This is a genomic window from Streptomyces sp. NPDC101219 (assembly GCF_044767675.1).
Classification (GTDB): domain Bacteria; phylum Actinomycetota; class Actinomycetes; order Streptomycetales; family Streptomycetaceae; genus Streptomyces.
In genome coordinates this window covers 1-57671 of the sequence record NZ_JBIWOK010000026.1, presented here as the reverse complement: position 1 = coordinate 57671, position 57671 = coordinate 1, and the positions used below count along the sequence as shown (strand labels likewise).

47 protein-coding genes and 1 pseudogene are annotated in these 57671 nt (G+C 73.1%); 17 read left to right on the top strand and 31 right to left on the bottom strand.

The annotated features are described in order from the left end of the window. Positions 1-113: 113 nt before the first annotated feature. A complete protein-coding gene (gene dapA / locus ACIRPP_RS31445) occupies positions 114-1013 on the bottom strand; it encodes a 4-hydroxy-tetrahydrodipicolinate synthase (RefSeq protein WP_403650026.1) in 900 nt (299 codons plus the stop codon). A gap of 238 nt (positions 1014-1251) precedes the next feature. Next, positions 1252-2019, bottom strand: coding sequence for an FAD-dependent thymidylate synthase (thyX, locus tag ACIRPP_RS31440; RefSeq protein ID WP_403650023.1), 768 nt, complete (start codon positions 2017-2019; stop codon positions 1252-1254). A 186-nt stretch (positions 2020-2205) separates the two neighbouring features. Here thyX and ACIRPP_RS31435 point away from each other — a divergent pair, with 186 nt between their 5' ends. Then, positions 2206-2445 carry a hypothetical protein gene (locus tag ACIRPP_RS31435; protein ID WP_403650021.1) on the top strand — a complete coding sequence of 80 codons (240 nt, stop codon included), beginning with the start codon at positions 2206-2208 and terminating at the stop codon, positions 2443-2445. A gap of 111 nt (positions 2446-2556) precedes the next feature. Next, on the top strand, positions 2557-3111 hold the full coding sequence (locus tag ACIRPP_RS31430) for a hypothetical protein (RefSeq protein ID WP_403650018.1): 555 nt from the start codon (positions 2557-2559) through the stop codon (positions 3109-3111). 84 nt (positions 3112-3195) lie between these two features. On the opposite strand, the gene ACIRPP_RS31425 is transcribed toward ACIRPP_RS31430, so the two are convergent. The 5 genes from ACIRPP_RS31425 to rpsO all read right to left on the bottom strand — a co-directional run bounded on the left by ACIRPP_RS31425 (position 3196) and on the right by rpsO (position 8680). Further along, positions 3196-3639 (bottom strand): hypothetical protein, encoded by a 444-nt coding sequence (locus ACIRPP_RS31425; RefSeq protein ID WP_164338362.1) that lies wholly within the window; start codon positions 3637-3639, stop codon positions 3196-3198. 15 nt (positions 3640-3654) lie between these two features. After that, on the bottom strand, positions 3655-4407 hold the full coding sequence (gene dapB, locus ACIRPP_RS31420; RefSeq protein WP_403650015.1) for a 4-hydroxy-tetrahydrodipicolinate reductase: 753 nt from the start codon (positions 4405-4407) through the stop codon (positions 3655-3657). A 25-nt stretch (positions 4408-4432) separates the two neighbouring features. Next, positions 4433-5812, bottom strand: a complete 1380-nt coding sequence (locus ACIRPP_RS31415) for a M16 family metallopeptidase (protein WP_403650012.1) — start codon at positions 5810-5812, stop codon at positions 4433-4435. Next, complete coding sequence (locus tag ACIRPP_RS31410; protein WP_192231623.1) at positions 5809-8034, bottom strand: polyribonucleotide nucleotidyltransferase; 2226 nt, start codon at positions 8032-8034, stop codon at positions 5809-5811. The genes ACIRPP_RS31415 and ACIRPP_RS31410 overlap by 4 nt, the downstream gene beginning before the upstream one ends. Positions 8035-8392: 358 nt before the next feature. Continuing rightward, positions 8393-8680: a 30S ribosomal protein S15 gene (rpsO, locus tag ACIRPP_RS31405; RefSeq protein ID WP_403650008.1), complete on the bottom strand. Its 288-nt coding sequence runs from the start codon at positions 8678-8680 to the stop codon at positions 8393-8395. A 281-nt stretch (positions 8681-8961) separates the two neighbouring features. Between rpsO and ACIRPP_RS31400 the strand changes: the two genes are divergently transcribed. Further along, on the top strand, positions 8962-9243 hold the full coding sequence (locus ACIRPP_RS31400) for a DUF397 domain-containing protein (RefSeq protein WP_164338357.1): 282 nt from the start codon (positions 8962-8964) through the stop codon (positions 9241-9243). Between the two features lie 442 nt (positions 9244-9685). On the opposite strand, the gene eccD is transcribed toward ACIRPP_RS31400, so the two are convergent. Continuing rightward, a complete protein-coding gene (gene eccD, locus ACIRPP_RS31395) occupies positions 9686-11197 on the bottom strand; it encodes a type VII secretion integral membrane protein EccD (protein WP_403650032.1) in 1512 nt (503 codons plus the stop codon). Positions 11198-11554: 357 nt separating this feature from the next. On the opposite strand from eccD, the gene eccCa reads away from it, so the two are divergent. Then, on the top strand, positions 11555-15532 hold the full coding sequence (gene eccCa, locus ACIRPP_RS31390; RefSeq protein WP_403650005.1) for a type VII secretion protein EccCa: 3978 nt from the start codon (positions 11555-11557) through the stop codon (positions 15530-15532). Positions 15533-15779: 247 nt separating this feature from the next. Here eccCa and ACIRPP_RS31385 read toward each other — a convergent pair whose 3' ends face one another. From ACIRPP_RS31385 to eccB, 7 genes are all read right to left on the bottom strand, one after another. Continuing rightward, positions 15780-16082, bottom strand: coding sequence for a WXG100 family type VII secretion target (locus ACIRPP_RS31385; protein WP_164337345.1), 303 nt, complete (start codon positions 16080-16082; stop codon positions 15780-15782). A gap of 43 nt (positions 16083-16125) precedes the next feature. Then, complete coding sequence (locus ACIRPP_RS31380) at positions 16126-16467, bottom strand: WXG100 family type VII secretion target (protein WP_164337346.1); 342 nt, start codon at positions 16465-16467, stop codon at positions 16126-16128. Positions 16468-16551: 84 nt separating this feature from the next. Beyond that, the gene (locus tag ACIRPP_RS31375; protein ID WP_403650001.1) at positions 16552-17775 is read right to left on the bottom strand and encodes a S8 family serine peptidase; all 1224 of its coding nucleotides are present in this window, start codon (positions 17773-17775) and stop codon (positions 16552-16554) included. A gap of 39 nt (positions 17776-17814) precedes the next feature. Continuing rightward, positions 17815-19665: a hypothetical protein gene (locus ACIRPP_RS31370; protein ID WP_403649998.1), complete on the bottom strand. Its 1851-nt coding sequence runs from the start codon at positions 19663-19665 to the stop codon at positions 17815-17817. After that, entirely contained in the window at positions 19665-20123 is a 459-nt protein-coding gene (locus ACIRPP_RS31365) for a hypothetical protein (RefSeq protein ID WP_403649995.1), read from the bottom strand. Before ACIRPP_RS31365 ends, ACIRPP_RS31370 begins: the two co-directional genes overlap by 1 nt. A gap of 257 nt (positions 20124-20380) precedes the next feature. After that, positions 20381-21643, bottom strand: coding sequence for a type VII secretion-associated serine protease mycosin (gene mycP, locus ACIRPP_RS31360; RefSeq protein ID WP_403649992.1), 1263 nt, complete (start codon positions 21641-21643; stop codon positions 20381-20383). A gap of 12 nt (positions 21644-21655) precedes the next feature. Then, positions 21656-23191, bottom strand: a complete 1536-nt coding sequence (gene eccB / locus ACIRPP_RS31355; RefSeq protein ID WP_403649989.1) for a type VII secretion protein EccB — start codon at positions 23189-23191, stop codon at positions 21656-21658. A 214-nt stretch (positions 23192-23405) separates the two neighbouring features. Between eccB and eccE the strand changes: the two genes are divergently transcribed. The 8 genes from eccE to ACIRPP_RS31315 all read left to right on the top strand — a co-directional run bounded on the left by eccE (position 23406) and on the right by ACIRPP_RS31315 (position 35565). Beyond that, the gene (eccE, locus tag ACIRPP_RS31350; protein WP_403649986.1) at positions 23406-24722 is read left to right on the top strand and encodes a type VII secretion protein EccE; all 1317 of its coding nucleotides are present in this window, start codon (positions 23406-23408) and stop codon (positions 24720-24722) included. A 5-nt stretch (positions 24723-24727) separates the two neighbouring features. Then, positions 24728-25540, top strand: a complete 813-nt coding sequence (locus ACIRPP_RS31345) for a hypothetical protein (protein WP_403649983.1) — start codon at positions 24728-24730, stop codon at positions 25538-25540. A gap of 221 nt (positions 25541-25761) precedes the next feature. Beyond that, the gene (locus ACIRPP_RS31340; RefSeq protein WP_403649981.1) at positions 25762-29190 is read left to right on the top strand and encodes an SCO5717 family growth-regulating ATPase; all 3429 of its coding nucleotides are present in this window, start codon (positions 25762-25764) and stop codon (positions 29188-29190) included. Between the two features lie 343 nt (positions 29191-29533). Continuing rightward, a complete protein-coding gene (locus ACIRPP_RS31335; protein ID WP_403649978.1) occupies positions 29534-31441 on the top strand; it encodes an ABC transporter substrate-binding protein in 1908 nt (635 codons plus the stop codon). A gap of 17 nt (positions 31442-31458) precedes the next feature. Continuing rightward, the gene (locus ACIRPP_RS31330; RefSeq protein ID WP_403649976.1) at positions 31459-32538 is read left to right on the top strand and encodes an ABC transporter permease; all 1080 of its coding nucleotides are present in this window, start codon (positions 31459-31461) and stop codon (positions 32536-32538) included. Further along, positions 32535-33536 carry an ABC transporter permease gene (locus ACIRPP_RS31325; protein ID WP_403649973.1) on the top strand — a complete coding sequence of 334 codons (1002 nt, stop codon included), beginning with the start codon at positions 32535-32537 and terminating at the stop codon, positions 33534-33536. The genes ACIRPP_RS31330 and ACIRPP_RS31325 overlap by 4 nt, the downstream gene beginning before the upstream one ends. Beyond that, positions 33533-34540: an ABC transporter ATP-binding protein gene (locus ACIRPP_RS31320; RefSeq protein WP_403649971.1), complete on the top strand. Its 1008-nt coding sequence runs from the start codon at positions 33533-33535 to the stop codon at positions 34538-34540. The genes ACIRPP_RS31325 and ACIRPP_RS31320 overlap by 4 nt, the downstream gene beginning before the upstream one ends. After that, positions 34537-35565, top strand: coding sequence for an ABC transporter ATP-binding protein (locus ACIRPP_RS31315; RefSeq protein ID WP_403649968.1), 1029 nt, complete (start codon positions 34537-34539; stop codon positions 35563-35565). The genes ACIRPP_RS31320 and ACIRPP_RS31315 overlap by 4 nt, the downstream gene beginning before the upstream one ends. Positions 35566-36292: 727 nt before the next feature. Here the strand turns inward: ACIRPP_RS31315 and ACIRPP_RS31310 are convergent. The 9 genes from ACIRPP_RS31310 to rimP all read right to left on the bottom strand — a co-directional run bounded on the left by ACIRPP_RS31310 (position 36293) and on the right by rimP (position 48445). After that, entirely contained in the window at positions 36293-37252 is a 960-nt protein-coding gene (locus ACIRPP_RS31310; protein ID WP_403649965.1) for a bifunctional riboflavin kinase/FAD synthetase, read from the bottom strand. A 156-nt stretch (positions 37253-37408) separates the two neighbouring features. After that, entirely contained in the window at positions 37409-40969 is a 3561-nt protein-coding gene (locus ACIRPP_RS31305; protein ID WP_403649962.1) for a trypsin-like peptidase domain-containing protein, read from the bottom strand. A gap of 395 nt (positions 40970-41364) precedes the next feature. Continuing rightward, a complete protein-coding gene (truB, locus tag ACIRPP_RS31300) occupies positions 41365-42270 on the bottom strand; it encodes a tRNA pseudouridine(55) synthase TruB (RefSeq protein WP_403649959.1) in 906 nt (301 codons plus the stop codon). Next, entirely contained in the window at positions 42267-42716 is a 450-nt protein-coding gene (gene rbfA, locus ACIRPP_RS31295) for a 30S ribosome-binding factor RbfA (protein WP_403649955.1), read from the bottom strand. Before rbfA ends, truB begins: the two co-directional genes overlap by 4 nt. Positions 42717-42764: 48 nt before the next feature. Then, positions 42765-43061, bottom strand: coding sequence for a DUF503 domain-containing protein (locus ACIRPP_RS31290; protein ID WP_192232726.1), 297 nt, complete (start codon positions 43059-43061; stop codon positions 42765-42767). A 197-nt stretch (positions 43062-43258) separates the two neighbouring features. After that, positions 43259-46291, bottom strand: a complete 3033-nt coding sequence (gene infB, locus ACIRPP_RS31285; protein ID WP_403649952.1) for a translation initiation factor IF-2 — start codon at positions 46289-46291, stop codon at positions 43259-43261. A gap of 164 nt (positions 46292-46455) precedes the next feature. Next, on the bottom strand, positions 46456-46737 hold the full coding sequence (locus tag ACIRPP_RS31280; RefSeq protein WP_164337859.1) for a YlxR family protein: 282 nt from the start codon (positions 46735-46737) through the stop codon (positions 46456-46458). A 161-nt stretch (positions 46738-46898) separates the two neighbouring features. After that, complete coding sequence (gene nusA, locus ACIRPP_RS31275; RefSeq protein WP_164343558.1) at positions 46899-47909, bottom strand: transcription termination factor NusA; 1011 nt, start codon at positions 47907-47909, stop codon at positions 46899-46901. Between the two features lie 2 nt (positions 47910-47911). After that, complete coding sequence (rimP, locus tag ACIRPP_RS31270) at positions 47912-48445, bottom strand: ribosome maturation factor RimP (RefSeq protein WP_403649948.1); 534 nt, start codon at positions 48443-48445, stop codon at positions 47912-47914. Positions 48446-48652: 207 nt separating this feature from the next. On the opposite strand from rimP, the gene ACIRPP_RS31265 reads away from it, so the two are divergent. The 3 genes from ACIRPP_RS31265 (at position 48653) to ACIRPP_RS31255 (ending at position 50653) form a co-directional block, all read left to right on the top strand. Then, positions 48653-49198: a hypothetical protein gene (locus tag ACIRPP_RS31265; RefSeq protein WP_403649946.1), complete on the top strand. Its 546-nt coding sequence runs from the start codon at positions 48653-48655 to the stop codon at positions 49196-49198. Then, complete coding sequence (locus ACIRPP_RS31260; protein ID WP_403649943.1) at positions 49195-49638, top strand: ferritin-like domain-containing protein; 444 nt, start codon at positions 49195-49197, stop codon at positions 49636-49638. Before ACIRPP_RS31265 ends, ACIRPP_RS31260 begins: the two co-directional genes overlap by 4 nt. Before the next feature lie 103 nt (positions 49639-49741). Then, positions 49742-50653: an aminoglycoside phosphotransferase family protein gene (locus tag ACIRPP_RS31255; protein WP_403649941.1), complete on the top strand. Its 912-nt coding sequence runs from the start codon at positions 49742-49744 to the stop codon at positions 50651-50653. 145 nt (positions 50654-50798) lie between these two features. Here ACIRPP_RS31255 and ACIRPP_RS31250 read toward each other — a convergent pair whose 3' ends face one another. From ACIRPP_RS31250 to ACIRPP_RS31240, 3 genes are read right to left on the bottom strand one after another with little or no spacing between them, the layout of a single operon-like run. Continuing rightward, positions 50799-51347 carry a hypothetical protein gene (locus ACIRPP_RS31250; protein ID WP_403649938.1) on the bottom strand — a complete coding sequence of 183 codons (549 nt, stop codon included), beginning with the start codon at positions 51345-51347 and terminating at the stop codon, positions 50799-50801. After that, a complete protein-coding gene (locus tag ACIRPP_RS31245) occupies positions 51344-52165 on the bottom strand; it encodes a BN159_2729 family protein (RefSeq protein ID WP_403649935.1) in 822 nt (273 codons plus the stop codon). The genes ACIRPP_RS31250 and ACIRPP_RS31245 overlap by 4 nt, the downstream gene beginning before the upstream one ends. Continuing rightward, positions 52162-52743, bottom strand: a complete 582-nt coding sequence (locus ACIRPP_RS31240) for an RNA polymerase sigma factor (protein WP_403649932.1) — start codon at positions 52741-52743, stop codon at positions 52162-52164. The genes ACIRPP_RS31245 and ACIRPP_RS31240 overlap by 4 nt, the downstream gene beginning before the upstream one ends. 412 nt (positions 52744-53155) lie before the next feature. Here ACIRPP_RS31240 and ACIRPP_RS31235 point away from each other — a divergent pair, with 412 nt between their 5' ends. Both ACIRPP_RS31235 and ACIRPP_RS31230 read left to right on the top strand, forming a co-directional pair. After that, on the top strand, positions 53156-53578 hold the full coding sequence (locus ACIRPP_RS31235; protein ID WP_403649929.1) for a helix-turn-helix domain-containing protein: 423 nt from the start codon (positions 53156-53158) through the stop codon (positions 53576-53578). Positions 53579-53721: 143 nt separating this feature from the next. Continuing rightward, positions 53722-53967 (top strand): hypothetical protein, encoded by a 246-nt coding sequence (locus tag ACIRPP_RS31230; RefSeq protein WP_403649926.1) that lies wholly within the window; start codon positions 53722-53724, stop codon positions 53965-53967. A gap of 70 nt (positions 53968-54037) precedes the next feature. Here the strand turns inward: ACIRPP_RS31230 and ACIRPP_RS31225 are convergent, their stop codons facing one another. The 4 genes and pseudogenes from ACIRPP_RS31225 to ACIRPP_RS31210 all read right to left on the bottom strand — a co-directional run. Then, positions 54038-55741, bottom strand: coding sequence for a proline--tRNA ligase (locus ACIRPP_RS31225; protein ID WP_192234631.1), 1704 nt, complete (start codon positions 55739-55741; stop codon positions 54038-54040). A 108-nt stretch (positions 55742-55849) separates the two neighbouring features. Next, positions 55850-56434: a GNAT family N-acetyltransferase gene (locus tag ACIRPP_RS31220; RefSeq protein ID WP_403649923.1), complete on the bottom strand. Its 585-nt coding sequence runs from the start codon at positions 56432-56434 to the stop codon at positions 55850-55852. A gap of 54 nt (positions 56435-56488) precedes the next feature. Further along, complete coding sequence (locus tag ACIRPP_RS31215; protein WP_403649920.1) at positions 56489-57337, bottom strand: GNAT family N-acetyltransferase; 849 nt, start codon at positions 57335-57337, stop codon at positions 56489-56491. 200 nt (positions 57338-57537) lie between these two features. Next, positions 57538-57671, bottom strand: a pseudogene (locus ACIRPP_RS31210) (4-hydroxy-3-methylbut-2-en-1-yl diphosphate synthase); the annotation flags it as partial.

Below are 57671 nucleotides of genomic sequence, written 5' to 3'. Positions count from 1 at the left end.
CGTGGCGCGCATGACGTTCGTGCAGAAGCAATTGTCGTTGTGGGGTGCGGGCACCGGTGGCCCGCCTATTCAGTTGTGAAGTCCATGCGCGCGCGATCGCGCGAAGCCCGTTGTCAGAGCTGTACCCCGCCGGCGGCAAGATCGATCTTGAGCTGCTCGATCTCTTCCGGCGCGCACCCGACCATCGGGGCGCGCAGGGGTCCGCCGGGCAGTCCCTGCAGGGCGAGCGCCGCCTTGGTGGTCATCACGCCCTGGGTGCGGAAGACGCCCGTGTAGACGGGGAGCAGCTTCTGGTGGATCTCGGTGGCCTTCTGGACGTCTCCGGAGGTGTATGCATCGACCAGGGCACGCAGCTCGGGGGTGACGAGGTGGCCGACGACCGAGACGAACCCGACCGCGCCCACGGAGAGCAGCGGGAGGTTCAGCATGTCGTCGCCGGAGTACCAGGCGAGGCCGGAGCGCGCGATGGCCCAGCTCGCGCGGCCGAGGTCTCCCTTGGCGTCCTTGTTGGCGACGATCCGGGGGTGCTCGGCGAGGCGGACGAGCGTCTCGGTGTTGATCGGGACGCCGCTGCGGCCGGGGATGTCGTAGAGCATCACCGGCAGCTCGGTGGTGTCGGCGATGGCCGTGAAGTGCCGGAGCAGGCCCTCCTGCGGGGGCTTGTTGTAGTACGGGGTGACGACCAGCAGGGCGTGGGCGCCGACGCGCTCGGCGGTGCGGGCCAGCGCGATGCTGTGGCGGGTGTCGTTGGTGCCGACTCCGGCCACGACGTGCGCGCGGTCGCCGACCGCCTCCAGGACCGCCCGTACGAGGTCGGCTTTCTCCGCATCGCTGGTGGTGGGCGACTCGCCGGTGGTGCCGTTGATGATCAGGCCGTCGTTGCCTGCGTCCACCAGGTGGGTGGCGAGTCGCTGGGCGCCGTCGAGGTCGAGTGCGCCGTCCGCCGTGAAGGGCGTGACCATGGCGGTGAGGACCCGCCCGAAGGGGGTCTGCGGAGTGGAGGTCGGTGCCATGGGCTACACGCTACTCGTTGCTCAGGTCGGGGTCTGCCCTCGGGGGAGGCGACAACGCGGGACAAAGGCGGATCCCGGCACTGCCTGCTCGGGGGTTCAGGCAGTACCGGGTCCGTTCGATCAGGCTAGATGAACTTCGCGAAACGCCGCAATCCGGACACTTCGTAGGGCTGAACCGCACATCTGTGCCTGGCGCGGAAATTCACCGCGCCTGCACGCGGAATCCCACCGTTCCCCTTTACGGGGCGACACGTCCGTTGGCGTTGAAGGCGGCATGGGTGAGCGGCATCAGACGGGCCCACTCGGCCTCCAGCCGCTCGCCGACCATCTCGATCTCGCGCTGCGGGAAGGAGGGGACCTTGGCCAGCTCGTGCTGGGTGCGCAGACCCAGGAAGTGCATCAGTGAACGGGCGTTGCAGGTGGCGTACATCGAGGAGTACAGGCCGACCGGCAGCGTGGCACGGGCGACCTCGCGGGCGACGCCCTCGGCCAGCAGCTTCTGGTACGCGGCGTACGCCTGCTGGTAGGTCTCCGTCAGGACGCGCTGCACGGTGGCGTGCTGGTCGGGCGTGCCCTCGACGAAGACGTACTTGCCCGGGCGTCCCTCCTGGACCAGCTTGCGCGAGGCGTCGGGCACGTAGAAGACGGGCTCCAGCTCGCGGTAGCGCCCCGACTCCTCGTTGTACGACCAGCCCACCCGGTGCCGCATGAATTCGCGGAAGACGAAGATCGGCGCGCTGATCAGGAAGGTCATCGAGTTGTGCTCGAACGGGCTGCCGTGCCGGTCCCGCATGAGGTAGTTGATCAGGCCCTTGGAGCGCTCGGGGTCCTTCTGCAGTTCCCCGATCGACTGCTCGCCGAGAGTCGAGACGCGGGCGGCGAAGAGTACGTCGGCGTCCGAGGCGCTGGACTTGACCAGCTCGACCGTGACGTCGCTCCGCAGGGCGACATCTGCGTGCGGGGTCGGCTGGGGATCGTCGGCGGGGCTCAAGAGGGTCCTTCCCATCAGGTCTGGCGGCGGCGCCCGGGGCTGGCGCGCGGCGCCCACTTTACGGGGCGTCCGGCCGGGGGCGGCAGGCGCCCGACTCGTTCCGGCCCTGGGAACTTTGTGCGTCCGGGCACCTTTTGGGGCGTCCGTTCGTATGAAGGGGTAACAGCAGTTTCGTTCGACCCGAAGGGAGACACACACCCGATGCTCGGTCGGCGTGAACCCGTGCCGTTCGCCTTCCTCGCCGAGGCCGACAGATTCCGTAGCAATGTCACTCCCCCGCCCCGTGAGCGGGCGTCCGCCGCTCAGATCGCCGGACGCTGGCTGCTGGGGCTGACCGTCACCGCCGGACTCGTGGGGTCCCTCGTCATCGGGACGCCGGCGCTGACCCCCGACACCTCGGGTCCGGGGACCGAGCAGTCGCAGGCGTCCGAGAGACGCTGAACCGCCGGACGCGCCGCCCCGGCGCCGTCCGGACCCCGATGGTGGTGACTCACCCCACAGCTCGGTAGCCTCACCGGCACTGCCCCCGCATGGATCGAGTGAGGACCAGCCGTGCCCCTGCCCTTCCTGACGGCCGACCGTGCCTTCGACACGGCGGACGACGTCGCGCTTCCGTACGACGACCGTGACCTCTGGCGGCGCCCGTACCGTCCGGGACCGTGGCGGGTGGGGGCGGCGGCGGTCGTGCTGCTGCTGGCGTCGTTCGTGCTGTTCGCCGCGGTGATCATCGCGGCGACCGCGTCGATGTCGTCGGCGGGCGTGGTGTTCGCGCTCGCGCTGGCCGGCATCGCCTGCGCACTGCGCCTGCTGCGGATGGGCGTGTGGGTGAGCGCCCGGGGGCTGCGGCACGTGGTGTTCTGGACCACGCGGACCACGCCCTGGGCGCAGGTCGCCTCGGTGCGCACCGTGCAGCAGCCGGTGCGCTGGCTGGGGCTGCCGCGGACGGTGCAGGGGCAGGCCCTGCTGCTGGTCCGGCAGGGCCGCTCCGCCGAGCCCGCGGTGCCGCTGCTGACCACGCACAACGCGGACTTCCTGGGACGCGAGCCGGCCTTCGACCGGGCGGCGGACGCGGTGGAGGTCTGGACGGACGAGTACCGGCCGGGCTGAGCCCCTCGGTCCGACGCGCTCGGGGCCCGGTCCGGATGCGGACCGGGACCCGAGCGCGTGTGCGTCCGGTGTGCGGGGGTGGCGTCAGGGAGACGCCTTGCGCAGGCTGATCGCCCGCTGCATCGCCTTGCGGGCGCGCGGGGTGTCACGGGCGTCGTGGTAGGCGACGGCCAGGCGGAACCAGGTGCGCCAGTCGTCGGGGGCATCCTCCGTCTCGGCCTTGCGCCGGGCGAAGACCTCGTCGGCGGAGTCACGGTCCACCCGGCCGCTGGGCAGCCGCTTCAGGTCGTCGACGGGCAGTCCGCCCTCGGCGTCGAGTTCGGCGGCGAGCCGGTTGGCGTCGCGCACGAACTGGGTGTTCTTCCACAGGAACCACACGCCGATGACCGGCAGGACCAGCACCGCGACGCCCAGGGTGACGGTCAGCAGGGTGCCGGCCCGGATGAGCAGCACGCCGCGGCTGCCGACCAGGACGAAGTAGACGACCAGGACGGCGGCCGTGAGGGCGTAGGAGATCTTCGCGCGCATGGGGTGGGTCCGGGCTCAGTTCAGGTCGAGGAAGTGCTCCAGGCCGAAGGTCAGGCCCGGAGTGGACACCACGCGGCGGGTGCCGAGGAGGATGCCCGGCATGAAGCTGCTGTGGTGCAGGGAGTCGTGACGGACGGTGAGGGTCTCGCCCTCGCCACCGAGCAGGACCTCCTGGTGGGCGAGGAGCCCGCGCAGCCGCACGGAGTGCACCGGCACGCCGTCCACGTCGGCGCCGCGGGCGCCGTCCAGGGCGGTGACGGTGGCGTCCGGGGCGGGGGCGGTGCCGGCCGTCCGGCGGGCCTCGGCGATGAGCTGTGCGGTGCGCGCGGCGGTCCCGCTGGGGGCGTCCACCTTGTTCGGGTGGTGGAGTTCGACGACCTCGACGGACTCGAAGTAGGGCGCCGCGATCTGGGCGAACTTCATGGTGAGGACGGCGCCGATGGAGAAGTTGGGCGCGATGAGCACACCCGTCTCCGGGAACTGGTCGAGCCAGCCCTTCAGCTGCGCGAGGCGCTCGTCGGTCCAGCCGGTGGTGCCGACGACGGCGTGAATGCCGTGCCGCACGCAGAAGTCCAGGTTGCCCATCACGGACGCGGGCGTGGTCAGTTCCACGACGACCTGGGCGTCCGCTTCGACGAGGGTCTCCAGCTTGTCGCCGCTGCCGAGGGCGGCCACCAGCTCCATGTCCTCGGCGGCCTCGACCGCCCGTACCGCCTCGGACCCGATGCGGCCCTTGGCTCCGAGGACCGCCACGCGCAGCTTGCTCATGTTCGTTGCTTCCTTACGGGAGGGGTCAGGCGACGGCGTCGTGCAGCCGGGACGCCTGCTTGTCCTTGAGCGGGCCGATGACCGACAGGGAGGGCCGTCGTCCCAGGATGTCGCGGGCGACGGCGCGGACGTCGTCCGGGGTGACCGAGGCTATCCGGGAGAGCATGTCGTCGACCGACATCTGCTCGCCCCAGCACAGCTCGCTCTTGCCGATACGGTTCATCAGCGCGCCGGTGTCCTCCAGGCCGAGGACGGTGGAACCCCTCAGCTGGCCGATGGCGCGTTCGATCTCCTCGTCGGGCAGACCGTGCTCGGCGACCTGGTCGAGCTCGTCGCGGCAGATCTTCAGCACGTCGTGCACCTGGGAGGGCCTGCAGCCCGCGTACACGCCGAACAGGCCGCAGTCGGCGAAGCCGGAGGTGTACGAGTACACGCTGTAGGCCAGGCCGCGCTTCTCGCGGACCTCCTGGAACAGGCGGGAGGACATGCCGCCGCCGAGGGCGGTGTTGAGCACGCCGAGTGCCCAGCGGCGGTCGTCGGTGCGGGCCAGGCCGGGCATGCCGAGGACGATGTGGGCCTGCTCGGTCCTGCGGTCGAGGAGTTCGACCCGGCCGGCGGTGCGCAGGGCGCGCTGTCCGCCGCGCGGGGCGATCGGTGTGGCCGCGGGGTCCGTGAGCGCGCCGGCCCGTTCGAAGGCGGTCCGGACCTGGCGGACGACCGTGGCGTGGTCGATGTTGCCGGCGCAGGCGACGACCAGGTGGGTGGGGTCGTAGTGCTTGCGGTAGAAGCGGCGGATGCGGTCGGCGGTGAGCGCGTTGACCGTGTCGACGGTGCCGAGGACGGGGCGGCCGAGGGGGTTGTCGCCGAACATGGTGTGCGCGAACAGGTCGTGCACGCAGTCGCCGGGGTCGTCCTCGGTCATGGCGATCTCTTCGAGGATGGCGCCGCGTTCGACGTCGACGTCCTCCTCGCGGATCAGTGAGCCGGTGAGCATGTCGCACACCACGTCGATGGCGAGCGGCAGGTCGGTGTCGAGCACGCGCGCGTAGTAGCACGTGTACTCCTTGGCGGTGAACGCGTTCATCTCGCCGCCGACCGCGTCCAGGGCGGCGGAGATGTCCAGCGCGGACCGCCGGGAGGTGCCCTTGAAGAGCAGGTGCTCCAGGTAGTGGGTCGCGCCGTTCAGCGCCGGGGTCTCGTCGCGGGAGCCGACGTGCGCCCAGATACCGAAGGTGGCGGAGCGGACCGAGGGCAGGATCTCGGTGACGATGCGCAGGCCGCCGGGGAGGGTGGTCCTGCGGACGGTGCCGGTGCCGTTGTCGCCCTTGATCAGGGTTCGGGTACGGGCGACGGCCCGCGCCTCCGGAGAGGTGCGGGCCGTCGCCTCGAAGCCAGGGGACGTCACTTGTCGGCGTCGTCCTTCTTCTCGTCGGAGCCGTTGTCGGACTCGCCCTCGATGACGGGGATCAGGGAGAGCTTGCCGCGGGAGTCGATCTCGGCGATCTCGACCTGGACCTTCTGGCCCACGCCGAGCACGTCCTCGACGTTCTCCACGCGCTTGCCGCCGGCCAGCTTGCGGATCTGCGAGATGTGCAGCAGGCCGTCCTTGCCGGGCAGCAGGGAGACGAAGGCACCGAAGGTGGTGGTCTTCACGACCGTGCCCAGGTAGCGCTCGCCGACCTCGGGCATCGTCGGGTTGGCGATGCCGTTGATCGTGGCGCGGGCGGCCTCGGCGGCCGGGCCGTCGGCGGCACCGATGTAGATGGTGCCGTCGTCCTCGATGGTGATCTCGGCGCCGGTGTCCTCCTGGATCTGGTTGATCATCTTGCCCTTCGGGCCGATGACCTCACCGATCTTGTCGACCGGGATCTTCACGGTGATGATCCGCGGCGCGTTCGGGGACATCTCGTCCGGCGTGTCGATCGCTTCCATCATCACGTCGAGGATGTGGAGGCGGGCGTCACGGGCCTGCTTGAGAGCGGCGGCCAGGACGGAGGCCGGGATGCCGTCCAGCTTGGTGTCGAGCTGGAGGGCGGTCACGAACTCCTTGGTGCCGGCGACCTTGAAGTCCATGTCGCCGAAGGCGTCCTCCGCACCGAGGATGTCGGTGAGGGCGACGTAGTGCGTCTCGCCGTTGATCTCCTGGGAGATCAGGCCCATGGCGATACCGGCGACCGGGGCCTTGAGCGGCACACCGGCGTTCAGCAGCGACATGGTGGAGGCGCAGACCGAGCCCATGGACGTCGAGCCGTTGGAACCGAGGGCCTCGGAGACCTGACGGATCGCGTAGGGGAACTCCTCGCGCGTCGGCAGCACCGGCACGATGGCGCGCTCGGCGAGGGCGCCGTGGCCGATCTCGCGGCGCTTCGGGGAGCCGACGCGGCCGGTCTCGCCGACGGAGTAGGGCGGGAAGTTGTAGTTGTGCATGTAGCGCTTGCGGGTCACCGGGGAGAGGGTGTCCAGCTGCTGCTCCATGCGCAGCATGTTGAGGGTGGTGACGCCCAGGATCTGGGTCTCGCCACGCTCGAACAGCGCCGAGCCGTGCACCCGCGGGATGGCCTCGACCTCGGCGGCCAGGGTGCGGATGTCGGTGACACCGCGGCCGTCGATGCGCTTCTTCTCCTTGATGACGCGCTCGCGGACCAGGGACTTGGTCAGCGCGCGGTACGCGGCGGAGATCTCCTTCTCGCGGCCCTCGAACTCCGGCAGGAGCTTCTCGGCGGCGAGGGACTTCACGCGGTCGAGCTCGGCCTCGCGCTCCTGCTTGCCGGCGATGGTGAGCGCCTGGGCGAGCTCGGGCTTGACGGCGGCGGTCAGCGCCTCGAGGACGTCGTCCTGGTAGTCCAGGAAGATCGGGAACTCGCCGGTCGGCTTGGCGGCCTTCGCGGCGAGGTCGGCCTGCGCCTTGCAGAGCACCTTGATGAAGGGCTTCGCGGCGTCCAGACCGGCCGCGACGATCTCCTCGGTGGGGGCCTCGGCACCGCCCTCGACCAGCTTGACGGTCTTTTCGGTGGCCTCGGCCTCGACCATCATGATCGCGACGTCGCCGTCCTCCAGGACGCGGCCCGCGACGACCATGTCGAAGACGGCGTCCTCGAGCTCGGTGTGCGTCGGGAAGGCCACCCACTGGCCGCGGATCAGCGCGACGCGGACGCCGCCGATCGGGCCGGAGAAGGGCAGGCCGGCCAGCTGCGTGGACGCGGAGGCGGCGTTGATGGCCACCACGTCGTACAGGTGGTCGGGGTTGAGCGCCATGATCGTGGCGACGACCTGGATCTCGTTGCGCAGGCCCTTCTTGAAGGACGGGCGCAGCGGGCGGTCGATGAGGCGGCAGGTGAGGATGGCGTCCTCGGAGGGACGGCCCTCACGGCGGAAGAACGAGCCGGGGATCCGGCCCGCCGCGTACATCCGCTCCTCGACGTCCACCGTGAGCGGGAAGAAGTCGAGCTGGTCCTTGGGGTTCTTGGAAGCGGTGGTGGCCGACAGCACCATGGTGTCGTCGTCCAGGTAGGCCACAGCGGAACCGGCGGCCTGGCGGGCCAGGCGACCGGTCTCGAAGCGGATGGTGCGGGTGCCGAAGGAGCCGTTGTCGATGACGGCTTCGGCGTAGTGGGTCTCGTTCTCCACCAGCGGTTTCTCCGTTACTTGTCGTCTTTTCGTCCCTCCGCGCCCGTGTGGCGTGGGGGACGTTGGCGGAGAAGCGCTCCGTCTGGTGCGGGCCGGTCTTCGATCGAAGCACCCGGGTTCGCATTGCCCGGGGGCCACTACCGAGGACCGGCGGCGGCGAGGTGCGCTTCTCCCCGTTCGTCGTGACGCCCCGAGGGGCGTCCAGTGATGACCGCACAGCCGGTGCGGTACGGCTCATCACGGTGAGTCGTTCCTATGGCGTTGTGTTACCACACTACAAAGGGGTGGTGACACTCCGCACGTACAGCAAAGGGAGCGGTCCCCGTTCCTTCAGGGAACCGCTCCCCACCACGGCGTCCTACTTGGCGCCCGCCGCACCGCGACGGATGCCGAGGCGGTCGACCAGCACACGGAAGCGTGCGATGTCCTTCTTGGCCAGGTACTGCAGCAGCCGGCGGCGCTGACCGACCAGGATCAGCAGACCACGACGGGAGTGGTGGTCGTGCTTGTGGGTCTTGAGGTGCTCCGTCAGGTCGGAGATCCGACGGGAGAGCAGAGCGACCTGGACCTCGGGGGAGCCGGTGTCGCCCTCCTTGGTGCTGAACTCGGAGATGATCTGCTTCTTCGTAGCGGCGTCGAGCGACACGCGTACTCCTCATAGTCTGTGAGTGGCCACCGAGTGCCCCCGGTCTTCGTCTCGGGGGATCTTCCATGACTCGGAAGGCGGGGATCCGCTGGGCGCGGCCTCCAGAGCGGCGCTCCGGGGGTGCGTACACAAACGGCCGTCGGCCAGCCTACCAGGCGGTGGCCGGGCTCCTTCCCCCGCTCCGGAGAACCGCCCTGGCCGGCGGGCCGCGGCCACTAGGGTGAGCGCCGCACCGTTGGAAACGTCCGGAGCACGGGACAGTCGGGAAGGGGTCGCTGCGCATGGCGGAGACGGCTGAGGAGATCAGGGCGCGCAAGGAGCGGGAGAAGGACGAGCTGTACGGGCTCGACATCTCCGGCGTCGAGTGGCACAGCGCGCCGGGCACCGAGGAACACGAGGAGCGGGTCGAGATCGCCTACCTGCCCGGTGGCGCGGTGGCCATGCGGTCGTCCCTCGACCCGGACACCGTGCTCCGGTACACGGAGGCGGAGTGGCGGGCGTTCGTGCTGGGTGCCCGGGACGGGGAGTTCGACCTGGAGCCGGCGGGCCCCGAGGCGGAGTGACGGGCGGGGCCGCGTGCCCCGCGTGCGCGGCGTGCGCGGGGGGCGCTGGGGGCGCTGGGCGTGCGGGGAGCGTGCACGGGAAGTGGCCCGCGCGGACCTGTGACCGATCGCGCGGAGCGCCCTGAGGGCGGCGTCGCTGGCGAGTCGGCCGGCGGCCACCGCGGCGGCGCCGGCCCCGCGCGGACCTGTGACCGATCGTGCGGAGCAGCGGCCCGAGCGGGCACGCGCGGGGCGCTGGGGCTCTCCGGGCGGGCGCACGTGTGTGCCCGACGGCCACTGTGTGCCCGACGGTCACTGTGTGCCCGACGGTCACTGTGTGGCCGTCGGACCGGGCGGCCGCCCGCGCGGGAGCCTGTTCGGGCGGGCGGTCGGGTGCCGTTCCGGCGAGTGGTCGGGCGCCGTTCCGGCGGGCGGTCGAGGACCGTGCCCGCGGCCGGTGCCGTCAGCCGGTCATGGACCGCACGGACTGGTAGACCTCGAAGACGGCGAGCGCGAGCGGCACCAGGGTGAGCAGGACGAACCCCTCGGCGATCTCCAGGAAGCGGCCCCAGAACGGCGTGAGCCCGCTGCGCGAGGCCGTCAGCCCGATCGAGGTGATGATCGCCGCCGCCAGGGCGATGGCCGCGACCAACCAGATCGTACGGATGTCGAGGCCGGCCCGGTCCCCGGCGAGCGCGTCCCGGATCAGGGCGTGCGGCGGGTTGAGCGCCAGGCCGAGCCCGAGCGCCACCAGGGACCCGAGGCCGGCCGCCAGCAGACCGGCGACCTGAGCGGTGTAGCGGAACAGCTGCGCCCGCATCAGCAGCGCGATGCCGGTGGCCAGGGCCAGCAGCCGGGCCCACACGTCGTCCGAGAAGCCGAGCACCAGCGCGGAGCCGACCGCGAGCAGCGCGCAGCCGCCGACCAGGCCGACGAGCAGTTCGTGGCCGCGCCGGGCCTGCGCGGCGATGCGTTCGGCGTCGACCGGTTCCTGCGGCTCGGGCTCGGCACCGTACGCGGTGCGCTGCGCGGTGTTGGGCGCGTCGAAGCCGATGGGCAGCCGTGCGAAACGCATGGACATGCCCGGCAGGAAGGCCAGCGCGCCGACCGCGAGGGGCGCGCACAGGGCGGCGATCTCGGACGGGGTCCAGTGGCCGAGGAGCGCCACGAAGGTGGCGGTCAGGGCGAGTCCGGAGGCGACCGCGAAGGCGACGAAGGGTCCGTCGCCGCGCGGGGAGCAGAGAGTGAGGACCACCGAGGCCACCAGGACCGCCGCGCAGGCCAGCAGGAACTGGAGCTTGCCGATGCCCTGCCCCTCGGACAGCGACAGCAGGCCGGAACCGGCCACGCCCATGTTCGGCAGCGCGCCGAGACCCAGCGCGACGCCGGCGGCCCGGTCGTCGTAGACGCGGGCGCGGACACAGCCGAGGACGACGAGGAGCACTCCGGCGACGCCCGCGAGGATGCCGGGCAGGCCGTGCATGTCGTGCCGCGGGTCGGCGGTCCCAGCGACGAAGGCGAGCAGGGCGAGCAGCACCCCGCCGCCGGTCAGGCCCGCCGCGCGCGTGAGGTCGTCCCGCCACAGGGAGCGGTCGCGGGTCACGGCGGAGGCGACCGCCTCGGACACGTCGTCGAAGACGGCCGGCGGCAGCGATTCCGCGAAGGGGCGCAGGGTGAGCAGTTCACCGTCGAGGATGCGCTGCGCGGCGAAGGAGCGGGAGCTGTCGAGGACGGTCCCGTCCCGCCGCACCAGGTGGTAGCCGACCGGGGCGCCCTCGGCGGCGGTCTGCCGGGCCAGGCGCAGGATCTCGGGATAGACGTCGGCGACCGGTACGTCGTCGGGCAGGGCCACGTCGATCCGGCTGTCGGGGGCGACGATGGTGACCCGGCAGAAGCCGAGTCCCTGCGCCGCCCGCGGCGGAGCCGTGCCCTGTCCCGGTCCTCCCGGGCCGGTGGCCGTCGTCGAGGCCGTCATGCTCACCTGCTGTTCCCCCTCGGTCCTGCGTCGGTGTTCGCGATGTGCGCAATGTGCGCGATGTGAAGGGCTTGTGACATCTTCCGTCGGCGCCACCGCCTGCCGTGGAGCGGCCGGTTCGGCCACCGGACGGCACAAGCGGAGGCCATCCGGCCGGGCCCGGCGTTCCGCACCGTGCCGGATCTCATGGAATGCCCCATATCTCCGGCCGGGTTCAGGTGTGCTGACGCGAACATCCGGCACCCTACCGTCCGGCGGCACGTGGTGGGATCAGTAGGATCGCGCGGCGGCCCTCGTCCGCCTGACACGGGGTGGTGGACGACAAACCCGGCGGGCCGCCAAGGGAATTGGTGAGCAGTGACCCAGATCGTCGTGAAGCGTCCGCCACGCGCGCTCCCGCCCGAGGTGCCGTCCGGTGAGGTCGTGGTGCAGCCGCCGCCCGAACTGCCGCGGGACCACCGGGAAAGCGTGCTGATGCAGCTGCTGCCGACGCTCGGCATGGGCGGTTCGGTGGTCTTCTTCTTCACCAGCGGTCAGCCGTTCATGCGGATCATGGGCATGGTGATGATCGCGTCGACGATCGCCATGTCCATCGCCATGGTGATCCGTTTCCGCCGCGGTTCCCAGGGCCAGCTCGCCGATATGCGCCGCGACTACCTGAGCTATCTGTCGCAGACCCGCCGGACCGTCCAGGAGACGGCACGCAAGCAGCGGGACGCCCAGTACTACCTGCACCCGTCGCCGGAGCAACTGTGGGCCCTGGTCGCCGAGGGCAGCCGGGTGTGGGAACGGCGGCCGGGCGACGAGGACTTCGGGCAGGTCCGCATCGGCCTCGGTCCGCAGGCCCTGGCCACCGAGCTGGTCACCCCCGAGACGGCGCCCGTGGAGCAGCTGGAGCCGCTCGCCGCCGGGTCGATGCAGCGGTTCGTCGCAGTCCACCGCACGCTGGAGGAGCTGCCGATGGCCGTGTCGCTGCGCGCCTTCTACCACGTGACGCTGGGCGGGGAGCCGGAGTCCGTGCGGTCCTCCGCGCGCGCCCTGGTCGGTTCGCTGACGGCCCTGCACTCCCCCGAGGACCTGATCGTCGCGGTGGTGGCCGGGCGGGAGGCGCTGCCGCACTGGGAGTGGGCCAAGTGGCTGCCGCACGTGCAGCTGTCCGGCGTCGCGGACGGTGCCGGCACCCGCCGGCTGATCGGCGGCGACCCGCGGGAGACCGAGGAGCTGCTGTCGGCCCGGCTGACCGGGCGCCCGCGCTTCCACCCGAACGCCGCCCCGCTGCCCGAGACACCGCACATCGTCGTCGTGCTCGACGGGGTGTCCCTGCCCCCGGACTCCCTGCTGCTCAGCCCCGAGGGCCTGCAGGGCGTCACGCTCGTCGAGGTGACCGAGGGCGAGCCGGCGGGTGTCCGCGGCGACCTCTCCGTCGTCGTACGGCCGCGGTCGCTGCACCTGGAGTCGGCGCACGGCGTCGTCTACGAGGGCATTCCGGACGCCCTGTCGTACGAGTCCGCGGAGGCCCTGGCCCGCCAGCTGGCGCCGCTGCGGATGGCCGAGGGCGGGGACGACGACGAACCTCTGCTGGCGAACCTGGAGTTCACGGACCTGCTCAACCTGGGCGACGCCGCCTCCGTCGACACCCGGCGGACCTGGCGGCCGCGGTCGCAGGCGGAGCGGCTGCGGGTGCCGATCGGTGTCGGCGAGGACGGCCGCCCGGTGATGCTCGACATCAAGGAGGCCGCGCAGGAGGGCATGGGCCCGCACGGCCTGTGCGTCGGCGCGACGGGCTCCGGCAAGTCGGAACTGCTGCGCACCCTGGTGCTGGGGCTCGCCGTGACCCACTCCTCCGAGACCCTGAACTTCGTCCTCGCGGACTTCAAGGGCGGCGCCACCTTCGCCGGCATGGCGCAGATGCCGCACGTGGCCGCCGTGATCACCAACCTCGCGGACGACCTGACGCTCGTCGACCGCATGGGCGACTCCATCCGCGGTGAGCTCAACCGCCGCCAGGAGATGCTGCGCGACGCGGGCAACTACGCCAACATCCACGACTACGAGAAGGCCCGCGCGGCCGGCGCGCCGCTCCAGCCGATCCCGTCGCTGCTGCTGGTGATCGACGAGTTCAGCGAACTGCTCACCGCGAAGCCGGACTTCATCGACATGTTCGTGCAGATCGGCCGCATCGGCCGGTCGCTCGGCGTGCACCTGCTGCTGGCCTCGCAGCGACTGGAGGAGGGCCGGCTGCGCGGCCTGGAGACGTATCTGTCGTACCGCATCGGTCTGCGCACCTTCTCCGCCGCCGAGTCGCGGGCGGCGCTGGGCGTGCCGGACGCCTACGAACTGCCGAACGTGCCGGGTTCGGGATTCCTCAAGTTCGGCACCGACGAGATGACGCGGTTCAAGGCCGCCTACGTCTCGGGCGTCTACCGCTCCGGCGGGCAGCAGAACCCGGCGGCGGGCGGCCCGCTGCCGGTCGACCGGCGGCCGGTGCTGTTCACGGCCGCGGAGGTGCCGGTGCACTACGCGCCCGTGCCGCAGCAGCGGACGGGCGCGGCGGACGGCGCCGACGAGGTGGACGACGCGCTGGCCGACACCGTCCTCGACGTCGTCGTGCGGCGGCTGGAGGCGCAGGGACCGGCGGCCCACCAGGTGTGGCTGCCGCCGCTGGACAGCCCGCCCTCACTGGACGGCCTGCTGCCCGGTCTGACGGCCGTGGCGGGCCGGGGCCTGACCCAGCCCGGCTACGAGGGCGCGGGCCGGCTGCTCGTCCCGGTCGGCCTCGTCGACAAGCCGTACGAACAGCGCCGCGACCCGCTGTGGGTGGACTTCTCGGGCGCGGCGGGCCACATGCAGATCCTCGGCGGCCCGCAGTCCGGCAAGTCGACGCTGCTCCGCTCGCTGATCTGCGCCTTCGCGCTCACCCACACCCCGCAGGAAGTCCAGTTCTACGGGCTGGACTTCGGCGGCGGCGGCATGGCCGCGGTGGCCGGGCTGCCGCACGTCGGCGGTGTCGCCTCCCGCCTGGACCCGGAGAAGGTGCGGCGGACCGTGGCGGAGGTCTACGGCGTGCTGAACCGCCGCGAGGAGTACTTCCGCGCGTCGGGCATCTCCTCGATCGCCGAGTTCCGGGCCCGGCGGGCCCGCGGCGACATCCCCGTCACCGACCAGCCGTGGGGCGACGTCTTCCTGGTGATCGACGGCTGGGCCACCTTCCGCGGCGACTACGAGGCACTCGATCAGGTGATCCTCGACATCGCCACGCGTGGTCTCGGGTACGGCGTCCACCTGGTCCTGTCGGCCTCCCGCTCGATGGAGGTGCGGTCGGCCCTGAAGGACAACCTGCTGAACCGGCTGGAGCTGCGGCTCGGCGACACGATGGACTCCGAACTCGACCGCAAGGTCGCCGCGAACGTGCCCGCCGGCGTCCCCGGCCGGGGTCTGTCACCGCAGAAGCTGCACTTCATGGCGGCCGTGCCGCGCATCGACGGCCTCACCTCCGACACGGACCTGGCGGACGCCACCGCGGCCCTGTCCGCCGAGGTGTCCCGGCACTGGCAGGGCCCCGAGGCGCCCGCCGTCCGGCTGCTGCCCCGCCAGTTCCCGGCGGAGCAGCTGCCGCCGGGCAACCGGTTCCCGCAGCGCGGCGTCGCCTTCGCCCTCGACGAGGACAACCTCGAACCGGTCTTCGTCGACTTCGACCAGGACCCGTTCTTCCTCGTCTTCGGCGAGAGCGAGTCCGGCAAGTCCAACCTGCTCAAGCTGCTCATCAAGCAGCTCACGGCGCGCTATCCCGGCAACGAGTGCAAGCTGTTCGTGGTCGACAACCGGCGCTCCCTGCTGGGTGTCACACCGGACACCCACCTCGCCGAGTACATCCCCATGTCCAACGCCATGGAGCACCACATGGCCGCCCTGGCCGACCTCATGAAGCGGCGCACCCCGACCGCCGACGTCACCGCCCAGCAACTCCGCGACCGCAGCTGGTGGCAGGGCCCGACGGTGTACGTGGTCATCGACGACTTCGACCTCGTCGCCACGTCCAGCGGCAACCCCTTGAGCGGCCTGACGGAACTCCTCCCGTTCGCCCGGGACGTCGGCGTGCGCTTCATCATCGCCCGCTCCACGGCCGGCGCGAGCCGTGCCTCCTACGAGGCGTTCATGCAGCGCATCAAGGAACTCGGCGCCCAGGGCGTCGTCCTCGCGGGCGACCCCGGGGAGGGCGACGTCCTCGGCGGCGTCCGCCCCCGCCCGATGCCGGCCGGCCGGGGCGTGTTCGTCTCCCGGCGCCGGGGGCGCCCGCTGGTGCAGACGGGGCTGGTGGCGGAGGAGGAGTTGTGAGGCGGCGGTTTTCCCGGGTGCTCCGAGCGCCGTGAGGGCATCCGGGCGGAGCTCGGCGGGGATCGGACCTGCTTCCCGGTGGAGCGGGCGGTTCTCGACGGATCGCCGAGGAGGGCTCCCGGGGCGCCGCCCGGTGCCGAGGATCCCGCGAACCCGGCCGGCCGGGTCGAGGGCGCACGAACGGGTGGGCACCTCCCGTGCGTGCCCACCCGTTCGTGTGATGTGTGCGTGCCCCGGTGCCCCGGGCCTACATGAAGTAGCTGGAGCCCTTCAGGTCGCCGCCGCGGTAGTCACCGCCGGCGGTGCCCACGCGCTGGGCGATGCTCGTCAGAGCCTGGTGGATGCCCCGGGCGTGGCGGTCCCACTCCTTGCTCTTCTTGGTGAACTCGTCGTAGGCCTCGCCGCCCCAGCCCGCGGCCGCGTCGAGGACGGCCTTCTTGAGGGCCTCGAGGTCCTCCTCCAGCTTCTTGGCCTGGTCGCCCAGCTCGGTGGCGAGCGCGTCCATCGTGCCGTACTTTACGGCGAGTTCGTCGTAGTGGACTCCGGACATGATTTCCTCGTTTCGTAGAAAGCCGGAAGGTGGTCGGCTCGCGTCAGTACTGGCTGAGGGCGGAGGTCTTGCCGCCCAGGTCGTCCACCGAGATCTTGACGATGTCCGCCTCGATCTGGCTTTCGAGGTTGCGCTTGTCCTTCTTGTTCAGCTCGATGCCCTCGAGGAAGTCGTCCAGCATCCGGCCGATCGAGGCCATGTGGCCGTTGATCTCCGTCTGCTTCTTGTCGAACGCGATGGCGCCCTGGCCCGTCCAGTGCTTCTCGATCATGTCGATCGTGCCCTGGAGGCGCGCGAGCTGCTGGCGGATCGAGTCGTACCGGTCGATGACGTTCGTCTGGAGCTTCTCTACCTGGGCCTCGTAGAGCTTGCGGCCGTCAGCCATGTCGGCGGTCCCTTTCGTGAGTGCGGTGGTGCGGTGGGAGGTGGTGCGTTCGGCTCACCGCGCGGTGTTGGGTGGTGGGTTGGACTAGGAGCTCCGCCGGGAACGGAGCACGGCGAAGGCTCCGCCGCCGAGCGCCAGGGCGGCGGCGGCCCCTCCGAGGACCACCCACAGGGTGGTGTTGTTGCTGTCGGAGGAGTCCTCGGCGGCCGGCTTGCCCGACTCGGCGGCCGGCTTACCCGACTTGTCGAACATGCTTCGGTCGTTCTCCCGGGCCAGGGGATCGGTGTCGGCCGGGCCGGGCTTGAAGTCCGGGTTTTCGAGCACCCTGCGGGGGCGGACCAGGCCGTAGCCGAGGAAGGTGCTCGGGTCGTCCTTCTCCCAGTCGCGTCCGGCGGTGTCGATGATGCTGCCGAGAACCTGGTTGGCCGTCCAGTCCGGGTGCGCGGACCACACCAGCGCGGCGGAGGCCGAGGTGAGGGCCGCGGCGCCGTCGATGCCTTCGTTCCCGTCGCAGGAGGAGCGGCGCACTGTGTCGCAGTACGAGGCGAGGTCCTGCCCGGGCGCCGCGACGTCGACGAAGTTGCTCTCCTCCGAGCGGTTGATGACCTTTCCTGATGCGTCGGTGGCCGCAACACCCACCACGTAGGGGTAGGCGGCCGGGTAGCCGACAGCATGCTTCGACTCCGGGTTGGTCACCGCAGACGTGATCATCAGCTTGCCCTTGGAATGGGCGTAGGTGATGGCCTTCTCGATGTCCGGGACGTGGAACTCGCCGCCGAAGGACATGTTGATGATCTTGACGTCACTGTCGGCGACGGCACGGATCACATCCGCCAGGTCCGGGAACTTCCTGCTCTCCGGCCCCGTCTCGGCCTTCATCGCGACCCGGTACGGCACCACCTTGGCCCCGGGAGCCAGCCCTTTCAGCCCGCCGCCGGCTCCCGTGCCAGCGATCAGCTCCGCCATGGTCGTCCCGTGGCCCTCGTCGTCCTCGGTCGCCTTGTGGGCCAGGGATTCCGGGACCTCGTCGGCAAGCACCTGGCCCTTGAGCGCGGGAGTGTCCGGGTTCACGCCCGTATCGATGACCGCGATCTTGACGCCCTCTCCGGTGCTGACCTTCCACATCTCCTCGGCGTTCATCGCGGACAGCGCCCACTGCGTGGACTGGGCGTCCGCGGCCGCGGCACCTGATGTCAGGCCGGTCGACAGCAGCAGGGCAGCTCCGAGGAGCGAGCAGACACCTGAACGCCGTCTCCTGCGCTGCGTGTGAGACGACGCGGTCGCGTCCCGGCCGGCGGATCGGCTCATCCTTGACACCATGCTTCTGCTTGTCCCTTGTTCATACGGTCAGTCGGACGCCGACGCGTTGTTGCGGCGCTTCCGGCGGCCCTCTCGGCCGGCGGCGGAAGTCCGGTCGCCCGACGGACCCCGCTGGCCCGTGGGGGTCTCGGATGAGCGCTCGCTCTTCCTGGGAGCCGAACCTCTTCCCGTGGGGGTACCGACGACTCCGTCGGGGCCGGCGGCGGGGCGGCGAGGCGTCTGCCCACTGTTCCCTGTCGCCTGCGGCGCTCCGATCACGCCCTGCCGGCCGGGTCGCTGCCCGCTGGTGCCGGAGGTCGCGTCCCTCTCGCCGCCGATGACGGTGCTGCGCGGCAGTCTGGACGCACCGGTGCCGGGCGATGTTCCGACGACGGGACGCCCGCCGACCACTCCGTCAGCGCTTCGACCGGGCGCTCCGCCGCGGCCGGCCGGGGCAGCCCCGAGAGGGCCGCTCGTGCCGCGCGGAACACCACCGGCGGGCCCGGGCACGGGTGCCGCGGCCCGCGGTACGCCACCCACGATGCCCCGACCCAAGGGGCCGTTCCCGGAGCCCGCACCCTGACCGGGCGCTGCGGCACGCCCCAAGGGGCCCATGGGCCCAGTTGCCCTTCCCATCGGTCCGGCGGAGCCATTCCCGGAGGCCGCACCCTGGCCGAGCGCTGCGGCACGCCCCACGGGCCCCATGGGCCCGGTTGCCCTTCCCATCGGTCCGGCGGAGCCGCTACCCGGGCCGGTGGTCGTCCCGCCCGGTCCCACGCGCCCGAGCGGGCCCTGCGCCCCGGGCCCGCCGATCCGGCCCTGCGCCGCAGGGGGAATCCTGCTCGCAGGCACAGCCCCGGGCCCTGTGAATCGCCCTGTGGCTCCACGTACGGCAGGCGGCATGGTGTTGGGCGCCATCGGGGGAACCGGGCCCGGCTGACCGGCAGGTCCTCCGGTCATGGGCGGCGCGGCGCCCGTGCTCGGACGCACGGCTTCCTGTGGTGGCAGCGTCCCGACGCTGTTGATCTCCGTGCCCACGGGCTGCTTCGGCAGCGTCGAGGGCTCGGAGGTCCCCTTCACGAGCGTCGGCTCCGCCGTGGACCCGACGGCAGTCGCTCCCGTGACTGTCGTGCCCTGCGGCGTCGTACCGACCTCACCGAGGATCGGGGTCTCCCTCGGCGCTCCCGGAGGTACCGGTCCATAGGACGGCGGCGGAGCCGGAATCCCGACGTCCGGCATCTTCGGAAACACCGGCTCCTCCGCCTTCGCCATCATCCCCTGCGACACCTTGTAGAAAGACGCCAGGCGATACATCTGGTTGATGGCTTCCTGCCGGTTCTGTTCCGCCTTGCGAGCGGCGGTGAACTCCTCGTTGGTGTCGATCCGCTGGACGACCGGGATGTCGTCGACGGTCTTGGGGTTGCTGCGGGAGTCCCTCGGCGGCATGGACTTGCGCACGGAGGCGAGGCCGGAGCCGGCGGCCATGACCTGGGTGCCGACGGTCTCCGCGTAGGTCGCCAGGCCCTTGGCGGTGGTGACGAGGCTCTTGGCCCACTTCTGGAAGGAGTCGTGGGCCTCACCCTCCCAGTTGATCTTCTTGATGTCGCCGTCGAGGACCTCCGCCGCCTCCTCGATCGCCGTGCGGGCAGCGAGGAGTGCCTCGCCCGCGGACTCGAGGAGCTCGGGGTTGGCCGACTCCACGATGTCGACCATGTCGTTCAGGTCGTAGCCCTCGAAGTTGGTGGACGCGAAGTGGAAACCTCGGGAACCGGGGCTGAGGGGGCTGAACGGGTTCACCATGCGGGTCATGGTCATGACCGCATCGAGTGCGCCGTTCTGTGTCGTGGCGTCCTCGCGCTCCTGCTGGTAAGGGTCCGGCCTGTTCTTGTCGCCGCTCATCAGTACCCCGCGTCGGTGTGGTCCGCGTTGTTGTCCCGCTTGAGGTGCTCGTTCAGCATCTCGTCACGCGTCTGGTTGACCTCGGCCCGGATCGCATGGAACCGGTAGCGCTGCTCTTCCTCGAGGTTGTCGAAGTCGACGTCCACGCCGTGCACCGCGATCCGCATGGCTTCGAGCTGCAGGCCAAGTGACTTGGACAGCGCGGTGATCCGTTCATGGACGCGCTCGTACTCCAGGTGGAGCTGCTTGCCTTCCGGGAAGGCACCTGTGCCGAAGGCGGTCTGCGGCAGGCTGTGGGCGGAGACCTTGGCCGGGCCGCCGTCCGACCCCTCGAAGGTTTCGAGGAGGTCGTCCACCTTCTCCTTGAACTTCGACAGCGCCATCATGCCGCGCCGCAGGTCCGCCGATCCGGCCGGCCCTGTCGGTACGCCGGCCCTGACTGCTTCCGGATCCCCCATGCTTCATCCTCCCCGTGCGTACTGCTGCCCCGTTGTCCCCGTGCCGTGGCCGGTCGGACCCGCTCGGGCGTTGTTCCGTCCGCGCCCTGAAGCCATCACGACCGCAACGGAACCACTCTAGTGATCCGCACCGACAGTCCCAACTGCCATATACAGTCACGGCCGTGCCCGCCGATGGTTCCTCACCTTCTCTTCACGGGACGGTACGGAATACGGCCCCGGTTGCTGACGTGTCTCACGTCATCCAGCGGTATTTCTCACACCGCGCCGTCGTCAGGGCGAAGGGTGACCGCCCGCTTTCGCCGGCGCGCGTCGCGGATGGCGACCGCCGTGCCGCCCAGGCCGGCGACCAGGATGGCTGTGCCGACGGCGATGTAGGTGGCGAGGCGGGTGTTGCGTTCGTCGGCGGTTTCGCCCAGGGGGAGGGGGGCCGCGGCGGGGGCCTCGGCTCGGGTGAGGCCCTCGCGGGGGCGGGGGGACTCGATGGGGCGGTCGTCCTCGGTGAGTGCGGCGACCGGGTCGACGACGCCCCAGCCGACCAGGCGGTCGCGGCCGGCGATGGTGCGTTCCGCGGTCTGTTCGATCTGGGCGGTGATCTGACGCTGCGTCCACTTGGGGTGCTTGGCCTTGATGAGCGCGGCGATGCCCGCGACGTAGGGCGCGGAGAAGCTGGTGCCGTTGTCGAGGCAGTGGCCGCCCTTGGGGACGGTGGAGATCATGTCGACGCCGGGTGCGGCCACGTCGACGAAGTCGCCGGACTGGGAGAAGGACGCGCGTTCGTTGTTGCGGTCGGAGGCGGCGACCGCGAGGACGCCCTCGTAGGAGGCGGGGTAGGTCTTCTTGACGTTGCCTCCGGCGCCGTCGTTGCCCGCGGAGGCGACGACGACGATGTCCTGGGCCAAGGCCTCGTCGACGGCGGCCTTCAGGTCCGGGTCGGGTTCGGCGGCGTGGGAGGTGTCCTGGCTGATGTTGATGACCTTCGCCTTGGCCTGGACGGCGTAGCGGATGCTCTGGGCGAGGGTGCTGGTGTCGCCGTTGCCGTCGGCGTCGTTCTGCTGGATCGGGATGATGGTCGCCTCGGGGGCGAGGCCCACGAAGCCGGTCTTGTCGGCGGGCCGGGCGGCGATGATGCCGGCGACCTTGGTGCCGTGGCCGACGGTGTCGGTGGTGCCGTTCTCCTTGCCGCGGTCCACGGGGTCGCCGTTGTCGTCCTTGAGGCCCTTGGGCAGGAAGTTGCGGCCGCTCTTGGCGTCGACCGCGCCCTTGAGCTGCGGGTGGCCGGCGTCGACGCCGGTGTCGATGACAGCGACCCGGACGCCCTTGCCCTTGGACTGGGCCCACAGCGCGTCGAGTTGGACGCGCTGGAGGGACCAGGGGCGGCCGGGGTAGGAGGCGTTGGGGTATTCGCACTGGTCGGAGAAGGAGTCCTCGGCGGCGGCCGGCGGGGCGAGGGCGACCGGGGTGGCCAGGAGGATCGCCGCGGTCGTCGTCCGCAGCAGGGCGAGGTGGGTGCGTCGCATGCCGTCCCCCGGTCAGGAGCCCTGCGGCTGGCGGGCCGCGGCCGTGGACAGGCGGGGTCCGGTGGGCAGGAACGCGGACCAGGCGGCCGGGATGGGTGCCGGGTCCACGTCGGCGTAGCCGAGGCGGGTCTGCGCCTGCTGGGCCTCCTGCTCCAACTGCTTGCGCTCCTCGGCCGACGTGCCGATGCCGGCGTCGTCGGTGGCGCTGTCCGCGTTGGACTGCAGCACGTAGCGCAGCCCTGTGTCGGTGACGAGGAAGACCGGGCCGGCCTTGGTCTCGGTGCCCTGGAACTGGCGGTAGAGCTGTCCGGAGCCGGGCGTGGCGTAGGCGCTGGAGGAGCCGGCGGGGAGGTCTGCCGGGAAGTCGGTGCCGGCCCAGGTGGTGAGGGTGGTGGTGCCCTTGGCGCCGACGTCGTGCAGGACGTTGCAGACGGTGTTGCGGCTGCCCTTGGCGGCGGACGCCTCGTTGACCGCCTCGGGGGTGCCGGTGGGCCAGTCGTGCTCCTCGCCGAAGGGCTTGCCCGGGACGATCGCGCCGGGGCTTGTCTCCAGGGCGTGTCCGGCCTGGTCGAGTGCGGCCAGTTCCTCGCTGAACAGCAGGAGTTTGGCGACGAAGGCGGAGACGGGGGCGACGCGGCCGGGGAGGACCACGTAGTACTGCTCCTTGTTGTTGTCGAGCGCCTTGAGCACGGTGCCGACCTTGTCGGCCGACGGGTCGAGCCGGCCTGGGGCGTCGGCAGGGGTGCCGGGGGCGGCGTCGAGCTCCGGGAAGGTGACCGGGTCGCCCCGGTGGAGGGTGGCCAGCCACTCACGGGAGACCCGCTGTGGTGTGCTGCCGGAGCCGACGATCGTGCGCAGCAGCAGTTCCAGTTTGTCGCCGCTGTCCAGTTCGTCGACGCGGTAGGCGGTGCCGCTCGCGTCCACGATGTGGCGGTGGCCGTCGGGGTCGACGACGTAGAGGAGCTGACCGCCCTTCAGCTTCTGCTTGCCCTCGGTCAGTTTGTGCTCGCGGTCGGCGAGGACGAGGGCGGCCTTCTGGAGGGACTGTCCGCCCGCGCTGGGGCGTTCGCAGACGACCCAGCGCTTGGCGGCGCCGGCTTCCTTGGCGGAGGGGAGGCGGTCGGGGGCGTAGGGGATGCCGATGGTGGCGCCGTGCGGGATCCTGCCGCTGTCGAGGAGCGATTCGCTGACGGTGACGACGTCGCCCTTGCCGGGGGCCAGGAGCAGCTTGGCGGACGCCATGTTGAGCACGGGGTGCAGTTGGGCCTCGTTGCCGGTCTTCAGCACGACGTACCGGGTGGTCGACTCGCTGGCGATGATCACTTTCTCGTTGGGGGTGTCCCAGCCCTTGGGCGCGGTCGGTTTGAGCATGCCCCAGGCGCCGAAGACGGCCATGACGATCACGCCGATGATGATGCCGGGCACGACGCCGCGCAGCGGGCGGGGCGCTCCCTCCTCCGAACCCTGCGGGAACGACTGGACGAACGCCGCGAGCAAGCGGCGCTTCGCGAAGGTGTAGGCGTTGAGCTGATCCCGCCGAGATGCCATTGGTGCGTGTCTCTCCCCGTGTTCCGCCCGTGTCCCGCCCGCACCTTCTCCGGGGGCGGGGATCGCCCTCGTCCGCCCGCCGGTGTCGGACCGGGCCCCTACTATGCCTGGTGTGGGGAGCAACTTGCGGAGCGGGTAGGGTGCCTGGGCCCTGTGGGGCCTGGTGGGATGCGGGATTTCCTGCGTGTTGTGAACAAATTGGGGGAATGCAGTGATGGCTTCCGGAAGGCGGCCTCCGGGTCGTGGCCGCGGCCGGTCGCGCGGTGCCGCCGCGCCCGACGCGCGGTCGGCCGGGCAGGCGTCCCCGCGCGGAGGTCTCCAGCTCAAGGTGCGTGCGGGGCGGTCCGGTTCGTTCCGGTTGCAACGGATCGTCCTGCTGGAGCTCGCCGCCGCCGTCCTCCTCGCGGGCTGGGTCCTCGGCCCGCTCGTCCTGATGCCCGCCGCGGTCGTCGCGGCGGTGCTGGTGCTGCTGGCCTTCGTGCGCCGCCGCGGCCGTTCGCTGCCCGAGTGGATCGCCACGGTGCGGGCGCTGCGTTCCCGGCAGAAGCGGGCGGCGGGGGCGGAGCTCCCGCCGGGCACCGAACCGGGGCTCGCTCCGGCGGTGGAGTGTGATCCGAGTCTGCGTACGTACGCGTTCGGCGGCCGGGAGCGGCGCCCCGTCGGCATCGTCGGGGACGGGACGTTCGTCACGGCCGTGGTGCAGGTGGAGGCCGACGCCACGGCCCTGCGGGCCGAGCGCTCCCGGCGGCCGCTGCCGCTGGCCCTGGTGCGGGACGCGCTCGACGTGGACGGCATCCGGCTGGAGTCGGCACAGATCGTCCTGCACACCCAGCCCGCCCCCGCGCTGCACCTGCCGCGGCAGTCGGTGGCGGTCAGCAACTACGCGCCGCTGCAGGAGCAGACCGGTGCTCCCGCGGTGCGCATCACCTGGATCGCCCTGAAGGTGGATCCGGAGCTGTGTCCGGAGGCCGTGGCGGCCCGGGGCGGCGGGCTGGTGGGGGCGCAGAAGTGCGTGGTGCGGGTGGCCGACCACCTGGCCAGCCGGCTGACCGGGGCCGGGTTCCGGGCCACGGTGCTCGACGAGGAGGAGCTGACCTCGGCGATCGCGACCTCCGCCTGCGCCAATCCGCTGGTGACGGCGGAGGCGGGGCGGGCCCCCCGGCAGGAGCGGCGCACCGAGGAGTCCGGCCGCAGCTGGCGGTGCGACAACCGCAGACACACGACGTACTGGGTCCGCAAGTGGCCCGCGCTGGGCGGCGAGGGCGGGCTCTCGCTCCCCCAGTTCGTCGCCCGGGTCACCGCGGTTCCGGCGCTCGCCACCACCGTCAGTCTCACCCTCGCCGCCGAGGACCGGCGGGAGCTGTCGCTCAGCGGCCACCTGCGGGTGACCGGCCGCAGCGCCGAGGAGCTGACCGACGCCCGGCGCGCGCTGGAGGCTGCCGCGCGGGAGGCCGGTGCGGCCCTCACGCGCCTGGACCGTGAACAACTGCCCGGCGTACTGGCCACTTTGCCCCTGGGAGGCGTGCGGTGACGGCCATGACGACAGGACCCACTCCGGGCGTCCCCGCCACCGGGAGCGGCGCGCCGGGATCGCCGGTGCCGGCGGGCGCCGGGGCGCCGGAACCGGCCCCGACGCGGGCGGCCGGGCTGCTGCGCAACGGCTTCGGGCTGCTCGGCCCCCGCCACGGCCGGCACACCCTGTCCGCCGACGACCTGGACGCGCTGGCGCTGCCCATCGGGGACGACGGTGTCGTCATCGGGGTCGACGCCGAGGGGCAGCCGGCCGTGCTGGGGCTCAACCGGCCCACCCCGTACGACATCGTGCTCATCGGCAGTCTGTGGACGGTCCAGGTGCTGGCGCTGCGGGCCGCGGCGACCGGCGCGCGGGTGGCGGTCGAGACCGGGCGGCCGCAGGCATGGACGCAGATGGTGCACGCCATGGGCGGCGGGCAGAACGGGCTCGCCGTGTACGACGTGGGGCGGGTGCCGCCACAGGGCGCCTCGGCCGGCACGCCGGTCCTGGTCGTGCGGGACTGCGGGATGCGTCCGCCGCGCGGCCGGGTGGTGTCCGGGCGCTGGCAGTCGGTGCTGACGCTGCTGCCCTATCTCAGCCCGGTCGCACCGCGGTTGGTGCGTCAGGCGCGGCTCGTGGGCGTCCAGCGGATCTCGCCGGACGAGTCGGCGGAACTCGGGCGCACCATGGGGCTGCCCCGGACGGAGATCGACGCGCTGCCGACCCTGCCCGACGGCGTCACCCTGTGGTGCGCCGACCGCGACCGGCAGTACGTGATGACGCAACCGACCGACGCGGAGATCGGGTTGCTGGGTACGCCCCGGCGGATGGACTGAACGCGCGCGGAACCACGCGGGGGCGCAGGGGCGCGGCTGCGCACCGAGGGGCCGACGGGGCCTGCCGGGGTGCCGGTGATGGTGATTAGGCTGGGTCCGGTCGGGGGTCAGCCTGAAACGGACGACTCCGCAGCGGCCTCGGACAGCCCCGAAGAACTTCGGACGACGATCACGGTCGCCCCGGCACGGCATGAGGGTGCGCCACCACACCAGGAGGAACTGTGAACAGCGATCGGGACGGGAACCGCGGGGGCTGGGCCACACCCGGCGATGACCAGTCCGACGCGGAGTCCGCCGTCGAGGCGACGGGCGAGTTCACCATCGACTACGCACCGCCGGCCTGGTACACGCAGAACGCCCCCGGCGGCGGTGCGGGTTCGGCCGGGAGTCCGCCTCCGGCCGGGTCCGGAGCGGTGCCCGGGCTGCCGGTGGGCAGCGGCTTCGAGCCGCAGCAGCCTCCGCCGCCCGACGCGCACCAGCCGGGACCGGAAGGGCCGGGCGCCGAGGCGGGACGGACGGCGGAGCCCGGCCGTCCGGCATCGGTTCCTCCGGCACCGGTGGGCGGCTACGGGTTCCCGTCCGACCCCGGCAACGGTGATCTGGAGAGCGGCGCCACCATGCGGTTCTCCGCCGCCGCCCTGAAGCGGGAGTTCCAGCAGCGCGACGCCGCCGCCGAGGCCGCGGCGCAGGCCGAGGCGCAGGCGCGTCCCGAAGTCGGCGCGCAGCCCGACGGACAGCCGGGCGCGGCCGGGGGCTCCGACGAGCCCGCCGGTTCCGGCGCGCCCCGGAGCGGTACGGACGCGGATGGTGCCGAGGGCGCAGCCGAGGACCGTGCCCCCGGTGCCGAGGCCCCGGCGGGAACTGATGCCGGGCCCCACGAGGGCTCCGACGGCGCCGGTGCCGGCGTCGCTGCGGGCGTCTCCCCCGAGGGCGACACCGACGGCACGGACGCAGACGGCGCCGAGGGAGCCGCCGTGGGTGCTGCCGGGGGTGCTGCCGAAGGCGATGCGGAGGGCGTGCCTGACGCCACCGCCGCCGCGGAGCCCCACGCCGACGCGGGCACGTCCCCCGCGCCCGAGCAGGAGCGGGTCGAGGACACCGGGTCCGCGACTCCCGAGGAAGCCGCGCCCGCGGCGGGAGACGCCGAGCCCACGGCCGACGACCCGGCGCCCACGGCTGCCGAGGAGCCCGCCCCCACGGCCGCCGAGGAGCCCGAAGGCCCGGGACCGGCAGACGACGCGGCGGCCGGTGACGCGGCGGCCTCGGACCGTGCCGCCGACCCGTCCGCGGTACCGCCCGCCGACGCGCCCCGGACCGGCGAACCGCAGGACGCCGTGCCGGGGACACCCGAGACGGCACCGCCCGCCTGGACTCCTCCCCCGGCGCCGCAGCAGGTGCCGCCGCTGCCGCCCGCCTACCCCGCCGCGCCCGCGCCCGCGAGCCAGTGGCCGGCCCAGCCCCAGGAAGCCCCGCAGGCACCCGCCCCGCAGACCGCTGCCCCGCAGGCTCCGGCACCCGCGCCGCAGTCCGAGGGCACCGGCGCACCCGGCGAGCCCGCTCCGCCGGCCGCGGGCCAGGACCAGGGCCAGCCGGGCGCCCCCGCCCCGCAGCCGCCCGCGTTCCAGCCGCAGGCCCCGCAGCCCGCTCCGGCCGCCTGGCAGACGCCCGCGGCGCCGGTCCCGCCGCAGCAGAGCCCCGAGCAGCCCGGCCGGCCCGAACAGCACGCGCCGCAGCCCGGCTACGGGTTCCCGCAGGCCGGTGCGCCCGGCCCTGGCGCCCCGGCCGGTTACGGCTTCCCGCACCCGGGTCCCCAGAGCGGGCCTCAGGGCGGCCCTCAGCCCGGTCCCGCGCCGACTCCCCCGGCGCAGCCCGGCGGTTACGGCTTCCCGCACCAGCAGCCCCCGCAGCCGCACCCCCAGGCTCAGCCCGCCCAGGCACAGCCTGCCCAGCAGGGACCGGGGCAGGCGCCCCACGGCTCGGGCCAGGGCGGGCCGCAGCACCCGGGGGTCCCGCCGCAGGGGCACCAGCCGGAACAGCAGCCGGGGCAGCCTCCCGTCGACCCCCGCATCGGGGCCGCCTGGCCGCAGCCCGTCCAGCACGACCAGCGGCAGCCCACCAATCCGGGTGCGGCACCGCTCGGTTACACGGCGGCCGTCGAACTGTCCTCGGACCGGCTGCTCAACAGCAAGCGGCAGAAGGCGAAGAGCAGCAGGCCGGCGGCCGGAGGCTCGCGGTTCAAGCTGGGTGGCAAGAAGGAGGAGGCGGAGCGGCAGCGGAAGCTGGAGCTGATCCGGACCCCGGTGCTGTCCTGCTACCGCATCGCCGTCATCAGCCTGAAGGGCGGCGTCGGCAAGACGACCACCACCACCGCGCTGGGGTCCACCCTGGCCAGCGAGCGGCAGGACAAGATCCTCGCGATCGACGCCAACCCGGACGCCGGCACGCTCGGCCGACGCGTGCGGCGGGAGACCGGGGCGACGATCCGTGACCTGGTCCAGGCGATCCCGTACCTCAACTCGTACATGGACATCCGGAGGTTCACCTCCCAGGCGTCCTCCGGGCTGGAGATCATCGCCAACGACGTGGACCCGGCGGTGTCCACGACGTTCAACGACGAGGACTACCGGCGCGCCATCGACGTGCTGGGCCGGCAGTACCCGATCATCCTGACCGACTCCGGCACCGGTCTGCTCTACAGCGCGATGCGCGGGGTGCTGGACCTCGCCGACCAGCTCATCATCATCTCCACGCCGTCGGTGGACGGCGCGTCCAGTGCCAGTACGACGCTGGACTGGCTGTCGGCGCACGGGTACGCGGAGCTGGTGTCACGGTCCCTGACGGTCATCTCCGGGGTGCGCGAGACCGGCAAGATGATCAAGGTCGACGACATCGTGTCGCACTTCCGGACGCGCTGCCGCGGAGTGGTCGTGGTGCCGTTCGACGAGCATCTGGCCGCCGGTGCGGAGGTCGACCTGGACATGATGCGGCCGAAGGTGCGGGAGGCCTACTTCAACCTGGCGGCGCTCGTCGCCGAGGACTTCGTCCGGCACCAGCAGTCCCACGGCCTGTGGACCTCCGACGGCAACCCGCCCCCGGTCGCCGCACCTCCGCTGCCGGGCCACGCCGTCCCCGGCCAGATGCCGCCCGGCCAGCCGTACCCGGGGCAGCCCCAGGTCCCCGGCCAGCCCCAGGTCCCTGGCCAGCCCCCGGTTCCGGGTCAATCGCAGGCCCCGGGTCATCCCCAGGTCCCGGGTCAACCGCAGGCCCCCGGTCAGCCGCCCATGCCCGGCCAGCAGATCCCCGGCGGGCCGCAAGCCCCCGGCGGGCCACAGGCCCCGGCCGGGCCGGCACCGTACCCCCACCAGCCGTACGCACAGCCCCAGCCCCCCGGCCAGCCGAACCCGCACGCCCAGCCGAACCCGCAGGGCGCCTCTCCGCACGCCCACCAGGCACCGCCCGGCCACTCCCAGGCGCAGCCTCCCGGGCAGCCCGGCCAGCCGGGACAGCCGCCGGTCCCGCCGCAGGCGGCGTACCCGTACCCGCAGCCGCCGGCGGACCAGTCCTACCCGCTGGCCCAGCCGCAGGCACAGCCCCAGCCCCCCGCCCATCCGCAGCAGCAGCCGGGGGAGACCCCGCCGCCCCAGCAGTAGGAGACCGCCCGAGCAGGAGACCACACGCCGGGCCGCGCGGAGCGGCACCGTTCACCCCGGTCGGCCCCTTTCGAGGGGCCGGTCCGCTTTTCGGCCCGCGTCGTCGACGGACGGCGCGGGCCGTCGTGCGCCAAAGGGCGGAATCCGGCCGTCAGGCCCTGGCCTGGAGCGCTTCAGCGGTCTCGACCAATGGGCGCGAAATGCTCGTCAATTCGTTATTTCCGCAGGCCACATGGGGTGCACGCGCCGTTGACGGTGGCAGACACCGCTGATAGACACACTCATCACTCACCTGATCAACCCGTCCTTTCCGTGCGAGCGATGACGCGAGGTCAGCCCTCTTATGGACATGAACGACAGGTACGGCGGGGCCCCCGGCGAGCGGCGCCCGCACCCCCGCTCCGGGCCCCGGCGCGGTTCCCTCCCGGGCGGCCCGCTCCGGCTCGTCGCGGCGGCCGGTGCGGCGGCGCTGACACTGACCGCCGGGCTCGTGACTCCGCTCAACCCGGCGCCGCAGCAGGCCGAGGCGGCCGACGACGGCAAGAAGGTGCTCACCGTCGCGGTGGCGCAGAGCGTCGACTCGCTGAGCCCCTTCCTGGCGGTGCGCCTGCTCAGCACGAGCATCCACCGGCTCACCTACGAGTACCTGACGAACTACGACCCCGAGGACAACCACGTCGTCCCGGGTCTGGCCACCGAGTGGAAGTCGTCGCCGGACAAGCTGACCTGGACGTACACCATCCGCTCGGACTCCACGTGGTCCGACGGGAAGCAGGCCACGGCCGAGGACGCGGCCTGGACGTTCAACACGATGATGACCGACGAGGGGGCGGCGACCGCCAACGGCAGCTTCGTCGCCAACTTCGAGAAGGTCACCGCGCCCAGCCCGACCGAACTGGTCATCAAGCTGAAGAAGCCGCAGGCCACGATGACGGCGCTGGACGTGCCGATCGTGCCCAAGCACGTGTGGGAGAAGGTCGACGACTACGCGAAGTTCAACAACGACAAGGACTTCCCCCTCGTCGGAAACGGGCCGTTCGTCCTCACCGACTACAAGGCCGACAGCTATGTGCGGCTGAAGCCCAACAAGTCCTTCTGGCGCGGGGCGCCGAAGTTCGACGAGCTGGTCTTCCGCTACTACAAGGACCAGGACGCGGCCGTGTCGGCGCTGCGCAAGGGCGAGGTGTCCTTCGTGGCCGGGTCGCCGTCGCTGACGCCCGCGCAGGCGGCCTCGCTGGAGAAGGACGAGAACATCCGGGTCAACGACGCACCCGGCCGCCGCTTCTACGCCCTCGCCACCAACCCGGGCGCGAAGGCGAAGAACGGCGAGAAGATGGGCGACGGGCACCCCTCGCTGCTCGACCAGAGGGTGCGCAACGCGCTGTTCATGGCGGTGGACCGCAAGACGGTCATCGACAAGGTGTTCCAGGGGCACGCCGTCGAGGGCGCGGGCTACATACCGCCGCGTTTCCCGCAGTACTTCTGGGAGCCGTCGGCCGGGCAGGAGCTGGCGTACGACCCGAAGAAGGCGGCCGCGCTCCTCGACGAGGCGGGGTACACGGTCGACGGTGACGGCAAGCGGGTCGGCAAGGACGGCAAGCCGATCACGTACCGCGTGCTGTGCCACGCCACCGACCCGAACGACAAGGCCATCGGCAAGTACCTCCAGGAGTGGTGGGGCGACCTCGGTATCGGTGTCACGCTCAACTGCCTGGACAACGTGACCGATCCATGGCTGGCGGGCGAGTACGACCTGGCCTTCGACGGCTGGTCGGTCAACCCGGACCCGGACTTCGTGCTGTCCATCCACACGTGTGCTGCGCTGCCGGCGACGCCCAAGGACACCGGCGCTACCGACAACTTCATCTGTGACAAGAAGTACGACGAGCTGTACGGGCGGCAGCTCGCCGAGTACGACCCGGACCGACGCGCGGACCTGGTACGGCAGATGGAGTCGCGGCTGTACGACCTCGGGTACATGAACGTCATGGCCTACCCGAACGCGGTCGAGGCGTACCGCACGGACCACATCGAGTCGATCACGACGATGCCGGCGAAGGCGGGCAACATCTACGGCCAGGACGGCTACTGGAGCTGGTGGTCGGCGGTGCCGGCGGACTCCGGTGACACCGGGGACGGCTCCTCGTCGACCGGTGTGGTCGTCGGGATCGTCGCGGGAGCCGTGGTCCTCGCGGGGCTCGGGGCGTTCGTGGCGCTGCGGCGGCGGGCCACCGCCGACGACCGCGAGTAGGCGGCGAACGGCTCCCGATGACCGCTGACGCAGCATCCGCGCCCGTGGAGGGCGCGCCGCAGGCCGCCGGTCCGGTGAAGGACGGACCGGCGGCCTGCCGCGGCCCGCGGGCCCGCACCGCGACCGGCTATCTGCGGTACGTGGCGGGCAAGCTGGCCGGTGCGGCCGTGTCCCTGTTCGCCGTCCTCGTCACCAGCTTCTTCCTCTTCCGGCTGATCCCCGGCGACCCGGTGAAGTTCATGACCGGAGGACGTCAGGTGTCGGCGGAACAACTGGCTGCCTACCGCCGGGAGTTCGGGCTGGACCTGCCGATGTGGCAGCAGTTCACCGACTACTGCGCCAAAGCACTCACCGGCGATCTGGGCACGTCGTACCAGTTCCGCGCGCCGGTCGTCGACAAGATCACGGAGGCGTTGCCGAACACCCTGCTGCTCACCGGCACCGCTTTCGTGCTCTACACGGTGCTGGGCATCCTGCTCGGCACCCGCTCGGCGTGGCGGCACGGGCGCCTGGGCGACCGGGTCCACACGGGTCTGGCGCTGACGCTGTACTCCGTGCCGTCGTTCTGGCTCGGGCTGCTGCTGATCATCACGCTGTCGGTGGGCATCGGCCCGGTTCCGGGACTGTTCCCGACCGGCGGGATGGAGTCGGGCGGCGAGGAGGGCTTCGCGCATGTCCTGGACGTGGCGCACCACCTGGTGCTGCCGGTGGTGACCCTGGTGGCGGTCGAGTACGGGCAGACGCTGCTGGTGACGCGGTCGGCGCTGCTGGACGAGATGGGCAGCGACTACCTGACGACCGCCCGGGCCAAGGGGCTGCGCGACGACCTGGTGCGCCGCCGGCACGCGGTGCCCAACGCGCTGCTGCCGACCGTGACGCTCATCTTCATCAATCTGGGGCGGACCGTGGCGGGCGTGATCCTGGTGGAGACGGTCTTCTCCTGGCCGGGCCTCGGCGGGCTGTTCTACCAGGCGCTGAGCGTGCCCGATCTGCCGTTGGTGCAGGGCCTGTTCTTCGTGTTCGCGGCCGCGGTGATCCTGATGAACACGCTGGCCGACCTGATCTATCCGCTGCTCGACCCCCGGGTGGGCCGATGACGACCGACCACGACGGCTCCACCGGTGTCCCGGAGCAGGATCCCGCCGCCCCGCCCGCGGCGGCCGCCACCGCCGGCCGGGGAACACCGGCTCCCGGCAGCGGGAAGACGTCCGGGCGGTCACCGGCCCGGCAGCGGCGGCGCGCCTCGGTGGTCCGCTTCTGGCGGCAGTACCGCAGCCACCGGGCCGGTGTCTGCGGTCTGGCGGCGCTGCTGCTGTTCGGGCTGCTGGCGCTGGCCGCGCCGCTGCTGGTGGGCTCCGACGTCGACAACGTGACGGACGCGCCGGGCGACGCCCTGGAGGGGCCCAGTGCGGCGTTCCCGTTCGGCACCGACCAGTTCGGGCGGAACCTGCTCGGCCTGGTGATCTGGGGCGCCCGGGTGTCCCTCCTGGTGGGGCTGCTGGCAGCGGTGCTGTCGGTGGCCATCGGCACGCTGATCGGGGTGACCGCGGGGCACTTCCGCGGCTGGTACGCGACGGTGATGATGCGCGTCACCGACTGGTTCCTGGTGATGCCGACCCTGGTGCTGGCGATCGCCCTGGCCAGTGTGATGCCGCGCTCGCTGGTCACCATCGTGGTGGCGATCGGGGTGACCACCTGGCCGACCACGGCCCGGCTGGTCCGGGCGCAGACCCTCGCGGTGGAGACCCGGCCGTACATCGAGCGGGCGCGGGCACTGGGCGGCGGGCACTGGCACGTCATGAGCCGGCACGTACTGCCCAATGTGATGCCGCTGGTGCTCGCCCAGACCACCCTGATCATCTCGTCGGCGATCCTGGCCGAGGCGACGCTGGCGTTCCTCGGGCTCAGCGACCCCACGGTGGTGTCGTGGGGCGGACTGCTGCAGGACGCCCGGGAGGCCGGCGCGGTCAGTTCCGGCCACTGGTGGTACCTGGTGCCGCCGGGCCTGGCCATCGCCGGGGTGGCGCTGGCGTTCACCTTGTGCGGGCGGGCCGTGGAGTCCGTCCTCAACCCCAGGCTGGGGGTGTCCCGTTGAGTCTGCTGGAGGTCAGGGACCTGACCGTGACGTACCCCGGCGGGGCGGCCGCCGTGCGCGGGGTGGACCTGCGGCTGGAGGCGGGCCGCAAACTGGGGATCGCCGGGGAGTCGGGCTGCGGCAAGTCCACGCTGGCGCTGGCCCTGCTGCGGCTGCTGCCCGCCGGGACGCGCACCGGCGGCCAGGTGCTGCTGGACGGTGAGGACGTGCTGGCCATGAAGTGGGGCCGGGTCCGGGCGGTGCGGTGGGCCGGGGCCTCGATCGTGTTCCAGGGCGCGATGCACTCCCTGAACCCGGTGCACCGCATCGGCGACCAGATCGCCGAGCCGGTCCTGCTGCACCGTCGGGCGACACCCGCCGGGGCCCGGCGCAGGGCCGGGGAACTGCTGGAACACGTGGGCCTCCCGGCGGCCCGGGCGGCGGCCTACCCGCACGAGCTGTCCGGCGGACAGCGCCAGCGGGTGATGATCGCCATGGCCCTGGCCTGCGATCCGCGGCTGATCGTCGCCGACGAGCCGACGACCGCGCTCGACGTGATGATCCAGGCGCAGATCCTGCGGCTGATCGAAGGGCTGGTCGCCGACCAGGACGTCGGTCTGATCATGATCAGCCACGATCTGGCGGTGCTCGCCGACACCTGCGACCGGCTCGCGGTGATGTACGCGGGCCGGGTCGTCGAGGAGGGCCCCGCCGCCGAGGTGTACACCGCCGCCCGCCACCCGTACGCGGCGGCGCTGGCGGCGGCCTTTCCCCTGATCGGTGACCCCTCCTCCCGGTTCGCGCCGCGCGGTCTTGCGGGAGACCCGCCGGACCCGTCGGCGCTGCCGCCCGGCTGCACGTTCCATCCGCGGTGCCCGGTGGCGCTGGAGTCCTGCGCGGTGGACGACCAGCCCCTGCGCGAGGTGGACGGGGACCGGCGGGCGGCCTGTGTGCGGGTCGGCGAGGACGACACGGCGGCGCCCGCGGCGGCACCCCTGCAGAAGGCGAGGCGCAGCACCCCATGACCAGCTCCCCCACCCCCGCCGGCCCGCTGCTGAGCGCCCGGGACCTGCGGGTCGCCTTCCCCGGACGGCGCGGCACGCCGGGTGCCCGCGCCGTGGACGGCGTCGACCTCGACATCCGCGCCGGTGAGATCGTCGCCCTGGTCGGTGAGTCGGGCTGCGGCAAGACGACGCTGGCCCGCGCGCTGCTCGGTCTGGTACGGCCGACCGGGGGCCGGGTCGCCTTCGACGGCCGGCCGCTGGAGTACTCCGGCCGGGCGCTCAAGGCGTACCGCCGGCGGGTGCAGTTGGTGCTCCAGGACCCCAGCGGCTCGCTCAACCCCCGGCACACGGTGTACGACGCGGTCGCCGAGGGCCTGCGCATCCACGGTCACGCCGGCGACGAGCGGGCGGCGGTGGCCCACGCGCTGTCCCGGGCCGGGCTGCGGCCTCCGGAGCGCTTCTTCCTGCGCTACCCGCACGAGTTGTCCGGCGGGCAGCGGCAGCGCGTGGTGATCGCGGGCGCGCTGGTGCTGGACCCCGAACTCCTCGTCGCGGACGAGCCGGTGGCGTCCCTCGACGCCTCGGTACGCGGTGAGATCCTCGCCCTGCTGCTGCGGCTGCGTGACGAACTCGGCCTGTCCGCGCTGGTGGTGACGCACGATCTGGGGCTGGCGTGGAACATCGCCGACCGGGTGGCGGTGATGTATCTGGGCCGGATCGTGGAGAGCGGCGCGGTGGAGCAGGTGCTGACCGCTCCCCGGCACCCCTACACCCGCGCCCTGTTGTCGGTGCTGCCCGAGGCGCCGGGCAAGCCGGTGGTGCTCAGCGGCGAGCCGCCGGACCCGTCCCGCATCCCGGGCGGCTGCCGCTTCCACGCCCGCTGCCAGGTCCTGGCGAGCGGGGAGGCCGGCCGTGCGGGGGTCGCGGACGCGTGCCGGACCGTGGACCCCGGAATCCTGGACGGCGGCGACACGGCCCAGGTGGCCTGCCACTGGGCCCACGCGCCGCGGGCCGCCGAGGCGGACGGCGTGCCGTCGGAACACTGACCTGACCGGTCGACGGGACCGGCCGGACGGGCCGGCGGGAGAGTCGCGGCGACCGCCGACCGGGCCGGCCCACGGGAGGGCTCGACGGGCGCCGACCGGACCCTGCGGCGGCTACGGCTCGGCCGCCGCGGACAGTCCCCTGCGGCCCGGCTCCGCCGCCGCAACGAGTGCCCGGCGGCGCCCCGCGGGCCGGCCGGCCTCTGCGGCCGACGCGTAGCGACCGCGGGCGGCAGCGGGTACGGGGTCTCGCCTCCGCCGCTGCCGCTCGGCCACCGCGGCCGGCACGCGACAGCACCGCCGGAGCCCGTCAGCCCAACACCTGCAGCCCGGCCGCCGTGACCAACACCCGGTAAGCGCCACGGCATCCGGTCGGGCTCGGCCCCTACCCCTTGCAGGCTCGGCCGCCGCGACCGGTGGCAGCAGCACTACGGGCCGGTCAGCCCCTGCATCCGGCGCTCGGCGACCGCGGGCGGCAGCGGTACGGGGCCGGCCTCCGCCGCTGACGCTCGGCCACCGAGAGGGCGGTGCAGGCGTCGCCCTCCGGCTGGGGCTGCAGCAGTCGGCGGATGGCCACCTCGCGCGGGGCCGGCGTGTACCGGGTCTCGCCTCCACCGCTGACGCGCGCCCACCGCGGCCGCCACCCGACCGCTCTACGGGATCCGTCGGTCCCTCTGCCCACGGCTGCGGCCGGCCCGCCCCAGCGCCGCGCGGCCCCGGGACAGCACACCTAGGCCTGCGGCGGTTCCGCCGCCGCGATCAGTTCGCGGCAGCGCTGCACGTCCCGGGTCATCTGCTCCAGCAGGGCGTCCAGCGTCTCGAACCTGGCCTGGCCGCGCACGAAGGCGAGAAAGTCGACGGCGACGTGCAGGCCGTACAGGTCGAGGCCGACGCGGTCGATGGCGTACGCCTCCACCGTGCGTTCGGTGCCGTCGAACTGCGGGTTGGTGCCGACGGAGATGGCGGCCGGCATGGCCTCGCCCTGGGCGTGCAGCCAGCCGGCGTAGACGCCGTCGGCGGGGATGGCGGTGTGCGGGAGGGTCTCGACGTTGGCCGTGGGGAAGCCCATCTCGCGTCCACGCTGGGCGCCCCGCACGACGACGCCCTCCACGCGGTGCGGGCGGCCCAGGATCTCGGCGGCGCCGTCGACGTCGCCCTCGGCGACCAGGCGCCGGGTGAGTGTGGAGGAGAAGGGTTCGCCGCCGCCCGCCTCCCCGGACACGTACAGGTCGACGACCTCGACCTCGAAGTCGTAGATCTTGCCCTGCTCGGCGAGGAAGTCCACGGTGCCCGCGGCCTTGTGGCCGAAGCGGAAGTTGGGGCCCTCGACGACCGCTTTGGCGTGCAGCTTGTCGACCAGCACCTTCACCACGAAGTCGGCCGGGGACAGCTTGGAGAACTCGCTGGTGAAGGGGAGGATCAGGACCGCGTCCACGCCCAGTTCCGCCATGAGTTCCGCGCGCCGGTGGTGCGGGGCGAGCAGCGGCGGGTGGCTGCCGGGGCGGACGACCTCGCTGGGGTGCGGGTCGAAGGTGACGACGACGGCCGGGACGCCGAGTTCGCGGGCACGGTCCACGGCGTGCCGGATGATCAGCTGGTGCCCGCGGTGGACTCCGTCGTAGGAGCCGATGGTGACGACGCTGCGCCCCCAGTCCTGGGGGATGTCCTCCAAGCCACGCCAGCGTTGCACTGTGCCTGCTCCTTGTCGAAACCTTGTCGAGCCGAGTCCGTGGACGTCGCGTGGACTTCGTCCGCGCAGGTCTAAGGGTGCCATGCCGTCCGCCCGGAACGCGCAGCGGCATGGTCGCAAGGACGGGTTGCGGCCGGGCCGCCCGGCTCGCCCGGTTCAGGCCGGAACGCTCGTACCCACCACGTCTTCCACGGTCCGGCGGGTGGTCGTGCCGACGAGGGGCGCCCACACGCGCGGGGCGTCCGCGAGCCAGCCGGCGACCGCCGCGGCGAAGCCCGGGACGTGCCGGGCCAGGTCGGCCAGCGCGCGGTCGAGGCGGGCGGCGCCGTCCGGGGTGCGGGCGAGGGGCAGGCCGGCGCGGTGGACGAGGGCGCGCAGTTCGCCGCCGGTGGTGCGGGCGGCGGCGTGCAGCACCGCGGTCAGCACGTCGGGGTCGTGCTCGCGGTCGAGGAGGGTGTCCAGCAGCACGCGGCGCAGCGGACGGGAGGCGGGCGTGCCGGGGTCGGCGAGGATCCCGGCGAGTGCTGCCCGCAGGGGTGCGGGGCCGCCGTCGAGCAGGCCGGTGAGCAGCGGGAACAGGACGTCCTGGGCGGCGGGACCGCCGTTCAGGCGCCGGTCGGCGTACCCGGCGATGTGGCCGGCGAGCTCGGGCCGCCGTCGGACGGCGTCCCGCAGCAGGGCGGCGACCTGTCCGGCGAGCCCCGGCGTGGTGGCGTCGGCGAGGGTCCGGAAGGTCCCGGCGGCGTCGGCGCGCTCCAGCCGGGTGCCGAAGGCGGCGAGGACCGGCCCGGGGTGGGTGACGAGGGCGCCGGTCAGCGCGTCCGGGGGGAGTTGCGGGTCCCCGGCGGCGAAGTGTTTCAGGGCGCGGGCCAGGTGGCGGTCCCTGCTGCTCGGGTCGCGGACCAGCAGGGCGAGGGCGCCGCCGTGCGGGGCGGGGTCGTCGCTGCGGTCGAGGAGGACGAGGGCGGCGTGGCGGAGCAGGGCGCGGTCGGCGCCGTCCCGGACGTGGGGGACCACCCGGAGCCCGTAGGTCACGGCCGCGGCCCGGCGGGCGGAGCGCTCGTCGCGGGCCCATCGGTGGACGGCCCGGCACACGGCGGCGGGTTCCTCCTCGGCGAGGACGCCCAGCAGTTGGCCGGCCCGGCGGTGTGTGCTGTCGGCGAGTGCCTCGGTGAGCGTGTCGGGGGCGCGGTCGCGGTGGGTGTGGAGCAGCGCCTGTGCGGCCGTCGCCACGGTCGCGTGCGGGGTGGCGGGCAGTGGCCGGTCGTCGTCGAACCAGCGGACGAGCTGCGGGATGGTCCCGACGGGGTCGGCGGTGAGCAGCCGGGCGGCGGCGTCGAGGAAGCGGGGGCCGGCCTCGCAGGGCGGGCCGTCGGCGTGGACGAGCCGCCGCAGCAGGGCGAAGCGGGTGTCCGGGCGCAGGGCGAGGGCGCTCCAGAAGGCGGGACCGAGTTCCGCCGGCACGGCGCGCCGCTGCTGCCGCCAGGCCACGATCCGGTGGGAGAGCAGGCCCAGCACGGCCGTGTAGGGCGTGGCGTCGGGCACCCGGGCGAGGGTCGCGGTGAGCAGCCGGGCGGCCCACCAGGAGCCGGGGTCGGCGTCCAGGGCGTGCACCAGGTCGGCGAGCCGGGAGGCGGTCGGGCCCGTGCCGCCGTGGCGTTCCAGACGCAGCAGGGCCTCGACGACGGGGCCGGCCCGGTGGTGCGGGACGGGGACGCGGTCCGGGCCGTCGTCGGCGGTGCGGCGGGCGTGGACCAGCGCACGCAGCGCCTCGTCCAGGTCGAGGTGGACGCCCTGGATCCAGTCGGCGAACTCCTCGTGGGCGAAGCGGTAGCCGGTGCCGGCGGGCACCAGGAGGCCCTCGGCGAGCACCGCGGTGGCCCAGCCGGTGCCGCCGCCGAGGTGTGCGGGGGCGGGCCCCCAGGGGAACAGCGCCTCGAACTCGGCCCGCTCCAGAGCGCCCTGGCCAGAGCCGAGGCTGCGCCGGGCGGCCTCGTGCACCTGCCCGGCGACCCGGGCGGCGAGCCGGCGCACGGCGGTGCCGCGCAGGCCGTTCTCGGCGGCGAGGCGGACGGCGACGCGCAGGCACATGAGGTCCAGGTGGGCGGCGAGGAGGTCGTCGCGGTGCACCCGCGCTCCGGGGCTGCCGCCCAGCGCGGCCCGGACCTCGGTCAGCAGCCGCAGGGCGAGCGGGTGGCGGGCGTCGGCGCCGGTCAGGTCGCCGTCGGGCAGGCCGTGGCGGGCGCGGGCGAGGCGGGCCTCCTCGACGGTCAGGTCGTCGAGGCGCACGCAGGCGGGGGTTCCGTCGGCGGGGTCCGCGGGGTCCTCCCCCGGGTGCAGCAGCCCGGCCGGGAAGCGGGCCGCCGCGCTCTCCCAGTACTCGGGACGGCAGGCCACCACCAGGCGGATGCCCGTGCGGCGCAGCCAGCGGGCCGTGCCGTCGGTCCACTCGGCGAGGCGGTGGGCCAGGGCCGGGGGCATCTCCTCGGGACCGTCGAGCAGGATCACCAGGGGGCGTCCGGCCCTGCCGGACAGGTCGGCGAGACGCTCGGGCCCGGTGTCGCCGAGGCCGTCCGGGCCGGCGGGGAAGGGGCTGCGGGAGGCGGCCACGATCCGGGCGGCCCGGTCCAGGGCGCGGCGGGCCGCGTCGGCGAGGCAGGCGTCGTCCTCGCGGAGGTCGGCGCCGCGCAGCCACAGGGTGGGCCGTCCGGCGCGGTGGCGGCGGGCGGCGAACGCGGCGAGCTCGGTGGTGCGGCCGGTGCCGGGCGCCCCGACGAGGCCGAGCACCGCCGCCCGCCCCTGCTCGAACGCGGTGAACCGGGCCGTCACGCCGGTCCGTTCGATGCGTGGCACGCCGCCGGGGGCGTCGGCGTCACCGGTGAACAGGCCGGGCGGGCCGTCCTGGGCGGCGGAGGTCGCGGTGAGGTGCAGCACCCCGGCGAGGTTCAGGTCCGCCCCGTAGGCGGGGACGGTCGTGGCGTTCTCGGCGAGCAGGGCGGCGAGCGGGCCGTCGGAGTGCCGGGCCCGGGCGGGGAGGTCCTCGGGCGGGCTCGTGGTGCCGTCGGTCCCGGCGGGGGCCGGGGAGCGCAGGGGGACGGCGAAGCCGGTGTCGCGGTGGGCCGAGCGGAGGGCGGTGCCGAGCACGCCGAGCACCGCTCCGGTCGCGGAGTCCACCACGGGGCCGCCGGCCGCGCCGCAGCCGAGCCGCAGCGCGTCCCGGCCGGCGGTGCCGATGGCGAGTTCGAGGGCGTCGTCCAGGCGGTGGAAACGGTCGGTGGCGGTGTACGTCACGGTGGTGGCGCCCAGGACGCGCGCCTCGCGCCAGCATCCGGCGGCGAGGGTGACGTAGGTGCCGCTGGCGACCCGGTCGCGTGCGGTGACGGGCAGCGGGTCGAGGCCGAGTCCCTCGCTGCGGACCAGGGCGAGGTCGAGGGCGGGCAGCGGGGTGACGGCGTCGGCGTCCACCACGCAGTGGCGGCCGCCCGGCGCGTGCAGCACGAGGCGGGCCAGTCCGTCGACGGCCTCGTGGCTGGTGATCACGGTGCCGTGGTGGTCGGCGAGGAAGCCGGTGCCGCGCGGCCTGCCGGCGAGGTCGTGGACGCGGACCAGGAGGTCGTCGGGAGCGGGCGGCCCGGGCGGGCCTCCGCCGGGCACCTGAGCGGTGTCCGGTCCGTCAGGGGTGTCGGATCCGCGACGGAGCCGGTTCCGCGACGTCATCGTCGACCCTCCCCGCCGTCCTGCCGTACCACCGTGCCTTCGTTCTGAACAGTAGGCCACGATGATCAGCGGGAAACGCCCTGCGGCGAACGCGCCCCCTTCCGCTCCCCCGGTTCACTCCGCGCGCCTGCACGTACGGGTGAACAGGGCGGGGCTGGTGGATACACCCTAGGGGTGGGGGAACCGAGGGGGACCGTGGAGCGGCGGCAGGTGAATCCCCGTGACGCCGCTCCACGGGCGGGCCGCCGGAACCGGTGTCCGGCGCGGGAACACCGTCGCCCTGTCGACGTGCCGACAAAGCGGCACGTCGACAGGGCGACGGTGGGGCCGGCCCGACCGTGCCCCGCCTCCGGTGCGGCACACCCGCCCGGCGAGGTGACACCGGCTGCGGCCCGTCAGGCGAAGACGGCCAGGCTCTTGGCCTTGCCCTTGTGCTCCTCGACCAGGGCGAGCAGGGCGCCCTCGGGACCGAAGACGGCCACCGGACCGGCGCCCGCGTACAGCTCGGGCATCTCCAGCCGCACGCCGTTGGTGAGCAGCCGGGCGTGCCGGGCGTCGACGTCCCAGCGCGGGAAGGCGGCCGCGGCGGCCTCGGCGATGGGCATCACGACGAGTTCCTGCTGCAGCTGGTCCAGTGTCCTCGCGGCGTCGAGCCGGTAGGGGCCGACGCGGGTGCGGCGCAGCGCGGTGAGGTGCCCGCCGACGCCGAGTCCGGCACCGAGGTCGCGGGCGAGGGCCCGGATGTAGGTGCCGGAGGAGCAGACGACGGACACGACCAGGTCGAGCACGGGGGTGCCGTCCTCGGCGACGGCCTCCCGGACGTCGTGCAGGACGAAGGAGGAGACGGTGACCGGCCGGGCCGGGATGTCGAAGTCCTCGCCCTCGCGGGCCCGCTTGTAGGACCGCACCCCGTCGATCTTGATGGCGCTGACCTTGGACGGGACCTGCATGATGTCGCCGGTCAGTGCGGCGACCCCGGCGTCGAGGGCCTCGCGGGTGACGTGGGAGGCGTCGGTGGAGGAGGTGATGTCCCCCTCGGCGTCGTCGGTGACCGTGGTCTGACCGAGCCGGACGGTGCCGACGTACTCCTTCTCGGTCAGCGCGAGGTGACCGAGCAGCTTGGTGGCCTTCTCGACGCCGAGCACGAGGACACCCGTCGCCATCGGGTCGAGGGTGCCGGCGTGGCCGACCCGGCGGGTGCGCGCGATGCCCCGCATCTTGGCGACCACGTCGTGCGAAGTGAAACCCGACGGCTTGTCGACGATGACAAGGCCGTCGGGCGTGGGGGGTTTCTGGGTCATTCGGCGGTTTCGTCCGTCTCGTCATCCTCCGGCTTGCGGTACGGGTCGGCCCCGCCCGCGTACGTGGCGCCCGCGGACGCCTCGCGCACCTTGGCGTCGGACTGGCGTGCCTTGTCGAGGAGGTCCTCGATGTTGCGTGCCGTGTCCGGGAGGGCGTCCATGACGAAGGTCAGGGTGGGCGTGAACTTCACGCCGGCCGCCCGGCCCACCTCGGAGCGCAGGATGCCCTTGGCGCTCTCCAGGCCCGCCGCGGCGGCCTGGCGCTCCTCGTCGTCCCCGTACACCGTGTAGAAGACGGTCGCCTCCCGCAGGTCACCCGTGACCCGGGTGTCCGTGATGGTGACGTGCGAGCCGAGCCGCGGGTCCTTGATCCCGCGCTGCAGCTTCTGGGCCACCACCTCTCGGATGAGGTCCGCCAGCCTTTTCGCCCGCGCGTTGTCGGCCACTGGTCCGTCTCCCGTTCTTTCCTGATCTCGTTCTCGAAAGCCTGGTCGTCAGTCGTCGTCTTCGCCGTGGAAGCGCCGCCTGACGGACAGCAGCTCCACCTCCGGGTGCCCGGCGACCAGCCGCTCGCACCGGTCCAGCACGTCGGTCAGGTGCCCCGCGTCGCCGGAGACCACCGCCAGGCCGATGAGGGCCCTGCGGTGGAGGTCCAAATGGTCCACCTCGGCCGCGCTCACCGCGTACTTGCGCTGGAGTTCGGCGACGATCGGGCGGACGACGGAGCGCTTCTCCTTCAGCGACCGTACGTCGCCGAGGAGGAGGTCGAAGGACAGCGTCCCCACATACATGTGCAACCGGTTCACCCGCCGGCACGGGATCGATGGCCCCGCCATCCAGTGGGCGGGGACATCACGAACGGTACAACGAAGCGGGCCGCGTGATCGACGGATATTGCGCCCCGCGGCCCCCGGCCGGACCGGGACCGGGCACGCGCCGGCCGACGGGACATGGAGCGTCCCGTCGGCCGGCGCGTGGACCGTGGCGGTTACGCCCGCGGCTTCTCGCGCATCTCGTACGTCGCGATGACGTCGTCGACCTTGATGTCGTTGAAGTTTCCGAGGTTGATACCGCCCTCGAAGCCTTCGCGGATCTCGGTGACGTCGTCCTTGAAGCGACGCAGACCCTCGATGTTGAGGTTCTCCGCGACCACCTTGCCGTCGCGGATGAGGCGCGCCTTGGTGTTCCGCTTGACCTCGCCGGAGCGGATGATGACACCCGCGATGTTGCCCAGCTTGGACGACTTGAAGACCTCGCGGATCTCCGCCGTACCGAGCTCGACCTCTTCGTACTCCGGCTTCAGCATGCCCTTGAGGGCCGCCTCGATCTCCTCGATCGCCTGGTAGATGACCGAGTAGTACCGGACGTCCACACCCTCGCGCTCGGCCATCTGCTGTGCCCGCCCGGCGGCGCGCACGTTGAAGCCGATCACGATGGCGTCGGAGCCCATCGCCAGGTCGATGTCGGACTCCGTGACCGCACCGACGCCGCGGTGCAGGACGCGGATGTCGACCTCTTCGCCGACGTCCAGCTGGAGCAGCGAGGACTCCAGGGCCTCGACCGATCCGGACGCGTCACCCTTGATGATCAGGTTCAGCTGCTGGACCTCGCCGGCCTTGAGCACCTTGTCCAGGTCCTCGAGCGAGACGCGGCGCGTGCGCTTGGCGAACGCGGCGTTGCGCTCACGGGCGGCGCGCTTCTCGGCGATCTGACGGGCCGTACGGTCCTCGTCCACGACGATGAAGTTGTCGCCCGCACCCGGGACGTTGGTCAGGCCCAGGACCTGGACCGGCGTCGACGGGCCGGCCTCGGCGACGTTGCTGCCGGTGTCGTCGAGCATGGCGCGCACGCGGCCGTAGGCGTCGCCCACCACCATCGTGTCGCCGACCCGCAGCGTGCCCCGCTGGACGAGGACGGTCGCCACGGCACCGCGGCCGCGGTCGAGCCGGGACTCGATCGAGATGCCCTGCGCGTCCTGCTTCGGGTTGGCCCGCAGGTCGAGCGAGGCGTCGGCGGTGAGGACGACGGCCTCGAGGAGGCTGTCGATGTGCAGACCCTGCTTGGCGGAGATGTCGACGAACATGGTGTCGCCGCCGTACTCCTCGGCCACGAGGCCGTACTCGGTCAGCTGACCGCGCACCTTGGTCGGGTCGGCGCCCTCGACGTCGATCTTGTTGACCGCGACGACGATCGGCACGTCCGCCGCCTTGGCGTGGTTGAGCGCCTCGACCGTCTGCGGCATGACGCCGTCGTTGGCCGCGACGACCAGGATCGCGATGTCGGTCGACTTGGCACCACGGGCACGCATGGCGGTGAACGCCTCGTGACCCGGGGTGTCGATGAAGGTGATCTTGCGATCCTCTTCGTTGACCTCGGTCGTGACCTGGTAGGCACCGATGTGCTGGGTGATGCCGCCCGCCTCGCCGGAGGCGACGTTGGTCTTGCGGATCGCGTCGAGCAGACGGGTCTTGCCGTGGTCGACGTGACCCATGACGGTGACGACCGGCGGACGGACCACCAGGTCCTCCTCGTCGCCCTCGTCCTCGCCGAACTCCAGGTCGAAGGACTCGAGCAGCTCGCGGTCCTCCTCCTCCGGGCTGACGATCTGAACGGTGTAGTTCATCTCGTCCGCGAGGAGCTGGAGCGTCTCGTCGGAGACGGACTGGGTCGCGGTGACCATCTCGCCGAGGTTCATCATGACCGCGACGAGCGACGCCGGGTTGGCGTTGATCTTCTCCGCGAAGTCGGTGAGCGACGCACCGCGCGACAGGCGAATGGCTTCGCCGTTGCCGCGAGGCAGCATCACGCCGCCGACCGACGGGGCCTGCATGGCCTCGTACTCCTGGCGCCTCTGCCGCTTCGACTTGCGGCCACGACGCGCGGGACCGCCGGGACGGCCGAAGGCGCCCTGCGTGCCACCGCGGCCACCGGGACCGCCGGGACGGCCACCGAAGCCGGGACGGCCACCGCCGCCACCGAAGCCGCCGCCGGGACGGCCGGCGAAGCCGCCGCCACCACCGGGACGACCGGCACCGCCGCCGCCACCACCCGGACGCCCGGCGAAGCCGGGACGACCGCCGCCACCGCCGCCGGGACGACCCGCACCGCCCGGACCGCGGCCGCCGGGGCCGGGACGCGGGCCGGCAGCGGGACGCTGCGGCATCATGCCGGGGTTCGGACGCGGGCCGCCGGGACGGGGACTGCCGCCCTGCGGACGCGGCATCGAGCCCGGGGTCGGGCGCTGCCCGCCCGGAGCCTGCGGACGCGGACCGCCGCCCTGGGCACCGGGTGCCTGGGGACGGGGACCGCCGGGGGCGCCGGGACCGCCGGGACGCGCGCCCTGGGGACGCGGCGCCTGCGGGCGGGCCATACCGGTGGAGCCACCCGAGGTGAAGGGGTTGTTGCCCGGACGCGGACCGGCCGGACGGGCGCCCGGACGGGGACCGCCACCGGGGCGCTGGCCCTGGCCTGCCGGACGGCCCTGACCGCCCTGCCCCTGACCGGCGGGACGACCGCCGGGCTTGGGGGCGCCGGGACGCGCGCCGCCGGGCTTCGGCCCGGACGGGGCGGCCGGAGACGCGGGCGGGGCCTGGAACTCGGGCGCGGCCGGAGCCGGACGCGGCGCGGGGCGCGGGCCCGGGGTCGGACGCGGACCGGGAGTCGCCGGCGAGGGTGCCGACGGGGCCGCGGGCTGCTGGGCCGCGGCCGGCTTGGGCGCGGCCGGCGGCTTGGGCGCGGCCGGACGGTCGCCCGGCGCCTTGGCGGCGCGGGAGGTGCCGGCGGACTGCGCCGGAGAGGGTGCTGCGGGCCTGGGGGCCGCCTTGCGGGGCGCGCCGGGCTTCGCTGCGGACTTGCCGTTGCCGCCGCCCTGGAAGGCGTCGGTCAGCTTGCGTACTACGGGCGCTTCGATGGTCGAAGACGCCGAACGGACGAATTCACCGAGTTCCTGGAGCTTGGCCATGACGACCTTGCTCTCCACGCCGAACTCCTTGGCGAGTTCGTAGACCCGGACCTTAGCCACTTCGCTCCTTTGAGGTCCGGGTTGCGTCCGGACCGTCGCTAGTTCATGGGCGTACTCATCGCGTACTCATCGAGTGCTCATCGCAATCTCGACCTGCTTTCGACTCGCGAGGTACCAGACCGCACGGGGGGTTCCGTACGGCATGTCTTCCTGTCGGGTTGCTGTCAGCAACCCTGTGCCTGCTCGACGTAGTGGCGCAACGCCTTTACGTCGAGCGGTCCCGGGACGCGGAACGCCCGCGGGAACGCCCTGCGGCGCACCGCCTGGTCCAGACAGACCGGGACGGGGTGGACGTACGCACCCCGGCCGGGCAGCGTACCGCGAGGATCGGGGACGCAAGCGCCCTCGACCGCCACGATCCGCAGCAGCTCTTTCTTGACCGCTCTCTCCCGGCACCCCACGCAGGTGCGCTCGGGGCATGCACGGGTAGGTGTCCGGCCAGACACAGCTCAGTCTACCTCCCCGGACCGACCTCACCCCTACGGGGCAAGGATCGAACATGTGCCGCACGCAAAGCTGTCGTGATCTCAGCGACCTGCGGCCTGGATCCATTCCCCGGCCGTCCCCCGGCCGGGCCGGCGGCGGTCCCCGCGGACCGCCGCGCGGACTACTCGGCGGACTGTTCTCCGGGCTGTTCGCCCGACGGTTCGGTGTCCGGCCGGATGTCGATCCGCCAGCCCGTCAGGCGGGCGGCGAGCCGGGCGTTCTGCCCCTCCTTGCCGATGGCGAGGGAGAGTTGGTAGTCCGGCACCGTCACCCGGGCGGACCGGGCCGCCATGTCCACGACTTCCACCTTGGACACCCGGGCGGGCGACAGGGCGTTGGCCACCATCTCGGCCGGGTCGTCCGACCAGTCGACGATGTCGATCTTCTCACCGTTCAGCTCGCCCATGACATTGCGCACCCGGCCGCCCATGGGGCCGATGCAGGCGCCCTTGGCGTTCAGTCCGGAGCGCAGCGAGCGGACGGCGATCTTGGTGCGGTGACCGGCCTCACGGGCGATCGCGGCGATCTCCACGGAGCCGTCGGCGATCTCCGGCACCTCCAGGGCGAACAGCTTCTTGACCAGGTTGGGGTGGGTGCGCGACAGCGTGACGGACGGGCCGCGCACGCCCTTGGCGACCCTCACGACATAGCTGCGCAGCCGCATGCCGTGCTGGTAGGTCTCGCCCGGGACCTGTTCCTGCACCGGCAGGATGGCCTCCAGCTTGCCGATGTCGACCAGCACGTTCTTCGGGTCGCGGCCCTGCTGGACCACGCCCGTCACGATGTCGCCCTCGCGGCCCGCGTACTCGCCGAGCGTGGCGTCGTCCTCGGCGTCGCGCAGCCGCTGCAGGATCACCTGCTTGGCGGTCGTGGCGGCGATACGGCCGAAGCCGGACGGGGTGTCGTCGAACTCGCGGGCCTCCTGCCCCTCCTCGAGGTCCTCGGGGTCCTCCTTCGCCCACACGGTCACGTGTCCGGTCTCCCGGTCGAGCTCCACACGCGCCTGCCGGCGGCTTCCCTCGGTTCGGTGATAGGCGATGAGGAGGGCCGATTCGATCGCCTCGACCAGCAGGTCGAAGGAGATCTCCTTCTCCCGCACCAGGCCCCGCAGGGCACTCATGTCGATGTCCACGGCTACGCCTCCTCTTCCTTCTCGTCGTCCTGCCTGGCGGACGCGTCGTCGGACTTGTCGTCCTTGCGGTTGAACTCGACCTGGACGCGCGCGCGTCTGATGTCGCCGAAGGCGAGCCTGCGCGCGGTGGGCCTGCGCCCCTTGACCCCCGGCACCTCGACGTCGAGTCCCTCGTCGTCGGCCGTCAGGATCCGGGCGGTCAGCTCGCCGCCCTCGGTCAGCTGGAACCTCACCAGGCGCCCCGTGGCACGCACGTAGTGCCGGTGCTCGGTGAGGAGGCGCTCCGCGCCCGGGGTCCCGACCTCGAGGGTGTACTCCCCGCTGCCCATCGCGTCCGTCTCGTCCAGCTTCGCCGAGAGCACGCGGCTCACATCGGCGATCCGGTCCAGATCGGCGCCGGTGTCGGAGTCGACGGTGACGCGCAGCACCCGCTTGCGGCCCACCGAGTCGACGGCGATCTCTTCGAGGTCGAGCCCCTGTGAGGTGACGAGCGGTTCCAGAAGTTCTCGCAGCCTCTCGCTCTGGGTGGTGCTCATCCGGGTGACTCCTCGGCCGCGTGTGCTGTTGTGGGACGGTGCGCGTGTCTGGTCAAAGGGTATCCGGTCGCGCAGGGTGTTGCCGTCCACCCGGTGACGGAGGGTGCCGCTGACCGCTGCCGGGTGCTGCCCCGGGTACCGTGATCACGGGCCTGCGGCCCCCGCTGTCGTCGCCACGTTCGACCGAGCCCCCCGAGGACCACTCCCGTGCCGTTCCCCCTCTCTCCGGGCACCCGCTCGGGGCCCCGCCGACGGAGCCTGCTCGCCGTCGCGCCGGCGGCCCTGCTCGCCGCCGGCTGTTCCGCCGGGTCCGATGACTCCGCCGCCGCCGGCCCCCGTCCCCCGGCCGCCGAGCGCACGCGCGCGCGTGCCGCCCGCGACAGCCGGGAGCTGGCGGCCCGGTACGACGCGGTGATCGCCGCCCACCCCGGGCTCGCGGAACGGCTGCGGCCGCTGCGCGCGGACGTCGTCCGGCACGTCGGGGCCTTCGCTCCCCCGAAGGGCTCAGCGCCGTCGCCCTCGCCGTCGCCGTCGGCCTCCGCGTCGGCGTCGTCCCCGGCGCCGTCCGCATCCCCGGCCGTGCCCGCGACACCGAAGGAGGCCCTGGCCGGCCTCGCCGCGGCGGAGCGTGAACTCGCCGACCGGCGCACCCGTGAGCTGCTGGACGCGCCGGGCGAGCTGGCCCGGCTGCTGGCCTCGGCGGCGGCCGCCGGGGCGGCGCACGTGTATCTGCTGACGGAGGGACGGGCGTGAGCGAGGCGGAGGACCGGGAGCTGCGGGCCCTTCAGGCGGCCCTGGCCGCGGAACACGCGGCGGTGTACGGCTACGGCGTCGTCGGCGGCCGGATCGCCAAGGAACGCGCACCGCAGGCCCGCGCGGCCTACGACGCCCACCGGGCCCGCCGGGACACCCTGGTGCGTGAGGTCCGGGAGGCGGGCGGCACGCCGGTCGCCGCGGCCGCCGGGTACGCGCTGCCGTTCCCGGTGCCGGACGCGGCGGCGGCCCTGCGGCTGGCCGCGGAACTGGAGAACCGCCTCGCCGGGGTCTACGCGGACCTGGTCCGCGACAGCGGGGGCGAGCGGCGCCGGTCCGCCGCCGGGGCGCTGCGCGAGGCGGCGGTGCGGTCGGCCCGCTGGAGCGGCGGGAGCGTAGCCTTCCCTGGGCTCGCCGAGCGGTCCCCGGCGGACGGCTGAGGCCGCCGTCGGCGGGGCGGTTCGGGACGGTACGACGCCGGCGGCAGGACGGGCGCCCGAGGGGCGGCAGGCTCCACGACAGCACGAAGGGAACGACGCGCGCATGGTTTTCGACCCGCCGAAGCGTCTGGTCAGGGCACTCGGTGAGACGGTTCCGGACGGTGACGGCTGGCTGGAGCAGCTGCCCGGGGCGGCACGGCGGGCGGTCGCGGCGCTGGGGCTGACCGTGGAGCGGGTGCAGGTGCCCGGCGGGCGCAGCAGCCTGGTGGTGCTGGTGGTCACGGCGCAGGGCACGCCCGCGGTGCTGAAGCTGGCGCCGCGCCGGTTCCGGCCGGAGAGCGAGCGGGCCGCGCTGGCGCACTGGGCGGGCCGGGGCGCGGTGCGCCTGCTGGACGCCGGCAGCTCGCCGGACGCGCCGGAGGGCGTGCTGCTGCTGGAGCGGCTGCACCCGGACGTGTCGGTGCGGTCGCTGCCGGAGGCGCGGGCGCTGCTGGAGGCGGCGGGGACGCTGCGCCGCCTGTGGGTGCCGCCGCCAAAGGACCACGTCTTCGAGACGGTGGCCGAGCGGACGGGCCGGCAGGCGGAGGCGATGCGGGCGGGTGCCGCGGCGGACCCGGAGGCGGCCCCGCTGGTGCGGGCGGCGCTGGACGCGCGGGAGGAACTGCTGGCCGCGCCGCCCGAACTGCGGCTGCTGCACGGCACGTTCCGGCAGAGCAAAGTGCTGGCGGCGGAGCGGCTGCCGTGGCTGGCGGTGGGTCCGGACCCGGTGGTCGGCGAGTGCGCGTTCGACCTGGCCCGGCTGGTGCGCGACCGGGTGGAGGACCTGATCGCCCAGCCGTCGGGGGCCGCGACGACGCGCCGCCGGGTGAAGCGTCTCGCGGAGTCCCTGGACGTGGACCAGGAGCGGCTGCGCGGCTGGACCCTGTTCCGCGCGGTGGAGTCGGGTGTGCGCGCCCGGCGCGTGGGCCGCGCGCAGGACGCGGAGCTGCTGCTGGAGTTCGCCACCTGGCTCTGATTCCTCGGATTTCCCGGGCGCGGCGGGCACGCGGGCGGACGCGCCCCCCTGCCGGTTGTGGCGGCAGGGGGGCGCCGGTGGTCCGGTCGGCGTGCCTCCCGAGCTTGCCGACCGGAGTCCTCCCCGGGTGTCCGCCGGCGACGGTTCACGGGCCGGGCGGGGGCCCCGGTGCCCGGCGTCCGGCCGCCGCGGCGAGACCGGCCGCCAGGGTTCCCTCGCAGGCCAGCAGCTGCGTGTGGCGGCGGATGACCGCGTCCTGGGCGGGGTCGTCGCCGTCGGACGCCGGGTGCGGGGCGGTTTCGGCACCGGGGGGCACGTGGGCGAAGAGGGCGAGGTCGCCCGGCGCTATCCGCCACGACAGGTGCCAGCCGCCGGCGACCAGGCACAGGCGGTGGGCGCCGTCGTGTGGCTGCCCCGGGCCGGTGAGGGGGGTGAGGACCGCGCTGGCCGGATGCAGGGCGGCGAGCCAGGCCAGGAGGTGGGCCCGCTCCCGCTGGGCGCGGCCCAGGTGGCGTTCGTAGGAGTCGGCGTGCTGCTGCCAGCGCGCCAGCCGCTGTCTGCTGACGGCGAGTTCGTGCTGGAGGCGGAGCCGTTCCTCGGTCTCCCGGCGGCGGGCCCCGCGGTGCCGCAGCAGCCGCCGGATCAGGCCGTCGTGACGTCGTCCGGGCGCCCCCTTGGCGGCCGGGGACCTCACCGGTCCCCCTCGGCCGCCGGCAGGGTCGCGCGGACGGGGGTGAGCGGGCCCGCGTACTCGGCCACGTTGGCGAGGGAGCAGCGCTCCGGACGGCCGTCCACGGACAGCAGGGGCATCCCGTCGGGGGTGCGCAGACCCTGGAAGTACCAGGTCTCGCCGTGGGCGTCGCGGTGCGGGAGTTCCAGGTCGTACGTGACGTCGCCGTACCGGTAGGTCCTCTCGTCCCGGTGGGGCGTGTCGTCCGGGCCGCGGACGAAGACGGTGACGGGGACTCCGTCGCGCAGGCCCTCGCCGGCCGGCCCGCCGGTGCCGGGCTGTTCACCGACCGCGGTGATGCCGAAGTAGGCACACCACGCGTCCCAGCGGTCGAACGGGGGACGGAGGCCGAGGAGGACGCGCACGGTGTCGCCGTCCGCCCAGACGGCCCGCACGTCCGGATGGGTGCCGGCCTCGTGCTCGACGGCCCGGGCGACGGCGCGTGCCCGCGCCCCGGCGGCGCCCCGGTCCGGGTCCGCGTCCTCCGGGCCGGCGGGCGCCGGTACGGCGCGGAGGTGGCCGGCGGCCGGGCGCGGTGCGAGGTCCGCCGGGAGGTCCACGGGACCGGCGGGGCGGGGCAGGAGGGCGGCCGGCAGGGTGACGGCGACGACCTGTCCGGGGCGGTGGGCCGCCACGGTCACCCGCACGACGGAGACGGTGTGGACGACGGGGTGGGCGTACGCCGGGAACGCGTCCGCCGTCAGGGGGTGGGCGTACGCCGGCGACGAGTCCGCCGCCGCCCGGAGGTGCTGGTCCACGGCGTGGAGGGGGTGGTCGTTCATGACGGCACCGCCCCCGCCGCCCAGCGCAGTTTGTGCATGGCGCGGTGGGTCAGCGCCTTGACGGCCCCGACGGTGCGGCCCATGGCGTGGGCGGTCTCCTCGGCGGACAGCCCGCCGAGGAAGCGCAGTTCCACGCAGTGCCGTTGGGGCGGTGCGAGGGTGCGCAGCGCGCGCCGCACGGTCTCGCCGGCTTCCACGGCGTCCAGCTCGCGCAGCACCAGCGATTCGGTGCCGGGGCCGGGCTGCTCCGGGTCGCCGAACTCGGGGACCAGGGTCTCCCACCGGGTGCGGCTGCGGCCCACCTCGTCGAGGTGGAGGTTGCGGGCGATGGTGGTGAGCCAGGCCGCCGGGTCGGTGCCCCGCCAGGCGAAGCCGCCGATACCGCGCAGGGCGCGTGCGAACACCTCCTGGGTGAGGTCCTCGGCCAGGTGCCGGTCCCGGGTGCGGCACAGCAGGTAGCGGTACACGAATGCGTAGTGCTCGCGGTAGAGGTGGGCGAATGCCTCCCTGTCCCCGGTGCGGGCACGAGCGAGCCACGCGGGCTCCGGGGTGGTCCCCCTGCCGGTCTGTAAGGACACGGTCGGTACTCCTTCGACGTCTGTTCGGTGGGACGGGTGCCCGGTGCGCCGGGGCCCGCGAGGGTGCGCAGGGCGATACGCTGCCTGCGATCTTCATGTGGATGTAGATTTCTCGACCGGACTCGGGCGAGGGCCTCACCACCCGAGAGGGCCCGTCCGACCGGGCGGCCCGGCCGGCCCGCACCCGGCCGCCGCCGACGCGGCCGGACATCCGGCTTCCCGAAACCGTCTACAGTCTCCGTGTGGATGTAGATCGTGTCAAGGTGCGGGAGGCGCACTCCGGACACGGAGTGAAGAAAATGTGCCGGGGTTGTGCGCGGGCGGCCGGAATGCGCGGGCGTACACCGCATGATCCGCCCTCGATCTGCGATCTACTTGCGCTTGTAGATGGCCATGGCCGATCCTCTGACGTGTGACAAGCCGAGAGACACCCCTCTCCTCCCCCGACGCCGCAGACACCTCCGGGCGTCCGGGCGAGGATCTGGCGGCACTGCTCGAACGACTCCTCGCACAGTCCCCGGGCCGCAGCCAGAAGGACCTGGCCCGCGAGGCCGGCATCTCGTACCAGACGCTCAACGCCTGGATGAACCGCACCCGGGGCACCTCCCGCATCTCCCCGGAGCGCCTGCGGGCCATGGTCGAGGTGTTCCGCCGCTGGGGGGTGCGCACCACACCCAAGGAGTTCTTCGAGGCCGTCGGGCGTCCGGTGCCCGGTCCTGGCCGCGACGAGCGCGAGGCCCGGCTGCTCAAGCTCTACCGCCAGCTGCCGGAGGCCCGCCAGCGTGCCCTGATCAAGGACGCCGAAGCCATGCTCCAGGTCAGCCGCATCTCCTGAGCCCCACCCGTGGCACACCGCCGCACACGACCGACCAATGCACCGAAAACCCCACAGGTGCACCGACGCATCGCTACCATCGGATGGTCGCTGGCCTCCCGAAGCGGAACTTCATGCCGTTGTGCATCCCTGGGGAGACAGTCATGTGCATCCACGTGTTCGTGGCGGACGATCTGCCGGACATCGTCGTATGGGATCCCGACGAAGTCAGCGTCCTGGTGGCGCGGGGCTCCCGGGTGCTCGACGTCGTCCGGGAACTGCGGGCGCTGCTGACCATCGACCTCGGCGCCCCCGAGGGATCCGGCACCGCGCTGCTGTGCTTCTGCGGTGCCCGGCTCGAACTCCCCGTCGGCCTCGCCGGCCAGCCGGTCCCGGTCGGGGCCCACTGACCGGGCCGGACCGGGACCGCACGGCGCCTCCGGCCCGCAACGGGCGGCCGGAGGCGGCCGACGGGACGCCTCAGAGGGCGGTCAGGCGGGCGACGGCCTCCTCGACCGTCAGTTCCTCGCGCTCGCCGGTCCGGCGGTCCTTCAGTTCCACGACGCCCTCGGCGGCACGCCGCCCGGCGACCAGGATCTGCGGTACACCGATCAGCTCGGAGTCGGTGAACTTCACCCCCGGGGAGACCCCGGCCCGGTCGTCCACCAGGACCCGGACACCGGCCGCGGCCAGCTTCGCGGAGACGTCCAGGGCCAGTTCGGTCTGCAGGGCCTTGCCCGCGGCGACCACGTGCACGTCGGCCGGCGCGACCTCCTTGGACCAGATCAGGCCCTTGTCGTCGGCGTGCTGCTCGGCGAGGGCCGCGACCGCGCGGGACACGCCGATGCCGTAGGAGCCCATGGTGACGCGGACCGGCTTGCCGTTCTGGCCCAGCACGTCCAGCTTCAGGGCGTCGGTGTACTTGCGTCCGAGCTGGAAGATGTGGCCGATCTCGATGGCCCGGTCCAGCCGCAGCCCGGTGCCGCACTTCGGGCAGGGGTCGCCGTCCTGCGCGACGACGACGTCCACGTACGCGTCGACCTCGAAGTCCCGGCCGGCGACGACGTTCTTCGCGTGCGTGTCGGCCTTGTTGGCGCCCGTGATCCAGGAGGTGCCCGGCGCCACGCGCGGGTCGGCGAGGTAGCGGACCTTCTCCAGGCCCTGCGGGCCGACGTAGCCGCGGACCAGGTCGGGGCGGGCCGCGAAGTCCGCCTCCGTGACCAGCTCGACCTCGGCGGGCGCGAAGTGCGCCTCCAGCTTGCCCATGTCGACCTCGCGGTCACCGGGCACGCCCACGGCGACGATCTCCCCGTCCACCTTCACCAGCAGGTTCTTCAGAGTGGCGGAGGCCGGCACCCCGAGGGAGGCGGCGAGGGTCTCGATGGTGGGGGTCTCCGGGGTCGGGATGTCCTCCGCCGCGGGCACGCCCGAACCGTCGACCGGGCGCACCTCGTACGTGATCGCCTCGGTGTTCGCGGCGAAGTCGCAGTTCGGGCAGTCGGCGAACACGTCCTCGCCGGCCTCCGCCGGGGCCAGGAACTCCTCGGACTTCGAGCCGCCCATCGCGCCGGCCGTGGCCGCGCAGATGCGGTAGTCCAGGCCCAGCCGCTCGAAGATGCGCTGGTACGCCTGACGGTGCAGGGCGTAGGACTCGCCGAGCCCCTCGTCGGTGACGTCGAAGGAGTAGGAGTCCTTCATCAGGAACTCGCGGCCGCGCAGGATGCCCGCCCGGGGACGCGCCTCGTCGCGGTACTTGGTCTGGATCTGGTAGAGGATCACCGGCAGGTCCTTGTAGGAGGACGCCTGGTCCTTCACCAGCAGCGTGAAGATCTCCTCGTGCGTCGGGCCGAGGAGGTAGTCGCCGCCCTTGCGGTCCTTCAGGCGGAACAGCTCGCCGCCGTACTCGTCCCAGCGGCCGGTCGCCTCGTAGGGCTCGCGCGGCAGCAGGGCGGGCAGCAGCACCTCCTGGGCGCCGATGGCGTCCATCTCCTCGCGGACGATCCGCTCGACGTTGGCGAGCACCTTCTTCCCCAGCGGCAGCCAGCTCCAGATGCCGGCGGCGGTACGGCGCACGTAGCCCGCGCGGACGAGCAGCTTGTGGCTGAGGACCTCGGCGTCCGCCGGGTCGTCGCGCAGCGTCTTCGCCATCAACTGGGACATGCGCTGGACCGGTGCGTTCGCCATGGCTCTCGTACTCCTGCTGCTGTGGGTCCCCCGGGCCCGGACGCAGCCGGGAGGGGGGCTGGGTGATGACGAGAGGTTAGCCGGGCGGGACGGGACGGCGGAAATCGGTTATGACCCGGGCCGCGGGGTGCGCAGCAGCGGCAGGGGCGCGCCCATCACGGCGTAGGGCTTGGTGGCGCTCGGGAAGTGGACCTGGCGGGCCAGGTCGCGGTAGCCGAGGGAGCGGTAGAGGCGGCGGGCGGGGCTCTCCACGTCGATCGCCGAGAGGATCGAGCGGGGTTCGTCGGCGCCGTCGGTGATCGTGGTGATCAGGGCGCGGCCGATGCCGTGCTGCTGGTGCCGCGGGTGGACGTGCAGTTCGGTGATGACGAAGGAGTCGTCGAGCCAGTCGGCGTGGCCGAGGGAGCGCAGATAGGGCTCCACCACGGTGGACCACCAGTGGCCGCGGTCGTTGGGCATGCCGTAGACGAATCCGACGAGCCGTCCGGAGGCGGTTCTCGCGCCGAACGCGCGGGCTCCGGGGAGGGTCATGTGGCGCAGCACGATCTGCCGGCGTACGGCCACCTCGTCCGGGCCGAGGCCGAACGCCACCGCCTGGACCGCCAGCGCCGCGTCGACGTGGGCGGTGAGGTCGAGGGGGCCGATCACGATGTCGTCGGCGTGGGGGCGGCCGTGACCGGGAAAGCGCAGCATGCCGGGGAGACTACAGGGCGTCCGGGCCGGTCAGAACGGCTCGGCGGGCCGGGCTCAGAACAGCACGCTCATGAACGCGCCGACCTCCCGGAAACCCACCCGGCGGTAGGTGCGGCGGGCGGGGGTGTTGAAGTCGTTGACGTAGAGGCTGACGACGGGGGCTATGTCGGCGAGGGCGTAGCGCAGGACGGCGGCCATGCCGGGGGCGGCCACTCCGGTGCCCCGGTGTTCGGGGGCGACCCAGACGCCCTGGATCTGGCAGGCGCGGTCGGTCGCGGCACCGATCTCGGCTTTGAAGACCACTTTGCCGTCGGCGTCGAACCGGGCGAAGGAACGTCCCGCCCCGACGAGTTCGGCGACCCGGGCCTGGTAGAGCAGGCCGCCGTCGCCGGCCAGCGGGGAGATGCCGACCTCCTCGGTGAACATGGCGACGCAGGCCGGCATGACCGCTTCCATCTCGTCCTTGCGGACGCGGCGGACGTAGGGGTCCGGGGCGATGTGCTCGGCCATGCGGTCGGTGACCATGAGCGGCTGGTGGGCGCGGACCTCCCGGGCGGGGCCCCACTGGGGTTCCAGCAGCCGCCACAGTTCGGCGGTGGGGCCGGCCGGGCCGACGATGGAGGAGCAGCGGCGGCCGGCCCGCCGGGCCCGGTCGGCGAAGGCGCGCACGGCCCGGGGGGTGGCGCAGATGGGGACCAGGTTGGCGCCCGCGTAGCACAGGGAGGTCAGCATGCCGCCCTCGTACCAGCCCCACATCTCGCCGCCGAGCCGCCAGGGATCGAGGCCCGCGACCTGCACCCGGGACGTGACGAAGGCGTTCGCGACCGGCTCGCGGTCGAGGACCGCGAGGGCGGCGTCCAGGTCGCTCGGTTCGAGGACCCGGGAGGTGGTCTGCGTCAACACGCGCGGGGGCCTCACACACTGGGGTCTGCTGGTTTCCGCACTGTACCTGCGGAGCCGCATGTGCGCCGCATCGTGCCGGTGCCTGCCGGATTGTCTTCGGCGCCCCCGGGGGCCGCTGCCCGGCGGGCCCCTGTCCCGGCCGGGGCGGGCCCGGCCGGGTTCTCGCAGGGAGGCCGGGTTCTCGCGGGGAGGGGGCTGGGTCAGCCTGCGACGGAGATCTCGGGCTCGCCCGAGGCGACGCCGTCCTTCTCCATCTGTTCGGCGATCTTCATCGCCTCTTCGATCAACGTCTCGACGATCTTCGACTCCGGCACCGTCTTGATGACCTCGCCCT

Bases quoted from the DNA above. Each gene is read 5' to 3' on its own strand.
- thyX (WP_403650023.1), bottom strand. From the start codon at position 2,019: ATGGGAAGGACCCTCTTGAGCCCCGCCGACGATCCCCAGCCGACCCCG.
- dapB (WP_403650015.1), bottom strand. From the start codon at position 4,407: ATGAGCAAGCTGCGCGTGGCGGTCCTCGGAGCCAAGGGCCGCATCGGG.
- ACIRPP_RS31345 (WP_403649983.1), top strand. From the start codon at position 24,728: ATGACGACAGGACCCACTCCGGGCGTCCCCGCCACCGGGAGCGGCGCG.
- eccE (WP_403649986.1), top strand. From the start codon at position 23,406: ATGGCTTCCGGAAGGCGGCCTCCGGGTCGTGGCCGCGGCCGGTCGCGC.
- ACIRPP_RS31220 (WP_403649923.1), bottom strand. From the start codon at position 56,434: ATGCTGCGCTTTCCCGGTCACGGCCGCCCCCACGCCGACGACATCGTG.
- ACIRPP_RS31330 (WP_403649976.1), top strand. From the start codon at position 31,459: ATGACCGCTGACGCAGCATCCGCGCCCGTGGAGGGCGCGCCGCAGGCC.
- ACIRPP_RS31335 (WP_403649978.1), top strand. From the start codon at position 29,534: ATGGACATGAACGACAGGTACGGCGGGGCCCCCGGCGAGCGGCGCCCG.
- rimP (WP_403649948.1), bottom strand. From the start codon at position 48,445: ATGAGCACCACCCAGAGCGAGAGGCTGCGAGAACTTCTGGAACCGCTC.
- ACIRPP_RS31325 (WP_403649973.1), top strand. From the start codon at position 32,535: ATGACGACCGACCACGACGGCTCCACCGGTGTCCCGGAGCAGGATCCC.
- ACIRPP_RS31375 (WP_403650001.1), bottom strand. From the start codon at position 17,775: ATGAGCCGATCCGCCGGCCGGGACGCGACCGCGTCGTCTCACACGCAG.
- ACIRPP_RS31380 (WP_164337346.1), bottom strand. From the start codon at position 16,467: ATGGCTGACGGCCGCAAGCTCTACGAGGCCCAGGTAGAGAAGCTCCAG.
- ACIRPP_RS31400 (WP_164338357.1), top strand. From the start codon at position 8,962: ATGGCGGAGACGGCTGAGGAGATCAGGGCGCGCAAGGAGCGGGAGAAG.
- ACIRPP_RS31255 (WP_403649941.1), top strand. From the start codon at position 49,742: ATGGTTTTCGACCCGCCGAAGCGTCTGGTCAGGGCACTCGGTGAGACG.
- mycP (WP_403649992.1), bottom strand. From the start codon at position 21,643: ATGCGACGCACCCACCTCGCCCTGCTGCGGACGACGACCGCGGCGATC.
- eccB (WP_403649989.1), bottom strand. From the start codon at position 23,191: ATGGCATCTCGGCGGGATCAGCTCAACGCCTACACCTTCGCGAAGCGC.
- ACIRPP_RS31315 (WP_403649968.1), top strand. From the start codon at position 34,537: ATGACCAGCTCCCCCACCCCCGCCGGCCCGCTGCTGAGCGCCCGGGAC.
- ACIRPP_RS31245 (WP_403649935.1), bottom strand. From the start codon at position 52,165: ATGAACGACCACCCCCTCCACGCCGTGGACCAGCACCTCCGGGCGGCG.
- ACIRPP_RS31225 (WP_192234631.1), bottom strand. From the start codon at position 55,741: ATGGCGAACGCACCGGTCCAGCGCATGTCCCAGTTGATGGCGAAGACG.
- dapA (WP_403650026.1), bottom strand. From the start codon at position 1,013: ATGGCACCGACCTCCACTCCGCAGACCCCCTTCGGGCGGGTCCTCACC.
- eccD (WP_403650032.1), bottom strand. From the start codon at position 11,197: ATGACGGCCTCGACGACGGCCACCGGCCCGGGAGGACCGGGACAGGGC.
- ACIRPP_RS31435 (WP_403650021.1), top strand. From the start codon at position 2,206: ATGCTCGGTCGGCGTGAACCCGTGCCGTTCGCCTTCCTCGCCGAGGCC.
- ACIRPP_RS31290 (WP_192232726.1), bottom strand. From the start codon at position 43,061: ATGTATGTGGGGACGCTGTCCTTCGACCTCCTCCTCGGCGACGTACGG.
- ACIRPP_RS31230 (WP_403649926.1), top strand. From the start codon at position 53,722: ATGTGCATCCACGTGTTCGTGGCGGACGATCTGCCGGACATCGTCGTA.
- ACIRPP_RS31425 (WP_164338362.1), bottom strand. From the start codon at position 3,639: ATGCGCGCGAAGATCTCCTACGCCCTCACGGCCGCCGTCCTGGTCGTC.
- ACIRPP_RS31365 (WP_403649995.1), bottom strand. From the start codon at position 20,123: ATGGGGGATCCGGAAGCAGTCAGGGCCGGCGTACCGACAGGGCCGGCC.
- ACIRPP_RS31370 (WP_403649998.1), bottom strand. From the start codon at position 19,665: ATGAGCGGCGACAAGAACAGGCCGGACCCTTACCAGCAGGAGCGCGAG.
- ACIRPP_RS31305 (WP_403649962.1), bottom strand. From the start codon at position 40,969: ATGACGTCGCGGAACCGGCTCCGTCGCGGATCCGACACCCCTGACGGA.
- ACIRPP_RS31385 (WP_164337345.1), bottom strand. From the start codon at position 16,082: ATGTCCGGAGTCCACTACGACGAACTCGCCGTAAAGTACGGCACGATG.
- truB (WP_403649959.1), bottom strand. From the start codon at position 42,270: ATGACCCAGAAACCCCCCACGCCCGACGGCCTTGTCATCGTCGACAAG.